This is a genomic window from Thauera butanivorans NBRC 103042, assembly GCF_001591165.1.
GTDB lineage: Bacteria > Pseudomonadota > Gammaproteobacteria > Burkholderiales > Rhodocyclaceae > Thauera > Thauera butanivorans.
On the sequence record NZ_BCUG01000039.1, the window covers coordinates 1 to 56,629 of the forward strand.

Annotated in this window: 55 protein-coding genes (1 of these 55 cut by a window edge); 15 read left to right on the forward strand and 40 right to left on the reverse strand. The window is 62.9% G+C overall.

Features of this window, described 5'->3' with window-relative positions:
* Both TBU01S_RS23965 and TBU01S_RS15570 read left to right on the forward strand, forming a co-directional pair.
* Window positions 1-503: hypothetical protein (locus TBU01S_RS23965; RefSeq protein ID WP_157659163.1), on the forward strand; the 503-nt coding region annotated here is incomplete at its 5' end.
* A gap of 202 nt (window positions 504-705) precedes the next feature.
* Window positions 706-1,188, forward strand: a complete 483-nt coding sequence (locus tag TBU01S_RS15570; protein WP_068637764.1) for a hypothetical protein — start codon at window positions 706-708, stop codon at window positions 1,186-1,188.
* A 29-nt stretch (window positions 1,189-1,217) separates the two neighbouring features.
* Here TBU01S_RS15570 and TBU01S_RS15575 read toward each other — a convergent pair whose 3' ends face one another.
* The 21 genes from TBU01S_RS15575 to TBU01S_RS15675 are packed head-to-tail and all read right to left on the reverse strand — an operon-like array spanning window position 1,218 to window position 20,751.
* Entirely contained in the window at window positions 1,218-4,124 is a 2,907-nt protein-coding gene (locus tag TBU01S_RS15575) for a conjugal transfer protein TraG N-terminal domain-containing protein (RefSeq protein ID WP_068637766.1), read from the reverse strand.
* 7 nt (window positions 4,125-4,131) lie between these two features.
* Window positions 4,132-5,568 carry a conjugal transfer protein TraH gene (locus tag TBU01S_RS15580; RefSeq protein WP_068637768.1) on the reverse strand — a complete coding sequence of 479 codons (1,437 nt, stop codon included), beginning with the start codon at window positions 5,566-5,568 and terminating at the stop codon, window positions 4,132-4,134.
* Window positions 5,565-6,419, reverse strand: coding sequence for a conjugal transfer protein TraF (locus TBU01S_RS15585; RefSeq protein ID WP_068637770.1), 855 nt, complete (start codon window positions 6,417-6,419; stop codon window positions 5,565-5,567). The genes TBU01S_RS15580 and TBU01S_RS15585 overlap by 4 nt, the downstream gene beginning before the upstream one ends.
* The gene (locus TBU01S_RS15590; RefSeq protein WP_068637772.1) at window positions 6,416-6,823 is read right to left on the reverse strand and encodes a hypothetical protein; all 408 of its coding nucleotides are present in this window, start codon (window positions 6,821-6,823) and stop codon (window positions 6,416-6,418) included. The genes TBU01S_RS15585 and TBU01S_RS15590 overlap by 4 nt, the downstream gene beginning before the upstream one ends.
* Window positions 6,820-8,826 carry a conjugal transfer protein TraN gene (gene traN, locus TBU01S_RS15595; protein ID WP_068637774.1) on the reverse strand — a complete coding sequence of 669 codons (2,007 nt, stop codon included), beginning with the start codon at window positions 8,824-8,826 and terminating at the stop codon, window positions 6,820-6,822. The genes TBU01S_RS15590 and traN overlap by 4 nt, the downstream gene beginning before the upstream one ends.
* Entirely contained in the window at window positions 8,823-9,500 is a 678-nt protein-coding gene (gene trbC / locus TBU01S_RS15600) for a type-F conjugative transfer system pilin assembly protein TrbC (RefSeq protein WP_083953648.1), read from the reverse strand. The genes traN and trbC overlap by 4 nt, the downstream gene beginning before the upstream one ends.
* Window positions 9,501-9,506: 6 nt before the next feature.
* Entirely contained in the window at window positions 9,507-10,517 is a 1,011-nt protein-coding gene (locus TBU01S_RS15605) for a TraU family protein (RefSeq protein ID WP_068637777.1), read from the reverse strand.
* Window positions 10,517-11,140, reverse strand: coding sequence for a type-F conjugative transfer system protein TraW (gene traW, locus TBU01S_RS15610; RefSeq protein WP_068637779.1), 624 nt, complete (start codon window positions 11,138-11,140; stop codon window positions 10,517-10,519). The genes TBU01S_RS15605 and traW overlap by 1 nt, the downstream gene beginning before the upstream one ends.
* Before the next feature lie 31 nt (window positions 11,141-11,171).
* Window positions 11,172-11,690 (reverse strand): S26 family signal peptidase, encoded by a 519-nt coding sequence (locus tag TBU01S_RS15615; protein WP_068637781.1) that lies wholly within the window; start codon window positions 11,688-11,690, stop codon window positions 11,172-11,174.
* Window positions 11,687-12,079: a hypothetical protein gene (locus TBU01S_RS15620; RefSeq protein WP_068637783.1), complete on the reverse strand. Its 393-nt coding sequence runs from the start codon at window positions 12,077-12,079 to the stop codon at window positions 11,687-11,689. The genes TBU01S_RS15615 and TBU01S_RS15620 overlap by 4 nt, the downstream gene beginning before the upstream one ends.
* Window positions 12,076-14,697 (reverse strand): type IV secretion system protein TraC, encoded by a 2,622-nt coding sequence (gene traC, locus TBU01S_RS15625; RefSeq protein WP_068637786.1) that lies wholly within the window; start codon window positions 14,695-14,697, stop codon window positions 12,076-12,078. Before traC ends, TBU01S_RS15620 begins: the two co-directional genes overlap by 4 nt.
* Window positions 14,663-15,244: a TraV family lipoprotein gene (locus TBU01S_RS15630; RefSeq protein ID WP_068637788.1), complete on the reverse strand. Its 582-nt coding sequence runs from the start codon at window positions 15,242-15,244 to the stop codon at window positions 14,663-14,665. Before TBU01S_RS15630 ends, traC begins: the two co-directional genes overlap by 35 nt.
* A complete protein-coding gene (locus TBU01S_RS15635) occupies window positions 15,241-16,002 on the reverse strand; it encodes a DsbC family protein (RefSeq protein ID WP_068637789.1) in 762 nt (253 codons plus the stop codon). The genes TBU01S_RS15630 and TBU01S_RS15635 overlap by 4 nt, the downstream gene beginning before the upstream one ends.
* Window positions 15,992-17,347, reverse strand: coding sequence for a TraB/TrbI/VirB10 family type IV secretion system protein (locus tag TBU01S_RS15640; RefSeq protein WP_083953651.1), 1,356 nt, complete (start codon window positions 17,345-17,347; stop codon window positions 15,992-15,994). Before TBU01S_RS15640 ends, TBU01S_RS15635 begins: the two co-directional genes overlap by 11 nt.
* Entirely contained in the window at window positions 17,347-18,108 is a 762-nt protein-coding gene (locus TBU01S_RS15645; protein WP_068637793.1) for a type-F conjugative transfer system secretin TraK, read from the reverse strand. Before TBU01S_RS15645 ends, TBU01S_RS15640 begins: the two co-directional genes overlap by 1 nt.
* On the reverse strand, window positions 18,074-18,661 hold the full coding sequence (gene traE / locus TBU01S_RS15650; protein WP_068637795.1) for a type IV conjugative transfer system protein TraE: 588 nt from the start codon (window positions 18,659-18,661) through the stop codon (window positions 18,074-18,076). Before traE ends, TBU01S_RS15645 begins: the two co-directional genes overlap by 35 nt.
* A gap of 16 nt (window positions 18,662-18,677) precedes the next feature.
* The gene (gene traL / locus TBU01S_RS15655) at window positions 18,678-18,983 is read right to left on the reverse strand and encodes a type IV conjugative transfer system protein TraL (protein ID WP_068637797.1); all 306 of its coding nucleotides are present in this window, start codon (window positions 18,981-18,983) and stop codon (window positions 18,678-18,680) included.
* A gap of 16 nt (window positions 18,984-18,999) precedes the next feature.
* Entirely contained in the window at window positions 19,000-19,341 is a 342-nt protein-coding gene (locus tag TBU01S_RS15660; RefSeq protein WP_068637799.1) for a hypothetical protein, read from the reverse strand.
* Entirely contained in the window at window positions 19,338-19,634 is a 297-nt protein-coding gene (locus TBU01S_RS15665) for a hypothetical protein (RefSeq protein WP_068637801.1), read from the reverse strand. The genes TBU01S_RS15660 and TBU01S_RS15665 overlap by 4 nt, the downstream gene beginning before the upstream one ends.
* Window positions 19,631-20,272: an OmpA family protein gene (locus TBU01S_RS15670; protein ID WP_068637803.1), complete on the reverse strand. Its 642-nt coding sequence runs from the start codon at window positions 20,270-20,272 to the stop codon at window positions 19,631-19,633. Before TBU01S_RS15670 ends, TBU01S_RS15665 begins: the two co-directional genes overlap by 4 nt.
* Window positions 20,269-20,751 carry a lytic transglycosylase domain-containing protein gene (locus TBU01S_RS15675; protein WP_217999638.1) on the reverse strand — a complete coding sequence of 161 codons (483 nt, stop codon included), beginning with the start codon at window positions 20,749-20,751 and terminating at the stop codon, window positions 20,269-20,271. Before TBU01S_RS15675 ends, TBU01S_RS15670 begins: the two co-directional genes overlap by 4 nt.
* A gap of 456 nt (window positions 20,752-21,207) precedes the next feature.
* On the opposite strand from TBU01S_RS15675, the gene TBU01S_RS15680 reads away from it, so the two are divergent.
* From TBU01S_RS15680 to TBU01S_RS23970, 5 genes are all read left to right on the forward strand, one after another.
* Entirely contained in the window at window positions 21,208-21,669 is a 462-nt protein-coding gene (locus tag TBU01S_RS15680) for a hypothetical protein (protein WP_068637805.1), read from the forward strand.
* Window positions 21,666-23,768, forward strand: coding sequence for a MobH family relaxase (mobH, locus tag TBU01S_RS15685; protein ID WP_068637807.1), 2,103 nt, complete (start codon window positions 21,666-21,668; stop codon window positions 23,766-23,768). Before TBU01S_RS15680 ends, mobH begins: the two co-directional genes overlap by 4 nt.
* Window positions 23,752-25,854, forward strand: a complete 2,103-nt coding sequence (traD, locus tag TBU01S_RS15690) for a type IV conjugative transfer system coupling protein TraD (RefSeq protein WP_068637809.1) — start codon at window positions 23,752-23,754, stop codon at window positions 25,852-25,854. Before mobH ends, traD begins: the two co-directional genes overlap by 17 nt.
* A complete protein-coding gene (locus tag TBU01S_RS15695) occupies window positions 25,844-26,551 on the forward strand; it encodes an IncC plasmid conjugative DNA transfer DtrJ family protein (protein ID WP_068637811.1) in 708 nt (235 codons plus the stop codon). The genes traD and TBU01S_RS15695 overlap by 11 nt, the downstream gene beginning before the upstream one ends.
* Window positions 26,552-26,801: 250 nt before the next feature.
* Entirely contained in the window at window positions 26,802-26,966 is a 165-nt protein-coding gene (locus tag TBU01S_RS23970) for a hypothetical protein (protein WP_157659164.1), read from the forward strand.
* A 62-nt stretch (window positions 26,967-27,028) separates the two neighbouring features.
* Here the strand turns inward: TBU01S_RS23970 and TBU01S_RS15700 are convergent, their stop codons facing one another.
* Entirely contained in the window at window positions 27,029-28,018 is a 990-nt protein-coding gene (locus TBU01S_RS15700) for a diaminopimelate dehydrogenase (RefSeq protein ID WP_068637813.1), read from the reverse strand.
* An 84-nt stretch (window positions 28,019-28,102) separates the two neighbouring features.
* Window positions 28,103-28,630, reverse strand: a complete 528-nt coding sequence (gene def / locus TBU01S_RS15705) for a peptide deformylase (RefSeq protein WP_068637815.1) — start codon at window positions 28,628-28,630, stop codon at window positions 28,103-28,105.
* 204 nt (window positions 28,631-28,834) lie between these two features.
* Between def and TBU01S_RS15710 the strand changes: the two genes are divergently transcribed.
* The 3 genes from TBU01S_RS15710 to TBU01S_RS15720 all read left to right on the forward strand — a co-directional run bounded on the left by TBU01S_RS15710 (window position 28,835) and on the right by TBU01S_RS15720 (window position 30,866).
* Window positions 28,835-29,599, forward strand: coding sequence for a PEP-CTERM sorting domain-containing protein (locus TBU01S_RS15710; RefSeq protein ID WP_068637817.1), 765 nt, complete (start codon window positions 28,835-28,837; stop codon window positions 29,597-29,599).
* A 70-nt stretch (window positions 29,600-29,669) separates the two neighbouring features.
* Entirely contained in the window at window positions 29,670-30,107 is a 438-nt protein-coding gene (locus tag TBU01S_RS15715; RefSeq protein ID WP_068637866.1) for a low molecular weight protein-tyrosine-phosphatase, read from the forward strand.
* Window positions 30,108-30,143: 36 nt separating this feature from the next.
* The gene (locus TBU01S_RS15720; protein WP_068637819.1) at window positions 30,144-30,866 is read left to right on the forward strand and encodes an SIMPL domain-containing protein; all 723 of its coding nucleotides are present in this window, start codon (window positions 30,144-30,146) and stop codon (window positions 30,864-30,866) included.
* A gap of 6 nt (window positions 30,867-30,872) precedes the next feature.
* Here the strand turns inward: TBU01S_RS15720 and TBU01S_RS15725 are convergent, their stop codons facing one another.
* From TBU01S_RS15725 to TBU01S_RS15785, 13 genes are all read right to left on the reverse strand, one after another.
* Window positions 30,873-32,129, reverse strand: coding sequence for a glycosyltransferase family 4 protein (locus tag TBU01S_RS15725; protein WP_068637821.1), 1,257 nt, complete (start codon window positions 32,127-32,129; stop codon window positions 30,873-30,875).
* Window positions 32,130-32,173: 44 nt separating this feature from the next.
* Complete coding sequence (locus TBU01S_RS15730; RefSeq protein ID WP_217999639.1) at window positions 32,174-33,676, reverse strand: heparinase II/III family protein; 1,503 nt, start codon at window positions 33,674-33,676, stop codon at window positions 32,174-32,176.
* A 256-nt stretch (window positions 33,677-33,932) separates the two neighbouring features.
* On the reverse strand, window positions 33,933-34,907 hold the full coding sequence (locus TBU01S_RS15735; RefSeq protein WP_157659165.1) for a hypothetical protein: 975 nt from the start codon (window positions 34,905-34,907) through the stop codon (window positions 33,933-33,935).
* Window positions 34,908-34,969: 62 nt separating this feature from the next.
* On the reverse strand, window positions 34,970-36,352 hold the full coding sequence (locus TBU01S_RS15740) for a hypothetical protein (protein WP_068637827.1): 1,383 nt from the start codon (window positions 36,350-36,352) through the stop codon (window positions 34,970-34,972).
* 53 nt (window positions 36,353-36,405) lie between these two features.
* Window positions 36,406-37,560 (reverse strand): glycosyltransferase, encoded by a 1,155-nt coding sequence (locus TBU01S_RS15745; protein ID WP_068637829.1) that lies wholly within the window; start codon window positions 37,558-37,560, stop codon window positions 36,406-36,408.
* 13 nt (window positions 37,561-37,573) lie between these two features.
* Complete coding sequence (locus TBU01S_RS15750) at window positions 37,574-38,692, reverse strand: ATP-grasp domain-containing protein (protein WP_068637831.1); 1,119 nt, start codon at window positions 38,690-38,692, stop codon at window positions 37,574-37,576.
* Window positions 38,689-39,960 (reverse strand): oligosaccharide flippase family protein, encoded by a 1,272-nt coding sequence (locus TBU01S_RS15755; RefSeq protein WP_068637833.1) that lies wholly within the window; start codon window positions 39,958-39,960, stop codon window positions 38,689-38,691. The genes TBU01S_RS15750 and TBU01S_RS15755 overlap by 4 nt, the downstream gene beginning before the upstream one ends.
* A 184-nt stretch (window positions 39,961-40,144) precedes the next feature.
* Window positions 40,145-41,428 carry a Vi polysaccharide biosynthesis UDP-N-acetylglucosamine C-6 dehydrogenase TviB gene (tviB, locus tag TBU01S_RS15760; protein WP_068637835.1) on the reverse strand — a complete coding sequence of 428 codons (1,284 nt, stop codon included), beginning with the start codon at window positions 41,426-41,428 and terminating at the stop codon, window positions 40,145-40,147.
* A 43-nt stretch (window positions 41,429-41,471) separates the two neighbouring features.
* Entirely contained in the window at window positions 41,472-43,040 is a 1,569-nt protein-coding gene (locus TBU01S_RS15765) for an MraY family glycosyltransferase (RefSeq protein WP_083953654.1), read from the reverse strand.
* Window positions 43,041-43,174: 134 nt separating this feature from the next.
* On the reverse strand, window positions 43,175-45,370 hold the full coding sequence (locus TBU01S_RS15770; protein ID WP_068637837.1) for a polysaccharide biosynthesis tyrosine autokinase: 2,196 nt from the start codon (window positions 45,368-45,370) through the stop codon (window positions 43,175-43,177).
* A gap of 118 nt (window positions 45,371-45,488) precedes the next feature.
* Window positions 45,489-46,559 carry a polysaccharide biosynthesis/export family protein gene (locus tag TBU01S_RS15775; protein WP_245650939.1) on the reverse strand — a complete coding sequence of 357 codons (1,071 nt, stop codon included), beginning with the start codon at window positions 46,557-46,559 and terminating at the stop codon, window positions 45,489-45,491.
* 444 nt (window positions 46,560-47,003) lie between these two features.
* Window positions 47,004-48,374: a DNA repair protein RadA gene (gene radA / locus TBU01S_RS15780; RefSeq protein ID WP_068637839.1), complete on the reverse strand. Its 1,371-nt coding sequence runs from the start codon at window positions 48,372-48,374 to the stop codon at window positions 47,004-47,006.
* A complete protein-coding gene (locus tag TBU01S_RS15785; protein ID WP_083953656.1) occupies window positions 48,374-49,294 on the reverse strand; it encodes a LysR family transcriptional regulator in 921 nt (306 codons plus the stop codon). Before TBU01S_RS15785 ends, radA begins: the two co-directional genes overlap by 1 nt.
* 166 nt (window positions 49,295-49,460) lie before the next feature.
* On the opposite strand from TBU01S_RS15785, the gene lplT reads away from it, so the two are divergent.
* A complete protein-coding gene (gene lplT, locus TBU01S_RS15790) occupies window positions 49,461-50,711 on the forward strand; it encodes a lysophospholipid transporter LplT (RefSeq protein WP_068637841.1) in 1,251 nt (416 codons plus the stop codon).
* A 36-nt stretch (window positions 50,712-50,747) separates the two neighbouring features.
* On the opposite strand, the gene TBU01S_RS15795 is transcribed toward lplT, so the two are convergent.
* The 4 genes from TBU01S_RS15795 to TBU01S_RS15810 form a co-directional block, all read right to left on the reverse strand.
* Window positions 50,748-51,338 (reverse strand): uracil-DNA glycosylase, encoded by a 591-nt coding sequence (locus TBU01S_RS15795; RefSeq protein ID WP_500799067.1) that lies wholly within the window; start codon window positions 51,336-51,338, stop codon window positions 50,748-50,750.
* Window positions 51,339-51,666: 328 nt separating this feature from the next.
* Entirely contained in the window at window positions 51,667-52,089 is a 423-nt protein-coding gene (rimI, locus tag TBU01S_RS15800) for a ribosomal protein S18-alanine N-acetyltransferase (RefSeq protein WP_083953659.1), read from the reverse strand.
* 29 nt (window positions 52,090-52,118) lie between these two features.
* A complete protein-coding gene (tsaB, locus tag TBU01S_RS15805) occupies window positions 52,119-52,808 on the reverse strand; it encodes a tRNA (adenosine(37)-N6)-threonylcarbamoyltransferase complex dimerization subunit type 1 TsaB (RefSeq protein WP_068637846.1) in 690 nt (229 codons plus the stop codon).
* A gap of 34 nt (window positions 52,809-52,842) precedes the next feature.
* Complete coding sequence (locus TBU01S_RS15810; RefSeq protein WP_068637848.1) at window positions 52,843-53,136, reverse strand: hypothetical protein; 294 nt, start codon at window positions 53,134-53,136, stop codon at window positions 52,843-52,845.
* A 276-nt stretch (window positions 53,137-53,412) separates the two neighbouring features.
* Between TBU01S_RS15810 and ompR the strand changes: the two genes are divergently transcribed.
* The 4 genes in view from ompR to TBU01S_RS15830 are tightly spaced (at most 24 nt apart) and all read left to right on the forward strand, a layout consistent with a single transcriptional unit that may run on beyond the window.
* On the forward strand, window positions 53,413-54,171 hold the full coding sequence (gene ompR, locus TBU01S_RS15815) for an osmolarity response regulator transcription factor OmpR (protein WP_068637850.1): 759 nt from the start codon (window positions 53,413-53,415) through the stop codon (window positions 54,169-54,171).
* Between the two features lie 7 nt (window positions 54,172-54,178).
* Window positions 54,179-55,612: an ATP-binding protein gene (locus TBU01S_RS15820; protein ID WP_083953657.1), complete on the forward strand. Its 1,434-nt coding sequence runs from the start codon at window positions 54,179-54,181 to the stop codon at window positions 55,610-55,612.
* On the forward strand, window positions 55,602-56,063 hold the full coding sequence (locus TBU01S_RS15825) for a group II truncated hemoglobin (protein ID WP_068637852.1): 462 nt from the start codon (window positions 55,602-55,604) through the stop codon (window positions 56,061-56,063). The genes TBU01S_RS15820 and TBU01S_RS15825 overlap by 11 nt, the downstream gene beginning before the upstream one ends.
* Window positions 56,064-56,087: 24 nt before the next feature.
* Window positions 56,088-56,629, forward strand: the 5' portion of a protein-coding gene (locus TBU01S_RS15830) for a septation protein A (RefSeq protein ID WP_068637854.1). Its footprint extends 67 nt past the window's final position; only the first 542 of its 609 coding nucleotides appear in the window; its start codon is at window positions 56,088-56,090; its stop codon lies beyond the right edge, outside the window.

The window sequence follows — 56,629 nt, forward strand, 5'->3', positions numbered from 1 at the left end:
CCATAGCTGAAGAATGGGGTAGAAAAGAATTCAATGGCTATTCGATTGACCAAAATGGAAATTTATCGATACAGCCCGATTTCGGAAGATGGGCGCGCGAGGCCCACTCCTCATCGGACGCTACTGTTAACGCACGGATAACCATACATATGCCGACTGCCGAGAGGCCATATGCGTTTGAGACAGTTTGGCAAACATGTCGTTTTACCCCAGCCAAGCCATTTGTCGATTACGCAAAGAAGATTGGATTGACAAACCTTGCGACCGCGATGTATGAATTTTTGTCTGAAAAGAAGTTTACCCCTGAAATAATAGTCATCTGCGATATAAAAGAAGACTATGAGCTATTCTGGAAAAAACTCTTCACCGAATTTACGTTGAAGTTTGAAATGACTCCAAATAGATGGCTGCTTGCTTATTCAATGAACCAGACAGGGGCGCTCTTTTTCTATTCGACACTGCCAGAACGGTTGCAATCTGACCCGAGACGAAGCTATGAGTAACAATGGGAAAATTTTATCAAAAGTGATTCCCATCATTCATAACCTCAGTTGACGAAGTTCCCTGCTTGCGCGAGCAGGCGCAAGCCCTCTGTTGGGCGTATCCGCCGCATGACGACGACTTGAACCCGATCCGAGACGGGGCTACGATTGGGGCGTGCCTGCCTCCTCCCGGCAGCACGCCGCACACAAGAGGAACATCAACATGATCACAACCTTGGAAGCGAAGACCCGCGACCGGAGCACGCTGCTGCTGTGCGCCGGCGGTGGCGCGTTTGCGGTCGTGGCGACGGTGGCGCTCGTGGGCGTCGTGTTTACCGGCAGTTCCCTGCTGGGCAGCGTGGGAGCCTTCACGGCAGTGGCCGCAATGGGCTGCCTGTTCGGTGCGTTTCTGCCGCCTGGGCTGATGGAAGGTCTGGTGGAAAAGTATCGGTCGCGCGACAACTACCATGGTGATAACGACGATCCCATTCATTTGCATGATTGGGATGATTATTTCCACAATCGTCAAATTAATCCGGTATATGCAGATATGCCCGGCAACGTGCATCACGATCCATTCGAGTCTTGGAATGACTGGAACACCCCACCGGGCCAATTCAGCCAATTCGACGACGACGATTTGCGTACAAATCCGGCGTACAGGGAGAACCCAATCAACATCTGGCATGATTCGTTCAAGAACTGACGCGCCGTTCGCGTAATTCCTACTCACGGTTACTGCTTCCGGATCCTGCCGCCATCCGTGCCGGCATTCTTCGATGCCTCTTCCTTGGCGCGCTCGGCAGCTTGTACTGCCGGATTCTCGCTGAGGGGATTGAACGTCGCCCCCGTCAGGCTGTGCGCGAACGAGCGCTCATCGATCCGATCTCTTAGTTCGAACTCCTCCTCCGTCCATTGCTTCTTGCCGGCCGCGACCTTGGCGTTGTAATCGTCGATGGCCTGCTGCCGGCTGGTCTCGTAGCCTGCCCGGAGCTTGGCGTCATCGGTCGGCGCCGGGCCGCCGATGCCTTCATCCGCCGCCGCACGCACCGTGCTCTGCGAACCCAATCCGAAGGCGGCTGCGCTGCCGTGACTGCCGCCCACGTCCGCCGACGCGGCTTTGGCACGCAATGCGCCCGCGTCGGCATTCGCATCGGATTCGAAGCCGACCGGGTGCCGGGTGATGTTGCCCGGCCCGAAGCCGTCGTAAAGCGACAGCGCAGGGCGCCCATCCTGGGTCATGCCGATGCCCACCTCGTGGAAGAATCCGCCCTTCACCAATCCTTCCCATTGCGCCTGTCCGGATGCCCCCAACAGATCGGGGCGGTATTCCTTCATCCACTTGTGCGCTTCCGGCGTCCAGTCGATCTTGCCGCTGAACGCCGCGCTCTGCACGAGTTCAGCCGTCTGCCTGTACTCGTCGGCCTCGCGGAAGGAGGCGCTGGCACCCTGGCGGTAGGCCTGGGCGCTGCGCACCTCGGCCGAGATGCGCTCCGCCATCCCCTGATCGGTCTTGCTGAGATGCCGGAAGTCCTCGGAGTTGACGTAGTTCTCGGTGAGCTTGTCGAGGCTGCCGATGCCTTTCGAGCGAGCGGCGGTTTGGGCATCATTGATCGCGGCAGATATCTGTTCATCCGTCCGGGATTCCCCACGGGCCGCCAATTCGGCCCTGACCCCCGTCAGCGCTCCCCCCGGCGTCGACGCCGCCAAAGCTACAGACAACGCCCTGCTCGCCGTCGAACTGTCGGCAATACCGAGGCTCCGCGCAAATGCGTCGCGCACCTCCATCGCCTTGCTGATCGAATGATCCAGTCCCACGCCGTTGCTGTGCGTATAGCCGGCGTTGCCGGTTGTGCCAGTGCCTCGCGAGTCGGCATATTCGAGCATGTTCGAGAACGCGCCGGCAGTCGAACGCTCCGCCGCCCTGCTCTGCTCCAGTCCAGCGGCGTGCGACCTGCCCGAGGCCTCCGAGGCCCGGGAGGCGATTTCCGTCGAACTGCCCAGGCTGACCGCGCTTCTGCCGATGTTCTGCGTGTAGCGGAACTCGCCGTCGCGCACGTCCTGCGTCGCGGTGCCGCGCACGTCGCTGAAGGACTCCATGAATGCGCTCGAGCGGTTCGGCCCCAGGGCCTGGTGCTGGAACTGCACGTTGCCGGCGCTGACGTTGCCGATCGCCGTCTGGTTGGCGATCGGCCCGGTGGCCGAAGTGACAGCCTGCGACATGGTCATGGCCATGCCGGTGATCTTGTTGAGCCCGAAGACGACGGCGCCGGCGATCATCGGCACGGCCAGCACCATGTTGCCCATGGTGCTCATCGAGGAGATGGTCGCGTCGACGATCGGATTGGCGGTGGCGAGCGTCATGCCGGTGGCGCCGCTGGCCGGAAGGTAGGCCGCGGCTGCGGCCTTCTTGATCCAGGCCAGCGTGCCGAGATAGTTCACGATGGCGTAGATCGGTGGCCACAGCGCGATCCAGGCCAGCGCCAGGGCGTAGGACTTGAGCATCTGCACGGCCTGTACCCCGCCGAAGACCAGCGCCAGCAGCAGCACGAACGGGAACAGGCCGTACAGCATGGCCTCGATGCCATTGCGGATCAGCGGCAACGCCTCGCTCATCATCGACGCGCTGGCGATCGACTGCGAGTTGAGCTGCGTCGCAGCCTGCGCGCGCGCCAGGTGCATCAGCATCGCCGTCGGGTCGTTCTGCGCCTGGCTCGCCAGCTTCGACGCATCGCCCACCGCGTTGATCATCGCGTTCTGCAGCACGAGCGAAGCGGCACTGTCGGCGGCCGAGCCGATCATGGCGCGAGCGTAGGCCACCGGCAGTTGATCCGTCACCCGGATCAGGGCTGCCGCATCGGGGAGACCTGCACCCCCTGTCAGTTGGAGCGCGGGATTCATTTCCAGCCCGAGGCGGCGCAACATCGAATTGACAGCCGACCCGATCCGCAGGTTGAGTGCCGCGTAGGCACTGGGGCAGTTAAGCGGCTCGACGATGTTGGTCGCCAGGTTGGTGACACCCGTGAAGCGTGCTGGGTTCGTGTCCGCGGCCAGCGACCAGATGTCGGTCGAGCTGCTGAAGACGCTGGCCGGGATAAAACCCTGGCTGATGTCGTAAAAGGTGCAGTTCCGGAAGTAGTTGGCCACGTCCGCCCGCGTGCGCGGATCGTCGAACACCATCTTGCGCGAACGCTCGACCATTCGCGCGCCGAACATCAGGCCGTTGTTGGTGAAGGTCATCTCCGCCGGCAGACCGGCCGGCCCGGGCAGGACGGTGAGCGCCGTCTCGAACAGATCGGTGAGCGTGCTGCCGATCGAGGACACGACGCCGGCCTGCGCGGCCAATCCGAGTGGCACATTGTCGATCAGGCCGGGCGGGCCGTAGCCGGTCTTGTCGACGACGTGCACCGTAGCCTTGGGCACGAAGAGCACCAGGTAGATCAGCACCACGGAAACCAGCCACTTCGGCCCGGCCATGCGTTCTGGCGCCAGCGCGAAGGCCAGGAAGGCTGCAAAGAAGCCCACGACGACCACCAGCGCGATCGCGCTCATGAAGGTGCCCGAATTCATGGCTGCGGCCAGGGCGTTGAAGAGCCCGGCCAGGGCGTCTACGTTGCCGTATGAGAAGATCTCGTAATTCATGGCTGCCTCAGAACGTTCCGCCGGTGGCGTAGCCCAGCAGGTCGGCCACTTGCTGCGGCATGCTGGCGCGCAGCGCGCGATCGAGCCGGTCGATGTCATCGCTGATCTGAACCATCGACTGCTGGCGCTGCTCGGCAACGGAGCGATCGGCCTCGGCCGTGCTCAGCATCGCCACCGCATTGGCTCGATGCGCGTTCAACTGGGCAATCTGATGCTCGGTGAGCGGTGCGGTGAACTGCGCCGTGTCCATGCCCATGCGCGCGGCACGGGCCAGCATCGAGTAGGCGAACTCGACCGCGACGTACTGTGCGTACTGCTCGATCTTCGAGCTGGCGATGGCCGGATTGTTGATCGCATTCGAGCTGGACAGCAGCCGATAGACCGGCGCCGGCACCCTGTTCACGAAATTGATCTCCGCCGTACCGATTGTTCCGGAGCGGCTGGCGATCTTTTCCGAGAGGGAGTGCATGATGGTGCGCACCCGCTCGGTGAGCGAATCCATCACTTCCTCCGTCGAAGACACCGTGTCGCAGTCGGAGCCGCCGCAGCGCAGCAGCTTGACCCGCACCCGCCCGGCCGGCACCGCGCCCCCGGTCTCGACGTTGCCGTAGAGCACGTCGGACAGGCTGCGGATCGTCGGCGGCACCGGACGCGGTTCGGGTGAGCCGTCGACCGCGCGGCTGTAGATCGTCGTGCCGGTGATCGACATGATGAGTTCCTTCTCACCCTGATCCAGATGCTGCAGCTTCTTGAGCGCGGCCCACACCAGGTTGCCGGTGAAGGGCAGCGTGTCCTTCAGGGTGGGGTCGGCGCCGGCCGAGGCCAGCGTGGCGTTCACGTCGCCGGCGCTGCGGCAGCGGTCACGCGCGGCTTCGGCATCGAGGCCGAGCGCCCCCAGGGCGCCAGCGGCACGCTCGCAGGCCTTCGTGCTGTCGAAGCCGGCCTTGCCCATCACGGTGCCGGCGAGCGAGGTCGCGGCTTCGCACGAACTGATGTTCGAGCGGTTGATGACCGATTCGATCTCCTTGAAGTATTCGATCGTGCTGCCGAAGAGCGGCTCGACGCTCTTGATCATCATCTGGAAGATCACCGACGGCAGCGCCGAGGTGATGTTTTTCAGCATGTTCTTCATCTCGTCGCTCGAGATGTGGCTGAAGCTGCCGCCGAAGAGATCGATGCCGCCGCAGCCGGCCCGCAGGCTCGGTAGTGCGACGCTGGCCAGGTTGTAGGTCTTGGTCGGCGTGCGGATGAAGACGCTCCCGCCTGTGTAGGTGCTGAGCGTCTGGCCGTGGAAGGCCTGCGGTGCGGTGACGTTGCCGACGGCGCCCAGGTCGTCGAACATGCGCTGCGCGGCGCTGTTGAGTGCCTGGGCATGGGCGCCATTGACCGCGATGGCCAGGCTGACAGCCGCGGCGAGGCGGGAGATCGTGTTGCGGTTGTTCATGGACGACGGTCCTGAAGTGAGATGTGCCGTACCGGCGTGGCTGCGCGAACCGCCGCAGGCTTCTGTTCATCGGCGATGGCGACGATGCGCTGGGCGAGATCGGCCTCGTTGAGCACACCGTAGCCGACGGGCATGATCGTGCCGGCGCCGGGCTCGGCCAGGAACAGCGCTGGGACCGTGTCGACGCCGACGGCCGCGGCCATGCCGTTGTCGCGCGCCGGCGCCGGAAAGTCCGGCAGCCCGGCGCCATCGAGGCTCACCGGGAAGACCTGGATGCCCGAGGCCGTCGCGAAGGCGCGCAGCGTCGGCCCGAAGGCGTGGCAATACGGGCAGTCGCCCCGGAAGAAGAAGTAGAAGACGTGGGTGCTGGCCAGGCGCTCGAAGGTATCGGCACGCTTTTGCCGCGCCTGGCCCTCGTAGGCCGCCAGGCCGATCGGGTTGACCGGACGCTCGAGCGTGAAGTCGAACTCCGGGCTGGACCAGATCGTGCGCTGCCACACGTCGGCGACGTCGCTGGAACGGCGCACGAAGCTCGTCTGCAGTGAAGCCATGGCCCGCACGTTCTCGTCCGACGGGTCGAAGAAGGCGCGGGCACGTGACGCCTGCACGCGCTTCTGGAAGGCCTCGAGGCGCGCGATCATGGCTTCGTCCGAGTTCGGATCGGCTTCGGCCGAGGCGGAAGGCTGGGGTGTCTCGGGGGGATCCAGCGTTTCCTCCGCCGGCGGCGGTTCGTACCAGAACCATCCGCGCTCGCGGTCCTGGAAGTAAGTGCCATTCGCCTGCGCCGCGCCGGCGGCGCCGAAGAGCGCCACGCAGAGCACGGTGGCCAGCGACCAGGTACGCGATGTCACAGGCGCCCTCCTCCCTCTGCCGGGACACGTCCGTTCTCGCAGAAGTCGATCTCATAGACCAGGCGCTGATCGGTGGGCGGGTTGTGGGTCGGCTCACCCGGCGCAGGCGTGTGGGTCTTCGGTTCGGCAACCTGCTCCTGCGTCGTCGTCACTTCCACGCGGGCGCAGCCTGCGGGCTGGATCGGCCGGACGCGGCGCACCTTGATGACGATCGGTGCGTGCGCACCAAAGGTCTGCGCCATGAATTCCTTTGCCCGGCCGCCCAGGATGCCCTCGGCGTCGCCGAGGCGGACCGCCTCGATGAGCAGCGGCTGCAGGTTTTCCACGGTGCGCATCTGTGCGTGCGCCGCGAACGGCGTGGCCAGGACAAGCGGTAGCGCCAGGGCCAGGACGTGGGGTCTCATTCGCAAGCTCCTCCTGCAAGGGCGCACGCTCCGATCCGGCCCGGTGCAATGGCGGGCATTTCGAGCGCAGCGGCGCGGATTTCATCCATGAATTCGGACAGGTCCATGCGGCTCAGATCGAGCGCCTGGAGCTGGGCGACGGTGAAGCCGCCGCAGCCGCCACCATGGATACCGAGTTGGGCGCGCCCCTGCCGATTGATGATCTTGGCCAGGCGGCTGTTGAAGCAGCAGTAAGAGTAGGTCCGCTCGATGCAGGTACGCACGACCTTCAGGCGCTTGGAGCAGCGGCTGCCGTTGTCGACGCACAGGTCCGAGTCGCGCTTCATCGCGAGGACCTGTTCGTTCTCCGAGCAGGACAGGAGGCCGGACATCTGGATCGCCATCATCGCGATCGTCCACGGACCGGGAATCAGCGAAGTGGCGAACTGCGAGACGGTCAGATTGCCGGTCAGCAGGCCGGCGAGCGTGCTGGAGGTACCGGAACCGAAGAGCGACGAGAATCCGCTGATGACCCAGTTCGGCGCGTCGGAGACGAAGAGCGCGTCGAACATGTAAGTCGAGGCCAGGGCGTTGCCGACCGTCCCCGCCACCCCCATGATCGCCGACAGGTTGTTGAACATCTGCGGATCGATGCCACTGCGGCTGCAGCAGTTGATCAGGCCGAAGAGCTTCTTCTTGCAGCTGTTGTTCACGCCGTTGAAAACCGTCAGCGAGCCTTGATCAATGTAGCGTCCGGCCTGGCGCCCGGCTTCCATGTAGGTCACCACGGTGAGGAGATCCGGATCTGGCGGGGACGAGGCATCCCAAACGTTTCCGTCGCGATCCGAGAAGGTCTGCGCCCCGCAGTTCAGCCGCGTCTCGGTGCGCCGCGTGTCCCGGTGGGTGCAGTCGAACTCCAGGCGCTCGGCCGTGCAGAATCCATCCTTTTCATCCTGATCGATACACGTCGCTGCAGCCGCAGGGCTGCAGCTGCCGAAGCGAGGCTGGTCGCAGTCGGACACGCCGGTCGAGCTGACGCAGTCGAAGGTATTGGTGTAGGCCCAGCACTCGCGGGTGATCGGGTACCCGTTGATGAGCCGCGTGGCCGGATACGGATCGGTGCATACGGAAGTGCTGCGAACGCATTTGTCGACGCGGCCGGTCGCCATGAACGGCAGCTCGTCCGGCGTTTCCTCGCCGTCCGGCAACAAGGTGCCGGGCGGGGCGCGGCTCTCATAGTCGGCGCAGGCGTTGACCCAGGCCTCGAGGACGTGGGGCGTGGCAGCGAAGTACAGATGCTCCGGAACCATCGCCGCCGGGCTGGTTTCGCCCGTTTCATTGTCGAAGCACTGCGTCTGGTCGGGGCTGATCGTCTGGTTCTCGCCGCAAGTCGCAACATGGCGCGCGATGCGGTAGCAGTAGTTGGTGCCCCGCTCGAACCGGTCGCCCCAGTGGTCCAGGTAGGGGCCCATGCTGCCGGCCGGACACTGCCAGGTCACACGCACGTCACGGGTCTTGGTGCAGCTGTTCTCGAGGTCTCGCCGGTAGTACCGGTGGCAAAACTGGATGTCCCGGGTGACGATGCCGGTCTCGGTCGTTTCCCCCACACAATCGGAATACACGGCCTCGAGGCCGTCCAGCGTCACCTCCCGCGAAGCGGCGATCGCCTCGACCACAGCGGGATCGGACCGCATGCCGGGTGTGCTGTCAGCGCGAGCAGTGGCGTCGGCATGTGCATTCGCCAGGGCTTCGCAGCCCGGGGTGCCGGGCGCCGCACCGCACTGTGCGAGCCGTGCATTGCCGGCGGCGGACAGGTTTCCTTCCTCCAGGGCAGCTTCGGGGGGCGTCTCCGTGTACCCTGGCGTCATCGACTCGACCAGGTCGCGGGCCGCCGGCGTCGTCCCCGCGATCGCATCCCGGGCGGCTTGCCCAGCTTCGCGGGCCTCGGCCGCAGGATCGGCCTGTGCGACGACCGGCAGGCCTGCGGTGAGCGCGAATGCGAGAAGGATCGACCGCAGCATCATCGGTTGCCCCTGAAGTGCCGAGCTGCCTGCGCGAACGCCGGCGCGCCGTGCTCGATGCGCTCGAGCGCATAGTCGATCGGCACGTCACCCGAGATCCTCACGAAACTGTCCTCGCTGAAGCACTGCCCGGATCCACATTCGCGCGGCGACACGCCGGCGGGCAGCAGCACGTAGCTCGGCACCGCCTGGACGCCGAATCGCGTGAAAACCTCCGGATCGATCGTCCAGGCAACGCGACGCTCGCCGATGAGTCTGGCGGCAGCCTCCATCGTTTCGCGGATGCTGTCGTTGCGCAGCCCGCGCATCACGAGTGTCGCGCCGGTACGCTCGGCATCGATGATCAGGCGCTCGAGCGAGGCGCGTGGCATCGACAGGCTCACGAGGGCCAGCAAGGCCGGCGCCTCGCTCACCATCGGGCGCCCGGTTTCCTGATAGCGCTCGGCAAGCGCCTCGAGGTCGACCGCAGCGGGGCCCTGTGCCGGTGCTGGCAGGTGTTCGAGCCGAGGACCGCGCATCGCGCTGGATCCGGAACTCGCCCGCTCGGCCGCCTCGAGGGCGCGCTGGATGCGTTGCTCGAGGCGCGTGCGCTCGTCAACGCTATCGTTTGGCTGAGACCACGCTGCAGCGCTCGCGAGACTCAGGCCGACCAGGAAGGAAATGGCAATGGGACGCATGGTTGCTCAGTACGGGCTCAGGCAGCAGTTGCGCTTGCGGAACAGCAGATACACCGCGTCTTCGCCACGGATCGGAAACTCTCGGCCGGCGCGCCAGCCGGCCGAGCTCGCGCCCATGGGCGGGCAGCAGCCGCCAGGAAACGCGCCGGTGACGGGGCGCGGCGCGATCATCTGCGGCCGGTAGGCGCGCTTGTCGATCAGGGGCTGGAACTGCGGGCCGCACAGCGCCGAGGCGCCGTGGTAGCGCCACGCGATCAGCTGACGGTGCAGCTTGAGCATCAGGCGCTGGGTGAGCAGCAAAGAGGTGTCCACCAGGCCCGTGTGATGCGTCGTCCACCCGTTGTTGGGGTACATCGAGCCCTGGCAACCCGCGCACCACCACAACTCGCGGCGCGGAAATCCTGCGCTGGCCGACACGCAGTCGGCCGCGCAGGCAGCCTGTGCGACGGGATTGGCGAAGAGCAGCGACTCGGGCGTGACGATTGCCGACAGCGCGGCGTTGTCCCAGGTCGGATCGACCTCCGTCATGTAGCCGATGTCCCATGATTCGTGCTCCAGGCAGGGGTGATCGGCCAGAACACCCAGGAGGAAAAACACCGGGTAGATGTACTGATGGACCTGGTAGAAGGCGTCGGGCGCCTTGCCACCGCTGCGGGTGCGGCGGCCGTGCCGCGAGGCCGGAATCGAGTCGGGCAGCTTCAAGCCGCCCAGCGCCGGGAAGCAGTACGGTGTGCGCACCACTTCCGTGAGATACACCGGCTCCCAGAAGCCCATCGAGACGCCGACCTTGGGCGGTGTGCCGTCGCACACGCACACGGGACTGCCCGGGTTCGGCAGATCTCGCTGTCCGCCGATGTTGCCGAGCTCGACCGAGCCGATCGAGATCGGCAGCACGCACCGCCAGCAGATGTCGGTTGCCGGATTGGTGAAATACGAAGGGCAGGAAGATGCCTGCGCCGGCGTGGCCAGCCACGTCGCGACCAGGACAGCCAGCGAGAGGATCCAGCGCCGCTGCATCAGTTGCCCTCCCCCGTCACCGGCAGCTCATCGATGCGCAGCAGCGCGCCGTCCTGCGTGACCAGCGCCGGCACGCTCGACAGGCCGAAGCGCTGGCTCAGGATGCCCGACTGGTCGAAGTAGACCCGCCGCTGCCAGGATTCAGCCAGCGGCGCCCACGCACCACCAACCAGGACCGGCGTGACCGCGCCGGCACGCTGCTCGATCACGGCAGCGGCCAGCGCGACCTGTGCGTCGTCACGGGCGTCGAAGAAAAGCAGCGGTTCGGCCAGGTCGACGACGTCGAGCGGATTCACCCGCGTGCCGGCCGGAAACAGGATGCGCCCCTCGCGATCGGTGATCGCTTCTGAGAGCACGATCGACGGATCGAACGTCCAGTGCCGGGCCTGGCGCGAGACGCCCAGGCCTGCGACAGGTTTCGGCGCCTGAGCATTCTGGATCACGCGGGTCTGTGCCTCACGCTGGATCCGCGCCCACTCGCCGCTGTCGATCTTCTGCTGCACCTGCGCAGCCAGGGCCTCGAGGAGATCCGGCTCTTCGATGGGATACACAGGCCCGTGCGTGCCCAGATCGATGGCCATCGCTTGTGCCATGATCGCCGTGCCGAGGCTGGCAAGCAGCATCCTGATCCTAATCATGTGGCTGCGCTCCAGTTCAGAAGATGGGTCGGGCCACGCCGACCACCCGCGCCAGGGGCACGAGGCCGGAACTGGCATAGCGCGAATCGAAGCTGTCGGGGCTGTCGGCCTGGGCGAAGAAGTGGCCGTCCGGAATCACACCGGCGGTGATGACCTCGAGCGGATGACCGGCGCGCGTGCGCGGCTTGGCGAAGCCGATCTCCGTGCCGTTGACGGACACGATTCGATCGGACACGGCGATGGTGTCGCCGGGCAGGCCCGCGATGCGCTTGAAGAACCTCACTCCGTCGACGTAGCCGAAATCCGGCCAGGGCGTGCCGGCATAGCGGTACACGACCAGGTCACCCCGCTGCGGGGCCGCGCCGTAGTCGAGCCACACCAGCGTGTGCGGCAGGCTAGGCGTGACATTGACGTACAGGTAGTGTTGCGCGACGCCGTAGGCGCACAGCGCCGGCACGGTGACGTACCAGCGGCGAAGCAGCCACCGCGCGAGTGAGAGGCAGTCGTCGGCCCGCCGCTTCAGGAACGCGATCATGGTCCCTCCTTCGCCAGCGAAGTCCTCAGCGCCTCGGTATAGTCGGTCAGCCGATGCCGGGCTGCGACGGCGTGGGCCGGAACCAAGGTGCAGCGGCACTCGGCCGCCAGCGCCTCGAGCGCGACCGGCAGGCGCTTGGCGAAGGCCTCTGCGCGGTCGAGTGCGCGGAGGCGGTCGAGGTCCGTGACCTGATCGCCGGTGACCATACGGGTGAATGCCGCTTCCTGCTCGCGGTATACCGAGGCGACGTCCACCACGCCGAGCCGCGGTGGCGGAGCGATCCAGAAGTGGTAGGCGGCAATCGCGATCCAGGCATTCGCGACCGAGAACGCCACCATCGCGATGGAGCTGAAGCCACCCGTCTCCGGCCTGGTGGACGATGTGCTCATGACAGCACCCCGCGTTCCTGCAGCAGTTCCTCGATGGCCTCGTCGATCGACAGGCCGCGGGCCATTTTCTCGTCGAGCGGGGCGTTGTCCTCGATGCGGTTGCTGAACAACAGCAACGTCGCCGGATCGATGATCGACCGCAGGACGCCTTCGCCCATGGCCGTGAAGGCATAGATCTCGGCGTAGGCACCATCTTCCTTTCGCAGGGTCTGCAGCAAGCGCTTCTTGTGCTCATCGACCGAGAGCCGCCCGGTCTTGGCCAACAGATCGATCGCCTCCTTGCGCTGCCGCAGGATGAAGATGGTGTCCGACAGGTTGAATGCTGCGGTCAACGCCGGTGAGGCATAGTAGTCGTCGAGCATCTGCGTCGCGGTGCCAAGTGCCCCGCCATATTTGCGGGCGCGGCGGGCAGCCTCCTCGACGATGATCAACACCACCGAGTCCTCGTCGGTGCCAAGCTGCTGCTTGAGCTCGTCGATGATCAGCAACTTGATCATGTCACGGTTGAAGTACATCTCGGATGTGATCCGGAACAGCAGGATCATCATCACGACGCGATGCAGTTGCGGCGAGCGCTTGAGCGCCTCGACCTCGATCACGATCAACTGGCGGTCGAAGTCGATATTGGATGGGCCATCGAAGAACTCGGCGTAGGCTCCTCCCCGGGCGTAGGGTGCGAGCATGACCGCCAGATCGGTCAGCCGCGTGTCGTGGGGATCGCCGGGGTTCAGGCGACCGGGCACGAACACCTCGCGCACGTCGGTCATCGTCATCGCGGTGCCCTTCTCGTTCCAGCAGCGCGTAAGCGCGGTGGCAATGGCCGCGTACTGGAATGGGTCGAGCTGGCCGTAGGGCGCCGCAGCTTTCGCGACGACCGCCTGCAGCATGGCCATGTCGTCGTTGAAGTCCACGATGTGGGTGAACGGGTTGACGTTCAACCCGCAACCACTGGCCAGTTCAATGTGCTGACCGTGGGCCTTTTGGCACAGCCGCTCGAACGATTTTCCGAGGTCGAGCATCCACACCTTGGCGCCCGTGCCCAGGTACGACCATGCGATCTCGTTCAGGAAGACCGATTTGCCGGACCCGGAAGAACCGCCGATCGCAAAGTTGTAGTTACCTTCCGTGTTGTCGAAAATATCGAAGCCCGTGACCTGGCCGCGCCGGCCACCGAAGAGCATCACAGGCGAACGGCTGCCCCGCCACTCGGAGAACATCGGGGACAGGTTGGTCGCGTTCGGAATGCTCTTCGTGCTCGAAATGCCGAGCGAGTAGAGCGCGTCCTGCATCGGTTTCGTGAAGCCCATCGGCAGCGCCGTCATCAACGCCGGCCGGTGCAGGAAGGTGATGTTCGACAGCGCGAATCCCGCGTCGCGCCAGATGCCCTCTGCGATCGTGCCGGCCCGATCCGCGTCGCCGCGCCGCGGAAACACGCCGATGGAGTGAAACAGCCGGACGAGCGTGCCGCTCGCGTTGACCTCCTGCAAGGCCTGATCCCAGTCCTGCTTTTTCTCGGCGAGATCGGGCATCAGCTTGGCCATGGACGATTCCGCGTTCTGCGTCGCGCGCAGCTGGTTCGCCGTGGTCGAGGCCTTGACGTCGCTCGGATCCATGAACTGGACGCCCATGGTGATCAGGAATGGGCACGGGTACTGCAGGGTGTTCTGCAGGGCATCGCCGACGAGTGCCCCCATGCGCCAGAGCGCCGCCTTCTCGGGGTAGCTCTTCGCGACGAAGAAGCGTGCGCTGATCTCTTCCTTGTGCGACGGCTTGCGGAACAGCAACTCGCCCTCGGTCGCCCGTTGGCGGGTATCGATGTCGACGATCTGATCGCGAATCTGCCGATACGGGTCGTAATGCAGACGCGGTGCGTCGCTATCGTGCAGCCGGTGCGGGTTGCAGAAATCCGCGCACCAGTTGATCAGATCGTCGGCATCCCACTGGCGCGACGGGAACCCGGCTGCCGACAGGGTGGCGCCGACGCTGGCGCGCAGGTTGTTCAGCCGATGAGCGGCGGCGGTATCTCCGGAACGCGACGGCATGTACAGGCTCACCACCAGGCGAAAGTCACGCAGAAGGTAGTTGCCAGTGGGCGCGATCGAATCCACTGCCCCTTTCAGATAGTGCTGGACGCGGCGACGCGCCAAGGTGCGGTAGAGGTTGGTGTTGCGGGCTCGCCGGCCCCAGTGGGCCGTCTGCTCGGCCTGATCCTCGTCCGCGATGCGCAGATCCGCATACCGCTTCAGGATGGGTTTGATGTGTGGTGTGCCGAACAAGTTGAACTGGATGCTCGCACCCTTGGGCCACGGCGCGGTGTAGATGCCGCGCAGGATGTCCGCCATGGCCAGATCAGCGCCGGACTGCGGCAGGCATTCGATCACGCACCCCACGCCGTCGGCCAATACGAAGGTTTGCTCCTTCGGGTCGTAGGCGCGATAGGGGAGCCAGCTGGAAAAGCGGCCAGGATCCCGGCCGACCTCGGGATCGTCATCCAGATGCGAGTCCTCCGCAGCGCCGAACAGGCTCGTCAGCCGTTCGGCGAACGACTCCCCGAGAAAAGGGTGCTGAGCTTCGCCTGCAGGCTCACCAGTCGTCTCCTTCCAGCTTCGGGAAGTCATGGCGCGGCGCCGCCGGCGCGGCCGGTGCTGCAGCTGAGGTGGGCCTGCCGCCAAGGATGCTGGCGAAGAAGCTCTCGTCCTGGCCGGCGCCGACGGTCCGATCTGCCGGGGGTTTCAGCCGGGGCTGCGCACCCGCCTCGCGGCGCACGCTGGCGTCGAAGTGCTCGATGCGCCATCTGCCTTCGTCGATGCGGGTGTAGACCCGCCTGCCATCCATCAGGTTGTCGTCGGAGTCGCGCCAGGGCGCGATATAGACGCGCAGCACACGGGGTGTGGTCATCAGCGGCGCGCCGTCCAGCGCATCGCCGAAACCTGGCGCCAGGGTGACGATACGCACCGGTGCCTCGCCCTCCTCGCCAGCGCCCTGCCGGCCCCGCGTCACGCTCGGGCCGTCGCCATCGGCGTAGTTCTCGATGATCGAGCGGCAGGCGCCGCCTTCAGGCATCGGACATTTGTGCGAATCGCTGCCACCCACACCGGTCAGGTCGGTTGCGCAACCCGACAGGCCGGCCAGGACTGCGATACCAAGCAAGATGAAACGCTTCATTGTTGCGGAGTCTCCATGTCGGACAGGGCGGTGGCCGGTTGCGACAGCCACGCCGTGAGGGCGCCGGCTTCGATTGCGCCGGCCTGCATGCGGCCGTCGTCGGTGACGAGCGTCGGTGTTCCGGCTATGCCGAGCCGGCGGGCGATGTCCTCGTTGCGGGCCGGTGCGGATTCATCGCAGTGGCCCGCAACGGGTGCCGGCGCGGCCTCCTCGCGCATCCAGGCACGCCACGCCGTCGCCGGATCGGGCGCGCAGCCGATGCGATGGGCAATGCCGTCCGAGCCAGGCTGCCAGGTCAGCATCGCGATCTGGATGCCAATGCCGGGTACTGTGGCAAGCGTCTTCTCGAGCGACTTGCAGAACCCGCACAGCGGGTCCGAGAAAACCGTCACCATCGGCGTACCGGGCTGGATGACGAAGGTATCGGCCTGCGACAGCACCGCCAGATCGGCACGGGTGCTGTTGCGTGCATGCTCGGTCTTGCGGTCGGCCGTCAGATCCACCTGTTCATGCATGTCGTAGATATGGCCGAAGAAGAAATAGCGGCCGCTGGGCTCGATGTAGGCGAGATTGCGGCCCAGCTCGACTTCGTACAGACCGTCGATCACCGAGGGACGCACCTCTCCGAACTGTGTCGCCGGATAGGCCTCGGCAAGCCGGGCACGCAGTTGTGCGGTGGAATCGCTGGCGTGGGCGCTGCCCGCCAGCGCCAGGGCTGCACCGAGGGCGAATGCGCGCAGCGCGGAATCAGTCTTCATCGAAATACCCCAGGGCCAGTTGATTCGAATCGGGCAGCGGCACCGGCAACTGCACCCCCTTTGTGAACACGATGTCGACGTCTCGTCCGCCATGCACCTCGATGACAGGGAACAGTTGTTCGGCAAGGCGGATGTAGTAGTCGGCCATGCGGTCGAAGGCACGGCCGAATCCCTGCCCGAGCCCCGCCTTGAATGCGTCACTGCCACTCGCGCTGCTGACAGTCCCGAGTGCCGAGGTGCTGGTTTCTGTTGCCGACATGGCAAAGCCGCGACCAAAACCACCGACCACGGCCGCCAGCGCCGCGTTGGCGAGTACCTGGCCTTGTTTGGTGCGGACATAGCCGCGCATCCCGAGCTTGCCGGTCTCGTCGTAGATCACGCCGTGCACCGGCGTCTCGAGCACCTGGCCGTCGTGCCGGATGCACGACAGCAGTTCGATGCGGGCATAGGCCCGCTCGGCCGAGAGCTCGCCGTAGGCTGCACCGACGGCGAGGCATCCCTTGAGATTGGCGCGGAAGTGGTTGGGCAGGATGGCCAGATCGGCAATGCGCAGAGTGACCGGCAGCGGGTTGTTCTGCGCCTGGCCGCCGGTGGGTGCGTCGATTCCGCCGATCAGCCTGGCCTTGACCAGGCCGACGGGCAGGAAAGTCTCGCCGCTGCGGCGATCATCACGTCTGAAGGAGGCGGTTGCAGTGGCCGGCTTCGCATCCGCGGCAGCTGCAGCTGCCGCTTCTGGTAGGCGAACACGGAATTGACCCAGGGCACGGGTCGGTGGTGTGGCTTGAGGTGCCGCTTGTGCAGGCGTCCCCCGAGCACCCAGCCAGTTGGGCAGCGGACCACCTTCGGACAGCGCCCCAGCGGCGCGCCCTGGCGTCGCCGGAGGGAAGGTCGACGGTGAAGGCGTGGCAGCCGACTCTACGGCCGGCTCGGGTGTTGTTGCAGCGACCGGTTCGGGTTTCGGTGCTGAGACAGCTGGCGCCGGGGGCGGTGTCCGCTGATCGGAGATCTGTTTCTGGAGCTCCGCGAAGCGACGATTCAGCGCTTCGAGCGATTGATCTTGCTTCGTTACGCGCTGACGCATCTCGGCCACTTCCTTGCCGGCGCCACCGACCCATGCGTCGCGTGGATCGACCTGCTCGCCTGCGGCACGGATGTGCGTCGTTGCGATGTCGGCGTTGCTGGTGACCGTCGGCGTCGGCTCGTTGCTACTGGTGGCGAAGATGAGGTACATCCCGCCATAGATTGCGAGGAGCACGCCGGCGAGAATGGCGTACTGCTTGCCCTTGCCGGATTTGAGCCCTGGAATGCGAGTGCCCTTCGGGCCACCTCTACGTCCGAATGCCATCAGAGCACCTCGTCGTTATAGGCGATGCGCACGACAGCGCTCTGTCCGGGCGCCAGCACGGCCTGCTCCAGCCCGACGGCAACCACGCCACGCCGCACGAATTCGCGCTCGTCGATCACCAGGCGCTCCGATGAACGGTTGGTGAGCAGGTAGGCCTCGAGACGCCAGCGGGGATGGCCACGGTACTCACGGATGAGCGTGAAATCGGTCTGCTCCCACAAGGCGACCGGGACGTTTCGCTCATGCACCTGGATGTACGGCGGCACCTCGTCCGCGGCGATCGCGCGCATGAGCATCACCAGCGCCTTCTCGTGGTTGGGAAGGCGCGTGTTTTCGGCGGCAACAGCCGGAATTCCGGCCGACCCGATGCTGGGGGTGATCCGGATCGTGTCGGCCGGAATTCCGGCGGGTGCCAGCACGAGCGTATAGGTGGCGTTGGCGGTGCTGACGAAGAGCGAGGTCGCCGGCATCGCCGGATCGGTGGGCTGCACGAAGACGTCGCCCCGCTCGTTCGAGCTGACCTTCAGCCGGCCGAGCGGGTTTTCCTCGGAGTGAACTTCGGCACCGACGAGGTCGATGATCTGTGCGCCCTCGACGCGAAGCCGCGTGGGATCCTTGATCGAGATCCTGACCGCGGCCGACTCGCCATCGGCCAGGGTCAGATCGACCGCCGCGCCTGCGTGCAGCGGCCACGCGAAGGCGGCTGCAAACGCGAGGACGATCGGCTTAAAGCTCCGCGAGCGCGGCGTTGAGATCGCCATGGGGAACCTCTTTGAATGCAGTGATGTAGGCGCGTCCGGACGCGATGCGATAGGCCACCAGGTAGTGCCGGGTGATCGAGGAGACGCGCTGGCCGTTGATGTACGTCTCGAGCTTTCCGCTCATCAGCGCGGCCAGCCGCTTCGTGTCGGTACGCATCGTCTCGAGATCGAACTGTGTCGATGCGTTGTCGCGCTTCAGGCGCACGGCGGCCAGCTCGCCCGCCTCTTTCAGCGTGCCGTGAGCCGATGGCGCGACGAACTGCAGCAGCAGCTCGTTCTTGTAGGCGACATTGCTGGGCGTCACGTCCAGCACGAGCGAGGCCACCCACAGCGACATTTGTTCGAGGTATTCCGTTGACACGGTGCCGCCCTCGATCCAGAACGAGCGCTCGACCGTCGGCGGTACGACGATGGTGCGTTCCCGCCCGAACTGCAGGTAGCTGTTGAAAATCGTGAGGATCAGGGCGAGGATCGTCCCGAGCGTGGTCCACTGTTGTCGCTTCAACGACGATTTGACGTCGTCGAGATCGTGCTCGTAGCGGTTGGCGTCCATGGTGTTCCTGGGGCAGTCAGCCGACCATCTCGTACTGCGCGGAGGGCGGGAAACCCTTCGGCGAGAACCCGACGAGTTCCGGCATGATCCAGTAGAGAAGGTGACGGAAATGGCGCGGGTGCCCGCGCGTCTTGATCCTTGTGACGCGGTACGCAATGAACCAGCCGACCAGGACGGATACGCCCATCGAGATGGCCGAACCCTTCATGAGTCCGAACATGAGGCACATCGAAAACGGCAGCGCGACATCCAGTTCCCACAGCCCCAGCTTCCAGGGGTCGTCGCAGCGTCGCAGGACGCGGGATTCGCCGTTCTGGTCCATTGCGTACCTGCCTGCTTCAGATGGTCGCGCCGAGAATCGCGCCACCGATGGCCAGACCGACCGCGCCGAAGATCGCGACGCCGATGTACAGCATGATCGGACCCATGTTGCGCAGCGCCGCCAGGGACACGAAGGCCACGGCAAATGCCAGGAAGCCGACCAGCGCCTTCATGCCCGGCGTCAAGTTGGAGAGCTGGGTCAGCGCGGTGGCGAGCGGGCCACCGATCGCATCGAGCGCGGTGAGATCGACGGCCTGTGCCACGCTGGCGATGGCGAACGTGACGACGAGCATCGACAGCGTGACGAAGGCGTTGCGACGGGTGAGCCAAGCCGGGAAACGGGTTGCAGTGAGAGTCATTGGGATTTCTCCTGAGAGTTTTGGTGGGTGTTTACCGGGTAAACACCTGGCGGGTCGGATTGGTCGGATGTCAGTAGGCCGTGCATGACGGCGAACGCGCGCTGGCGTGCGCGTTCGCGTAGATTCGGTATGGCCGTTGCAGCCTCCAGGACGACGGCGCTGACGGCGTCCTTCAGATCGAAGGTCACCGCCAGCTGCTCGCCCGGCTGGCAACGCTGGATCGATTTCAGAATCTCGAACGCCTCTTCGGAGACGAGCACTGCCTTGTGCCCAGGGGTGTGCTTGCGGCTCATGCCCCGGCTCCCTCGGCACGCACGGTCACGGTGACGCGGCGGTTCTGCGCACGACCGCCTGCGGAAGCGTTGTCGGCGATGTAGCAGCATTGGGGATGGCCGACCGCCTGCACTGTGACGCGATCGGCCGGCAGGCCGGCGCGTAGGCGAGCAGCGACGGTATCGGCCCGAGCCTGAGCCAGTCGTGCATTGACGCTCGCGGGGCCTGTGGCATCGGTGTAGCCGAGAACGTCGATCTCGATGTTCCGGCTGGATTCGAGCAATGCCCGGATCGGTGTGACGATCTGCTCCAGGCTGCCTGGATCTCGCAGGACGGCGCTGCCCATTGCGAAATGGGCCGAGACAACCGTGTACTCGGAAACGACCTCGAACTGCCCGGCAGGCTCAGCGTTTTCAAGCGCTGCCGGATCAGGAAGTGCGCTGGCACGCGCGACGATGGGCGTCTTCGGCGTGACCGCGAGATCGCAGCCAGTCGTGCAGAGCTGCCAGCCTGGTCCAGTCCAAACCGGCACGATCTGGGTGTGCCCGGCCGGCAGAAACCGGCGTTCGCCCTCTTCCGATGGCACCGTCGTCGCGCATGCGGACAGCGCCGATGCGAGGATCAGGGCAAACAGCCCGAACAGCCGGCCCGGCATCATGAGCATGCTCCGCGACGTGCCAACGCCTGCATGGCGCCGTACACTTTCCAGGCATACGTTGCGCGGGCACGCTCGCAGGCTTCGCCCTTCAATTGGGTGCAGGCGGCGTTATAGGCTCCGGTGGCATTCCAGCTATCGCCGTGGCGCTTTTTGAGGTCGGCGAGGATGCCCGCCCCGACTTCGATGTTCGTGCACGCGTCGGTCAACAGCCTGTCGCGCGTGATGCCCTGCGGCTCGAGTTTGGGCAGCCAGCGGGAATTGATCTGCATGAGCCCGAGATCGACGCTGCCCGTGCGGGCCACATGCCGATCATTGATCGCATCGGCGCGCATGCTCGACTCGACGCAGGCATGGGCTGCCAACTCGAGTGCATGCAGGCCGTAGCGTTGTGCGGCCTGCTCGAAGCAGGCTTGGTACGCCGGCGGCACTGCAGCAGTCGCGCTGGATATGCCCAGGGCAAGTGCAAGCGTGATGGTCACGGCGGCTCGGCTGGTTCGCATGCAGGTTCTCGTCACAGGTTGCAGACGAGGCCAGCCTACTTGCCCGACCCCCTGAAAAACCGGACAAAGATTTGTACGGTTTTTCAGGGGGTGCATCTGGTATGATTTTGAACCTGTGGGCCTATCGCTTTTTATTCTCGAATAACGCAGCAAAAACAATGCGTTATAAAAACGGCGTGCAAATGGCCTGAGGGCAATGGATAAAGGCGCTACCCAAAAAGGGCGGCTTCGCGTCACTTAAACCCCGTTCCGCGAAGCCGAAATGGCCCTTGAAGGGCTTTACGGGGAAAGGTCACTCCCTTAAAAATCAATGGCTTACGGAAACGGTCGGCTGCGCCAAAAAAGGGGCGCAAGATTATACACGTCGACCCTTCAAACAATCCGTACAAATCTTTGTCCGGTTTTTCAAAGGGGGTGACCGCTAGGATTCGGCGCATGGACCCGAATCCCGACACCCGGCAGCAGAGACAGGCCCGTCGACTACACGCACTGTTGCTCACGTGCGCGCTCGGGCATTGGCGCGACACCTTAGAAGACTGGATCAGGGAGTACGAAGCGCTCGATCACGTCGTCGACGACGAGCGGGACGGACCGCGCGCTGCGGTGATCGCGTTGCTGCGTTCGATGGCGTCCATGGCTGCGCGCCCGAACGACCTCGAGTTCGCAACCCTGCTTTCCGGGCTCGATTTCCTCAACTACCGCATCCTGCGCACTCCTGCAGGGCACCGCCCGTCGATCGACGAGGCCGAGCCCTGGGATCCGGCCTCAAGCAGCCTGCGGGCATTCTGTGCCGACCGTTCGTATGATCCGGCGGGATACCGCAGCGCCAGCCCGCAAGTGTCGCCCGAGGCGACGGTGCGCCACTTGCTGCGCGCCCTGCAAAAGCGCAAACAATGATCCAGGTCGAGACGGTTGCCGGTGTCGGGCTGCTTGTTGCGGGTATTGGTGCAGGCGCCTGGCTGTGGCTACAACACCGGCAACCGTCGCAACCCGCCCCTCCTCCCGCCCACGCCACTGAGCCAGTAGACAAGTTCAAGGCGCCTGAAGCAACGCTGCCTGTACAAACATTCAAGGAGCTGGTGCAGACGACTGGTGTCGATGGCATTTTGACGCGCACGCGGGCTGCGAGCGCGCTGAATCCCGCTACCTGGGACGGGCATGTACTGCCCGTCTTCGACCATGTTGCTGAACTGGTGCAGTTGTTGCCGGCATCTGAGTCCCATCACCATGCAAACCCGGGCGGGCTCTTCGTCCACCTGTGCGAGACCGTGGAAGCGGCCGTCCAGTTGCGCCGTGGTGTGATCCTGCCGCCCGGCCGGCAGGCAGACGATGTGAGCCAGCTCAAACACCGCTGGACCGTGGGCCTGGTCATTGCCGCCCTCCTCCACGACATCGGCAAGCCTGTCTCGGACGTGCGGATCCGCCTGTATGGGCCTGGCCTGGATGGCGTGCTCTGGAATGCAATGGCCGGTTCGATGCTCGATGCCGGTGCACGCGCGTATGCCGTCGACTTTCCCCCGCCGGGCGAACGCGACTACCAGTCGCATCAGCGGCTCGGCGCGTTGCTGATGCAGCGCCTGGTGCCGGCGAAAACCATGGCGTGGATGGCCGAAGACGGCCAGCTGATGCGCGAACTGATCGACTACCTTTCCGGCGAGGCCTCGGGCAAACCTGGTGCGCTTGCGGACCTGGTCAAGCGCGGCGAAGCCAAGAGCGTATCGACGAACCTGCGTAGCGGGCCACGCACGCGGTTCGCATCCGCTCGTGCAGTCCCGCTCATCGAGCGGCTGATGAGCACATTGCGCCGCATGCTGGCCGAGGGCTCGCATCTTCCGTTGAACCGGCCTGGTGCAGTGGGTTACGTCTACGAGGGGGAAGTATGGTTTGCGGCAGCCCGCCTGGCGAATGCCGTGCGCGACTACCTGATCGCGCACGAATCGGCAGCGGCCGTGCCCGGCCCCGACAAGAACGATCGATTCTTCGATGCCTGGCAAGACTACGGCGCCTGCCTGACCAACCCTGCCACCGGACGGGCAATCTGGGCCGGCCGCGTCGAGTTCGAGCCGCAGATCAGCAATGCCGGCTACGAGCTGCCCGCCATGCTGCGGTTTCCGGTCGAGCTGCTGTTTCGAGCGGAACACCTGCCGCAGCCGATGCCTGGCCGAATCGTCGCGATCACTGGAGCAGTTCCCGGATCGGCAGATCCTGCCTCTGAAACAGTACCAAGCGGTGAAGGCGCTGAGCCAGCTTCATCATCATCGCCTGGTGATGAGCCAGTTGCTGACACGGTCGCTCCCAAGCCAGCCACGGAGTCCGAATCTGCGCCAGTCCAGACACCCGTCAGTACAGCACCGCCTGCCGCACCTCCTCCGCCCAGCCCCCCCAAGTCCACGCAGAGCTTTCTTGACGAGGACGACGCGGCATCCTCCGTACCGCCCCCCATTGCTCGCAGGTCGGCGCCGAAGGACCCCTCATCAGACACACTCAAGCCAGTCTCACCAGCCATCGCCTTGCCGCCTGGCAAGCCGGCAAAAGGAGCACCGTCCTCTGGCGCAGTCGCGTTCATGGCCTGGGTTCAGCACGGCGTCGCGGATGGCTCCCTGCCGTACAACACGACCGGCGCCATGGTCCACTTCGTCAAATATGGCGAAAAAGTTGGCGTACTGCTCGTAAACCCATCGATTTTTCGGCAATACGCCTCCACAGAGCCCGAGCGTGGCAAGCGCGAAAGCGACGCGCCTGGTCAAGCGACGCAGCGTGTCTTCTCGAACTCGGGCTGGCACATCAAAGGCCCATCCGGCAAGAACATCTGGCCGTATCAAGTCATGCGGAGCGGCGAGAAGGGCGGAAATCTGCTCAACGGCTTCCTGATTCTCGAGCCTGAGCGCTTCTTCGACCCGGTTCCACCCCCCAATGACCGCTTGGTGCTGTGGAACGGTCCAGCTGCCGGCAGCCTCTCCTCGTCCAAGAAGGAACGCGATGGCATATCGTCTTGAAGCCCTTCTCCGCCCTCCGTATGAGTGGGTTTCGACCGCCGGCTTTACCGTGGCTGCGCTGGCGCTGGCAATCGACTCCCATGCCGGAAACCATGGCTTGATCCTCATGCCCCGGCAATGGGCGATGCCGATCGCTTTCGTCCTGTTGACGCTGGCCTTGCTACGGCTGGTTCAGGGCCTGCGTGTCGTGCGCTATCAGCGCAACTTGCGCACCCTCGCACGCTATGTGCTGCGTCCAGATGAAATCCAGTGGTCGCGCGAGAACCTGTTCCTGGGCCGCGGCTTCCGGTGGGATCAGCGCCACACCCAGCGGCTTTACGACAGTCGTGAGCCCAGTGCCCGAAAGTATGTCGAGCAGTCGAAGCTGTATCACAAGGCACGGGCGTTCGAGGTCTGGGCCGAACACCGCCCAGGCTGGGCGAAGTACATCGCCTATACGCGCAGCGACAGCAAGTGGAATCCGGTGAAGCCCTTGCCCGACGTCGGCGGCGACCCTTGCCTGCATGGGGTCGAACCCGATGAAGAGGACGTGATGCTGGCCATCTCGAACCGGGTCGGCCACATGATCGTCCTTGGTACCACACGCGTCGGCAAGACGCGCTTCGAAGAGATCCTCGTTACACAGGACATCCGCCGGGGCGACATTGTGGTGGTTTTCGATCCCAAGGGCGATCTGGCACTGCTCAAGCGCATGTACGCCGAAGCCAAGCGCGCCGGCCGGCTCGGCCACTTCTACATTTTTCATCTGGGTTTTCCGGACATCTCCGTGCGCTACAACCCGGTCGGCTCGTTCGAGCGCATCACCGAGGTCGCGACCCGAACCAGCGATCCACTGCCGGACGAGGGTAATTCCGCGGCGTTCAAGGAATTCGTCTGGCGGTTCATCAACGTGCTGGCCAAGGCCATGTTCGCACTCGGGGAGCGGCCCGACATGACAAAGCTCTACGCCTACGCCGTCGACACGGAATCTCTGGCGGTGCGCTACATCGAGCACTGGCTCGATCAAGTCTCCCCGGCCTGGCGCGACGAGTTCGACTTCGATGAATCCGTGGATGGCAAGGACAAGGTCAAGGCCGACCAGGCGCGCAAGACCGGGCGCTCGCTGCGCACGGTCTGCCTGATGCTGTACGTGCGCGAGAAGCAGCTGCGCGAACCCGTCGCCGAGGCATTGATGAGCGTGCTCGGCAACGACCGCACCTACTTCGAAAAGCTGGTGTCGAGCCTCTATCCGCTCATGGAAAAGCTCACCACGGGCAAGACGGCCGGGCTGATCGCACCGGATTACACTGATCTCGACGATCCGCGCCCAATTCTCGATTGGCTGCAGCTCATCAACGAGGGCGGTATCGCCTATGTTGGGCTGGACTCGCTCTCCGACCACGAAGTGGCATCAACGATCGGCGGCTCCATGTTCTCCGATCTGACCAGTGTGGCTGGAACAATCTACAAGCACGGCGCCGACGTCGGGCAGGCCGAGGCGATGCCTCCGCGCAAGCTGGCCCTGCATGGCGACGAGTTCAACGAACTGGTCGGCAACTCCTTCATTCCCATGGTGAACAAAGCGGGCGGAGCCGGCTACCAGGTCACAGCCTACACACAAACCTGGCACGATGTCGAAGCGCGGATCGGCTCCAAGCCGAAGGCGGAGCAGATCGCCGGCAACTTCAATTCGCTGGTGATGTTGCGTGTGCAAAACGTAGAGACGGCCGAAATGCTGACGAACCGGCTCCCCGAGGTGAGCGTGATGACAACCATCACGGACTCGATGGCCAGCGATACAAGTGATCCGACCGAGTTCGCAGACTTCGCAAGCCGAAACGGTGATCGACTGACGCCCAAAGACGTCCCGATGCTCCGTCCTGCGGACATCATGAAGCTGCCCAAGGGGCAGGCGTTTGCCCTGCTGAACGGCGGAGAGCTATGGAAGATCCGCATTCCGCTTGCCGATGACACTGGCGACGACTGCATGCCGGAGAGCGTCGCCGAACTGGTAAGCGAGCTGCGGGAGGTGCAACGGGGGCGTCAGCATGTTCATCACGCGCTGAGCCAGCGCGTCGCCGTGGAGGGGGCTGGCAGTGGCTGGTGAAACGAAACTCGAGGACGGCGTCAAGAAAGCAATCTGGTCACCCTTCAGGACCGTATTGTTCCTCGGCCTGGCACTTCTCGTCGCAGTCGCCGGCCGAATGTTGATCGACCTGGCGTACACGGGGTCGGATCCAGCCCGGATGGAGAGGCTGCGCCAGGTGCTCGTCACTGAAGTGACGATGGCCGACGAGACCTTGCCCCACATCCTTGGATCCCCCAGCGAGCGGGCGATGCGCTGGGCACTGGGTGCCTACGACATCCTCTACGTGAAGACCGGGCTCGACCGGAGCATGATCGCAACACCGAGCGATTTCACCGAATTGGACCGTGCTGTCCGCCGCGGCGTCGATGCTGCGGTGGCGCAGCCTCATTGGCAGTCCATGATGCTCGGGACTCAGCTGCTGGCCGCTCGAGCCGCCCTACTCCCGAGCCTGTTCCCCACACTGTTGTTCGCCTGGTCAATCGGCCTGGTCGATGGTGCAGTCGCTCGCTGGAAGCGCCGCGCTGGTGGAGGTCTTGAATCTTCGACCATCTATCACCGGGCGAAATACTCCAACGTGTCAGCCACCACGATCGCCCTGGTCGTCTGGTTCTGGTCCCCGATGGCCATCGAATTGTGGCAGTTGGGGCTCTTTCTAGCCCTGCTCGGAGGGATCTTGCTGCGCATCCAGTTGATGTATTACAAGAAATACATCTGAACGGTTTGACAGGGGAATATGTTACAGGCCATCATGTCGCCGTGCGCGGGTAGGTCTCCTGCAACGGGAGTCCAGGACACACCCCCTTCACCGAGTACCGAGGCATGGTAGCCGACGGCCGAAGCCAGCTTAACGATAATGCAAATTATCGCGGTTTCAGGCGGCTACTCGTGCAGTTCCTGCCCAATTCAGTACTCCAGCGTGAACGGCGTCATGAATGCCACCTCCTTATCTGACTACCATGCTCTTCATGAAAACCAGTGTTCTGGTCACGCTTATTGCGTTGATCGCCTTCCTCGGTATCGTGTCGTTGTTGCTGTTCACCGGCAAGGCGCCAACGCATATACGCATCCAGCCCGTTCAAGTATCCGGAGCCGCAGGGTCGTCAGCGCCGGATTCCGCTGTACACAACTGAGCGCTGTGGTGGCCGCGGGCCGATCGCCCCCGCGCGCCACCTCGAGAACAGCAAATGGACCGTCAAAGCAGCTCTTTGCGCAACTGGGCCGGCGTCTTGATCGACAGCAGTCCGGGTGCCACATCGAAGGCGGTCTTGGCGCCGAACTGGCCCTGTACGTTCAGGCGATAGGCTGCCCGTGCATAGGCCACCAGAACGCTGGCGGTGAACTCGGGATTGCTTTCGAGTTGGAGCGAATACTCGATCACTTGGGCGTGTGCCTCGGTGGTGTTGCCGCTGCGAATGACGAAGCCGCCATGCGGCATGCGGCTGTGTTCGCGGAGCAAGGTTTCTTCGCTGATGAAATGGACCGTGGTGTCGTAATCGGCAAAATAGTTGGGCATGGTGACGATGGTCCGCTCGACTTCGGCTGCATCGGCGCCTTCGTTCAGAACGACGTAACATTCACGCGTGTGCTTCTGACGGGTCGTCAGTTCGGGACGCAAGCCACTGCGCACTTGCTCGATCGCATCCCGTGACGGCAACGTGTACTGCACCCCCGCTTTCACACCGGGCACGCGGCGAATGGCATCGGAATGCCCCTGGCTGAGTCCCTTGCCCCAGAACGTGTAAGTTGCGCCATCGGGCAACAAGGCTTCGCCATACAGACGATTGATGGAAAACATGCCTGGATCCCAGCCAATGGAAATCAACGCTGTTTTGCCGTTTGCGCGTGCTGGCGCATCGACAGAATCGAAGTACTCCGGGATCCGCGCATGTGTGTCGAAGCTGTCGACGATGTTGAACCTTGCCGCCATCTCCGGCCCCTGGCGAGGCAAGTCGTCCTTGGAGCCGCCACATAGAATCAATACGTCGATCGTGTCACGACAGTCGGACAGTGCGGTGATGGGCTGCACCGAGGTCCGGGCGGACAGAGGCTTCACCGACTCCGGCGAACGGCGGGTAAATACGCCGACCAGCGTCATGTCCGGGTTCCTAGCGATGGCGGCTTCGACGCCGCGCCCCAGATTTCCGTAGCCAGCGATACCGATGCGAATTTGTGTGTTGTCCATCAGGAAATCGACTCCAACTTCAAGAGAATGAATGTTCGCTCAGCGCCCTGTCCATAAGAGCACGCGTCGTGTTCGGCTCTGCTCTCAGCGCCTTTCCATATCTGGGAACAGTACATCAGTGAAGCCGAAACGGGTGAAGTCGTTCACCCGCATCGGGTACAGTACTCCGGCGAGATGATCGCATTCATGCTGCGCCACACGAGCGTGAAAACCCTCGACCATGCGATCGATGGGATTCCCTTGCGGATCGAACCCTTGATAGCGGATGCGTTGGTGGCGTGCCACCACCCCACGCAGCCCGGGGACCGACAGGCAGCCTTCCCACCCCTCCTCCATCACGTCGTCCAGTGGCGTGATGACTGGATTCAGCAGGATCGTGCGCGGTACTGCGGGGGCGTCGGGATAGCGTTCATTCTGCTCGAAGCCGAAGATCACCAACTGCAGGCCGACGCCGATCTGCGGTGCTGCCAGACCAACACCACCATTTGCGCTCATCGTGTCGAACATGTCGGTGATCAATTCGTCGAGTTCCGGCGTTCCGAACGCCGTGATGGGTTTGGCCGGTTCGAGGAGACGCGGATCTCCCATGCGGAGGAGCGTACGAGCAACCATTGTCTTCACCAGATGTTTGTCGGGATATTTTACACTCTGATTGCAATGCTTTTGAAAAGATCATGGAAACATTATTGATTACAACTATTTGATCAAGTAGGTGTGAATATTGCTTTAGAATGGCCTGCGACCTTCACGTTGCGACGACGTTAACCCCCGCACTCTGGCCATACGCCAGCCGTGACGTACAGACAGGAATCACTCATGAAGAAAACCGCCTTCATCGCTGCCACTGCGGCTCTTGCCACCTTCAGTGCCGGAGCATCGGCTGCTTATGTCAGTCAGGTCGATAGCCTCAGCGGTGGTTTCACCGTCTCTGGATTCAACGATGGCACACCGAATACCTACACGATCAATCTCACGGGCCTTTCAGGCAGCGGCGTGGTCAACGTCGGTCCGAGCGGCGGCTATGAAATCAGCGCCGGCCCCGGCACCTTGGGTGGAAGCGCTTCGGTCGAGCTCACCGTTCCGGTCCTCGGAAGCCGTACGTTTACGACAAGCAGTTTCACCTCGCTGTTCACCGGTGACGTCAATTTCAGCGGCCTGGCCGAGGGCAGCTACCCCTTCGCCTTCGGCACCGGAGCCGTCACCACGCCCATCGGCGTCAATTTCGGCGGCAGCTACGATGGTGCCACGACCATGGGTATTCTCGGCTTCCTGAACGCCCTGCTGGGGACTTCGTTCGTCGATCCGTCGGGGGCCGGCACTTTCAGTGCCGAAGGCACCATCACTGACACCGGGGTCGTGCTGGATGTCACTGAAACTGCTACCGACTGGCCCGGCGCGGGCCAACTCCTGCTGGATTTCATCGGTGATGTTCCCGTCATCGGCGGCAGCTTCCGCATCGACAATCTGGCAATCGTCGCAACGCCGGCCCCCACCGAGGTTCCCGAACCTGCTTCTCTCGCCCTGCTGGGCCTGAGTATGGCCGGCCTCGCTGTAATCCGGCGCCGTAAGCAAAGCGTCTGATCCAGGCGTTTCGGCAACATCTCGAAACCGGCGCCCTCGACAGGGGGTGTCGGTTTTTTACGCTAGCGCCATGTTCGAAAAGATACTCATCCTTTGCACGGGCAACATCTGCCGCAGTCCATTGGCCGAAGCCCTTCTCCGCGACCGAGCTCAGGCGAAGGGCAAGAAGGTCCTCGTTCGTTCTGCCGGCATTGGCGCTCTCGTCAATCACGGTGCCGATCAGACCACCCTGCAGGTGGCCGGCCGGCATCAGATCGATCTCGATGGTCATCGGGCACAACAGCTCAACCTCGAGTTGACGCGCTGGGCCGATCTCATCCTCGGCATGGAAAAGCATCATCTCGACTACACGAACGACCTCGATCCAACCACACGCGGCAAGACCTTTCTGCTCGGCCACTGGAGCAAGGCTGAAGTGCCTGATCCCTACCGCAAGCCTCAGGAAGCCCACCAACTGGCTCATGACATCATCTCCGAGGCGGTTGAGCAATGGATCGCCAGGATTTGATGCCGCCCTCTTCTCCAATCAGCCCGGAGCCATCTCATGTCTGAAACACGAATCGGTCTGCTCCCTGCCCTGCTGCTCGCCGGCAGTGTTGCATTTGCAGGCTTTCAGGTAGGAAAAGGGATCGAACGCTTCAGAATGGCCGATCGCAGCATCACCGTCAAAGGCCTTGCCGAGCGTGATGTAAAAAGTGATTTCGCCGTATGGACCTTGAGCTTCCGCCGTGCGGCGGATGAGTTCAGCACCGTTCAACGAGCGTTGACCACGGACCGCGAGCAGATCGTGTCCTTCCTGCACGGCCAGGGGTTCGAGGATGCCGAGATCGAGATACGTCCGCTGCAAGTGCAGGACCTTCTTGCACGCGAGTATGGCCCGGAGCGTGTCGCCCTGCGTTTCAACGGCCAGGGGCAAGTCACGGTGAAGTCTGCTCGGGTCGATGCTGTCGCAGCAGCCTCGAACAAGGTCGACCCCTTGATTGCCGCCGGTATCCAACTCGGCGGAGATGGCCAGGGGGAATGGCCGCGCTATCAATTGCGCGGCTTCAATGACATCAAGCCCCTGTTGCTGGAAGAAGCGACACGCAGCGCACGTGAGCAGGCGAGCAAGTTCGCGGCCGATGCCGGCGCTCGTCTCGGGCCATTGAAGAGCGCAAATCAGGGCGCCATCCGCATCCTGGACGATGATGGCAGCGACATGGACAGCTCGCGCACCATCGGCAAGCGCCTGCGCGTTGTCAGTACGTTCGAATTCGGGCTGGAGTAGCGCCTTTCACCGCGCAAGCGGCTTCTTGCCCCGAGCATCATCCACCACGGCCTCCAGCATCGCCAGCATCTGCTGCGCCAACTCCTTTCTGTCATATTTTCGGGCCCCTTCCAGTCCCTTGCTGCGGTATCGCTCGTACGCCATCCGATCCTCGAACATCCTCACCACACCGTCGCAGAGCGCATCTGCGTTTTCCGGTTCGAAAACGATGCCTGCGCCTTCCTGTTGCACGATATCGGCCGATTCGCCCGCGACACCGTGCAATACCGGAATGCCCATGCCCATGCATTCGAACAATTTCGATGGGATCACTGTCGTGAAGAGCTCCGTCCTGCGCAGGTGGATGATCGACACATCGAGCAGAGACCAATAGCGCACGACTTCCTGCTTGGATACCGAATCGACGAATACAACGTTGTCCAGCCCCATCGACCGCGCTTTCGTCACCAGCTCCGCCTTGCAAGCGCCATCGCCCAGCAGAAGCAGCCGATATCGGTCACCATCGGGCAAGGCCTTCAGCTTGGCAGCGGCTTCCAGCAGCGTATCCAGCGCATGTGCCATTCCATGCGTGCCGATGTAGCCGGCGATAAACTTTCCTTCCAGCCCCAGTCGAGCGAGCAATTCGGCATCCTTCTGCCGTGGTTTGAAACGGCTGATGTCGACGCCGTTGGTCACGACATCAATTTTTTGCCCATCGATCCCGCGCCTGATCAGGTTCTCGCGAAAGGCGTTGGTCACCGTCACCACGGCATCCGCCTTGCGATACAGAAAAAGCTCGAGCTTCTCGACGAGATCCAGCACTTTCGATTCCTTCATCGCCCCCACTGCGCGGATCGACTCCGGCCAGAGATCGCGCAGTTCGAATACCCAAGGCACGCGTTTCATCCGACTCGCCACATACGCCGCGCATGCGGTGAAGAATTGTGGCGACGTGCCCACTACCATATCAACCTTGCGCACGAAGGGACTGGCCAGCACTGCCGACAGCATGAAGCTCTGGTAGTCCAGGATGCGCTTCACGAAACCTTCGTTTGCCGTGATGTAGGACCATACTCGAATCACGCGGATGCCTTCGACCTCCTCCGTCTGCCAAAGGTGGTTTCGATAACCATCGAAGACCTTGCCCTTGGGAAAATTCGGCGCGCAAGTGATCACCGTGACCTCGTGACCCATGCTCCTCCACTCGCGGCAATGTTCGAAAGTACGGCTGGCCGGGGCGTTCACCTCGGGCGGGAAATTGTCAGTCAGAAAGAGAATGTGCATAGGGATGGCAGCAATGATTGAGTACTGGATCTAATGAATGGCGACTACAAGGCTTCGGCATGAGCAGCATGCTTGGTCGCGTAGGAATCGGCATCTTCCGAAGACCACGAAAAGCGTACATGGGCCCTTCGGTCCACGATCTGCACACGTAGCAGCCTGCATGGCCTCGACACGCCGAAGTGGGGATGCCACGTGGACTCCACCAGTTCCCCCATGCCGTGCTCGATCACCCATTCCACTGGCTGACCACCTGGCAGCACGGCCCTCCCCCGGCGTCCATTGCCCTCGATCGAAAGTGCCACATCGGGATGGAAGCGATACTGCGCCACCGCCTCGGCATAGGTGCCTGTCAAACCATCCGCGACGCTCAGCTCACCAGGCCGCAGGGACCAGCTCCGCGTGTGCAGCGGACGCCCTTTCAGCCGGCGATAGCCGTCGTGGCTGCAGCTGACCTGCATGCAGGCAACGTCCTCCCTGCATGCCAGTCCACTCGGATATGCTCGCCCGGCGACTCGAAAGCCGCCCCATACCTCGGACGAATCCATGCCATCCACAATCACCGTGTTGTGTGCTGCGGTACCGCGCTGGCGCAGGCGTTCGGCACTCGCGCCGTAGCACGAAGTTCCGCCATTCACCAGGAGGCGCTGTCCGAACAAGGACAGCTCGAAGCCCAGCGTGTCGGCATGCGCATGCCCTGGCAGGTAATCCGGCCCCACCCGTGCCACATCCAGCAAGGCAAGCGCTGCGTCCGATGCCAGGCGTACATAGCCACTGGCTGCCAATACTTCCATCGGTTTCGGTACCGGCACGCTCACGGCCGGAAAGCAGCGCGCGAAGTACGCTTCCATCTCTGCAATCGAAGGGGCAATTCCGATCGCCGAATCATTGAACAGCGAGATCTCGCCGTCCGGATGACACATCGTCCGCAGCCAATGCATCATCGCCGCAACCTTCGGCACTAGCCAGGCACGGACCAGCGCGCAGTCCTCGGATGCGGCTGATTCGTAACAAGTGGCGATATTGACCAGATCGAGCACATCCTCCAGGGCCAGCACGTGATACATCGTACTGAGTTCGAAGTGGCCGCCATCGGGCAGTATCTGTTCGGATATCTCGCGCACCAGAATTCTCAGCGCCGTTCTTCTCCAGCCGTCTGCTTCCTCGCCTTCGAAGAACAGGCCGGCAAACAGCAAGGCCTTGGCATTGGCAAACAGATGGTTGCCCAGCAGATGGATCTCCAGCCGCTTGCTCAGCCAGCGCGCCTGCACAGCCAGGCTGTGCCGTGCCGCCGGCGGCAGTTCCCCGCCGGCCAGCGCCCATTTGATCCAATTGACAATGCGCAGCGAAAGCGGATATGGCTCCCAGCCGTTACCCTGCCCGGGCGGATTGTGCCGGATCCAGTCCTCGATCAGGGCGACATGCCAGGCGTATCGCTGTTCGGCGCCGATCGCGTTGAGATCATCAAAATAATGCTGGTTGTAGCGCCACAATTTTTCACGCTGAGGTCCGTCCCAGCCGATCTCGTCCAGTCCGCCCGGCTCGTTCAAGAAAACGAATTGCCGCGGTCCATCCATGCTCGCCAGTCGCCGTGCGCTTGCCTGCCACGTGCCCCTATGGGCACGAAGGGCAGGCGCCGGGCGCAGGTCAGGCTTGGGTCGTGAATATCGGAACCATATCCGGCCATAAAACTGCACCGGCCGCAAATGGCGCAAGGTGCGCCAATAGAGTCCCGCCTTGCTCAATAGATCCATCGTCGTTCGACTCGGTTCACCGACAAGGGAGCGCTGTCTGCATGGCAGCCTCTCATGTGTTCTGGTTCAAAATCCGTATCGGCAATTCAGATTGCGCCGAGCCGTTCTTCAAGCCGCGAAGCAGCGCGTTCAATTCGTCCTGATTGCCATATCCATAGAGCTTCACGCCATCCGGGCGGGGTACGACATCGGATGCAAGGACAGGGCAGCCGAAATGAATGGCCTCCCTGATGCTGATGCTGTCTCCATCGGTCGAGGTGAGGCGAAGAAAGGCATGCACCCTCTTGTATACCGGCCAGAACTGATACTGCCCCAGCATTTTCACAAGCACTCCGGCCGACGCCAGCCTATCCATGCGCACAGCCAGATCACGGGGCAAGAGGCTTTCGTCGAACTCCGCGATTGCGAGCAAGCAGCGCGGCTCGCATCCCTCCTCCTGGAGGTATTCAAGTGACGCGATGAGCGCATCGATACCATAAACGTCGCGCCCGGCACCATCCCGTACATATACGGACGCGGAAAGCGCCAGCTTCAAGCCATGCGTGCTTTCCAGAAAATCCACGACCTCTTCCGGGTAGCTTTTCAGTATCTCCGCCTGTTCAGACTCCACCGGCGGCAAAAAAGGGCTCTCCACTTCAACCTTGTGCCCCAACCCCCTGCTCTCATATCCAGCCTTGAGGTGTTGGTGAACAACCCTGATCCCCAACGCATTCTTCACCAGAAAAATGTAAAGCCTTTCCAGTCGGCCCCTGCCCCAGTTTCGCCGGGAAGCATTGTGATCGTAAACGTAGGAGCGCCTGAGGGCGCCAAGCAGATAGCACGCAAGGAGAAAATGGATATTCCCCGTATTCACATAGAATTCACATCGCGAGGAGATGACAAGCCAGAACAGCTTCGCCGGCCACCACAGGCTCCTCAAGTCGACATATCCAGCACCGGCTGAACGCATCGACTCGTATTTTCGCTTAACGAAAATGCTCACTCCGCCGTAAGGTGGAGGAAAGCGACCAACGACAACGACTTTCATGATGGATCCGGGAGTTGAAGAAAAAGCCCTGAGCATTCACTCTCTGCTTCTGGCAGCATGTCCTAAAGAAACTTGGCGCCGGCCCATAACAGATGCAGAACGGCCGCAGCCGCCAGAACCACGCCCGTCACTCTCTTGTACCTGGCCCGCATGAGATGGTCCGACATGTCCGGCTGGAGAGCGAAAACCAGCAAGGGCACCAGAAAGGCGCCGAAATGCCTAGGCTCCAGGCTGGTTGCCGCTATCGCGAACATCATCCCTCCGCCCAGAAAGGCCAGAAAGAGAGTTTCCGGTGTCCTTTTCGAGCGATCCCTTGCAAGCTCCAGCAAGGCAAGCCACAGAAGCGGAGTCACGAAATAAAAGTAGATTGCGTTGACAGATCGAAGGACATGAATGGCGCTTGCCACCTCGAACCCCGACCATACCGGCACCGGAAATACGAGAAGATAGAGAGAGCCGAGGACCAGTCTGATCGGCAATGGTTGCTTGACGATCAGTGCCATCCCGAGTGAGCCCGACCCATGCTGGCCTTCGCTCATGCCAAGATACGCCTCGTTCCCCTTGACGAGCCGATCCAGGATCTGGTCGCCAAAAGCAACGAGCAGTCCTATGACACACGCACCTGCAAGGACGGCCATCAAGTAGAGGCCGCCTTTCCCTCGACCGCCGGCGTTGCCGATCAGGAGCGCAGTGACGGCGCACAAGGCCATCGCAAAAGGAACGAAGGAAAACTCGGTTCTCAGAAAACCCAGAATCGTTGCGCCCGCAATATTGGCCACGGCAAGAGGGACGAGATTCAAGCCAAAACGCGGTGTGCGGAGCGCCTTGACCCATAAGAACACCAGGAAAGTGACGAGCAGCAGCACGACCGCATCACGGAGATGTATGGCTGCGAACATCCAGAACAAGCCGCAGCATGCCGCCAATAGCTTGAAAAGTCTGATTTTTTGAACGTCGTCGCCATAAACGCATCTGACTATTCGCACCCCGATCGCTGCCGTCATCGAAACGGAGGTGATATTTACCGCAACTCCGATGTAGCGCTCTTTCTGAAATCCGAGAAAGGAAAAAAGATCGTAGATCTCCGACCAGAACGCGATTGCCAGAGAGCCCTCATGAACCTCTCTCAGTTCCGCAAGCGTCAGGCCGCTTCCTTTTCCTGTCGCATAGTCGAAGAAACGGCCTGCATCGCCGTGCAGTTGAACCTGATCGAAGAAAAAGTTCGCGTAGATTGCCGCAATGCCTGCCACTGCGAAACAGACAAGAAAAACCAGACCGAAGGCGGAGTACTCCTGGGACCTAGAGCCGTTCAGCGGGACAATGAAAAGCGAGCCCAGGAAAAAAAGCAGCGCCGATGCCACGAACGGCTCGATCGTGCCATATGCAAGAACATTGAGAAAAAAACCCGCTCCAAGGAGAATGGACAGGGCGAAGAAGCTGTTCACCAGGTTTCTCGCGAAATATGTATCATGAAAGAAGCTCGAATGCGGCTCTCTTTTCAAGAGAATGGCTGCAAGGAGCGTCCAGCCCCACCAAGCAAGGCCTCATACTCCTCAACCATTCTATCCACCCCCAGTTGACTCCGAGCGTAATTCATTGAATTTTCAGACATTTCACGCCACTCCTGCTCCGGGAGGAAGACGACATGCTCGATGGCCTTGCAGATCTGTACCGGATCCAGCGGGTCAAAGATGAATCCGCGCGCCGGCTCATCGACAAGAGATGGATGATCGCAGACGCCCGATGCAATCACCGGGCGTCCGGCAATGAAAGCCTCGCAGACCACGTTCGGCAGGCCCTCATACAACGATGGATGTATCAGCGCCCGATGCTCGCGCAGAAGATCCATGATGTCCCGCCGCTCGCCAAGCCAGTTCCATTGCGCCCTCACTCCGGGATACTTGTCGAGGATCGCTCTGAGGGCGGAAACGTAGCGCTGTCCAGCAGGAAGAATGTCCTCCTTGCCTGCCCATGAAATATCGGGCACGTAGCCGTGCTTCCGGCGAAAAAGCTCCAGCGCCTCGACCAATCGAATGCCGTTCTTTTCGGGGCCAATCCGACCGACAACCAGGAAACTCATGGGCGGAATTTCGCCGCTGGCAGCTTGGTCTGCCATTGGGAATCCGTTGTAGATCGCCATGGTTTTTCCGCGGAGCCACGGATACCGCCGTAGCCACTCGGCCTGGCTTTTGCTGTTGGCCACCACCTTGTCTGTGAACCCGTACAGAAGCCGCTTTCCCAAAGCAAGGTATTTGTTCTTGTCGTGGTGATGGCTGGACCGCTCCGATACGACGAGCTTCAAGCGCGGAGAGAAAATCGACGCCACGACGGAGTACACGTTTGGCGTATCGAGAAACGAAATCAGCGCATCGTATTCCCTTGCGTGCAGCAGGCGCACGAGTCCAACGAGCACGTTGACGCCCAGTTTTCCCTTCTTGGGGAGCGCATGCACCGCCACGCCCGCTTCTGCCAACTCGGACAGGAAAAAATCCTGGTGGGGATAGTAGATGAACACATCCACGATATGCCCACGGGCCTTCAGGCCGCATGCCAGGTTGACCAACTGACGCTGTGCCCCTCCCGAGCCGAGCGAGTCGATTACACATAGAATCTTCATCGAGTCCTCGAGCCTGCCAATGTTCGTGTGTTCCACGGAAAATGATTCATCACATCGACTTGGGCGGCAGGCCGACGGACGCGATCAGCCCTTCCAGAATCTTGACGGGCATGCTCGTCTCGCCATCGTGCCAGGCTCCGCTTCGATCGAAATACCCCGGATAGACCGACGTCACGCAGCCAAAGCTGATTTCGACGACCATGGGTTCGCCATTGGCCGTGTACACAAGATCGATCGCAACGCTCTGCATCTTCAAGGTGTCTGCAAGCCTGAACGCGAGTTCGATCGAAGCCTTGGGAAACGCGTCCGGCTCATAGCTCTTCAAACCGGAACCCGATGCGCGAAAATCTCCCGTCCTGCAGAAGCGCCGTACTGCAAAGCAGAAATCGCCGACGACGACCAGCCTGTCGTCGAATCTGTTGTCTGGAATGAATTCCTGGAAGTAGGCGTATCCAATTTCCCGCGGATGGAGGTCGGATTCGTCGCGAATGGAGGGCAGCAAGGAGCGTCCCAGGTGATAAAACACCGCAGCCATCGAACGTGGGCTCCTGTCGCGCCTCGCGCGCCAGATGCTCTGCTTGAAGATCTCCCACCTTTCAAAGTACGGGAAACCCGTGCCAAAGGCTTTCCTGACGAGTTTTCGCGCCTCGGCCCTTGTCCTCGCCAGCCGTACATTCAGGGCACCCGCTCCACCACGCAGCTTGAAAACGACCGGATAGGAGCAGGTTTGCAGCCAGGCGTCCGCCGATGCCTGGTCGTAGAACACGTGGGATTTTGCCGCAGGCAGGCCCGCCACCTCGAAAACGTATTTCTGTGCGACCTTGTCATCGAAGTGCCAGCAGGTCTGGATATCCGGATACGTCCGAATCGAGGTGCTTGCCAGCGCCGAAAACAGCTGACGGGCAAAGAGCTGGTCCTTGTAGGAATCATGGCGCCAATGCCATAGAAAAGCCGCACCATCGCGGATCTTCGAAACGAGGTCACTCCGATAAGGGTTCACGGTCTCGAAATCCACTCCAGCTTTGGAGCAGTATTCGATCCACTCGTCTGAAAACGAGCCTTTCCGTTCGACGATGTATAGCTTGCGTGAGGCCGGTGCCCCGTGCGCGCCTGGATTCCCGGCCACGGCGCAAGTATTTTCCGGGTACTGATCTTCTTGCCTGATCACGACTGATTCGCCTCATTGATGGACCGGGCCTTCCGGATGACGTGAAGCACCAGATACAGGTTGACGATCGCTCCGGCGCAGGAAAAAAGAGCCACGGATATCGTTTCATCCTTGAGAACGAGGATCCCGAAAGCCAATGCCAGGGCCTTCGCAACGATACTCAGCACTTCATAGCCGAGCAGAAATTTCTGTATCCCCAGCGGGGCGATGGCAGAAACCGATGGCCTGTTGATGAAGCCGAACAGAAGCCAGATGGAAATCCAGCCGGCGAACACGCCGGCGTTGTGCCATTGGGTTCCGAAGACGAAGGAGAAGAGCTCGGGGCCATAGAAGAACACCACGCCGAAGGGCAGTGCAGCGATACCGAAGAGGATTAGGGTCGACCTGATGAGCAGGCGGCTGACGTCTTCCCTCTCGGCCACGGCTTCCGCCAGGCGTGGATAGAAGACGTCGGAAACCGATTTTCCGACCAGCGTCAGCGGAGCGCTCAATATGCTCTTCGCCAGCGCATAATAACCCACCACCGCCTGATCGAACGCAAAGCCTAGAACCAGAATCGGCAGGCTTTGCGAGATGGCGTTGATGAATCCCTGGGGGGCGCGATAAAGCGCGAAATCACTGAATTTCCGTGCGACGACCGGAGCATTGGCGAGCGCGTCGAACGTGCCCAGGGCAGCCAGGCCGCGCCTTGCCTTGAGGCCGAGCGTGTAGAGCAAGGTCTGCACGGCCTGGCCGAATGCGTATATCCCGATCAGTGCCGCGGCAAGCGGGAAGAAGAAGCCGAGGGCGGATTTCGAGACATTGTTGAAGAGCGAGTTGATCACTTCCATCCGCGCCAGCGAGGAGAAATCCTTTTCGCGTAAAAGCCAGCTTCTGAACACTTGCGCCAAACCCGAGAACAGTACGGCAAAGGCAAAGAGATACGGCAGCCCGGTGAAGTTCTCCATTCCCATGTAATCGAGCAGTTCGCCCTCGAACATCAGCGCCAGAAAAAGCGTGACTGCGGCAAAGAGGAGCGCGATCAGGCCGGATAGCTGGGTCAGTGAGACAGCCTCGCTGTCGTCGCGGGACAGCACGATCGCCATGGGGTAGGACAAGGCCACAAGTGGAACGAGAATCGTGATCAGCGAAGAGAAGGTGCCGAGCGCGCCATAAGCTTCCGGCGGAAAAAGCCTTGTAATGATCGGCGTGAAGAGGATGGTGATCGCCTGAGCGAGGGCAGTGCCTCCCGCCATGGTGGCGACCGATTTGACGACTTTCGGTTTCACTTTGAGCGTTCTTTTCCAGATGCCATCTCGCTGTTTGGCTCGACCCTGCAAGCGTGTTGCATGGCGGTACGTCGCCGATCAGACCCGCGGTTTTCTCCATGCACGACCTGAAGCATTCGGTGCCAGCATGGCCCCGAGCAGCACGGTCCTCGTGCTGCTCGGGTTTGCTGTCAGTTACTGGAGACTACAGCCTCAAGTCCGCCGCATCGCGCGGCAGTACATACTTCAGGTCGTAGAGCACGTGCTCGCGCTTGCCCAGCGCGCGGATGCCCTGATCGCTGAGCACCTTGAACTGGTCGTGGGCCACGGCCACGACGATGGCGTCGTAGGTGCCCGGCGCCGGGATCTGGATCGGCGTGATGCCGTACTCGTGCTCTGCCTCGGCCGGATCGACCCAGGGGTCGTACACCTCGGCCGCCATGCCGTACTCTCCCAGTTCCTTGACGATGTCCACCACGCGGGTGTTGCGCAGGTCCGGGCAGTTTTCCTTGAAGCTCAGGCCCATGATCAGGATCTTCGCGCCTTCGACCTGGATGCGCCGCTTGAGCATGGCCTTGACCAGCTGCGACACCACGTAGGCGCCCATGCCGTCGTTGAGCCGACGGCCGGCCAGGATGATCTCGGGGTGGTAGCCGATCGCCTGCGCCTTGTGGGTGAGGTAGTACGGATCCACGCCGATGCAGTGCCCGCCGACCAGGCCCGGACGGAACGGCAGGAAGTTCCACTTGCTGCCGGCCGCCTTCAGCACTGCTTCGGTGTCGATGCCCATGCGGTTGAAGATGATGGCGAGTTCGTTGATCAGCGCGATGTTGACGTCGCGCTGGGTGTTCTCGATGACCTTGGCCGCCTCGGCCACCTTGATGCTCTCGGCCTTGTGGGTGCCGGCGAGGATGATCTGGCGATACAGCGCATCGACCAGGTCGGCCACCTCGGGCGTGGAGCCGGACGTGACCTTGCGGATGGTGGAGACGCGGTGCTCCTTGTCGCCCGGATTGATGCGCTCGGGGCTGTAGCCGGCGTAGAAGTCGACGTTGAAGCGCAGCCCGGAGTGCTGCTCCAGCACCGGCACGCAGTCTTCCTCGGTGGCGCCGGGATAGACGGTGGATTCGTAGATGACGATGTCGCCCTGCTTGAGCACCTTGCCGATGGTCTCGCTGGCCTTGATCAGCGGCGTCAGGTCTGGCTGCTTGTGCTCGTCGATCGGCGTCGGCACGGTGACGATGAAGACGTTGCAGGCGGCCAGGTCCTGCGCATCGGCGCTGTAGCGCAGGCCGGTGGCTTCGCGCAGCTCTTCGTCCGAGACTTCGAGCGTGGCGTCGTGGCCGGCCTCGAGCGCGTCGATGCGCGTCCGGTTGATGTCGAAGCCGAGCACGTCGCGCTGCCTGGCGAACTCCACCGCCAGCGGCAGGCCGACGTAGCCCAGGCCGATGACGGCAAGCTTGATCTGATCGAGGGAATGGGCAGTCATGGTGGATGACACTCCGCGTGAATGAGAAGAAGTGTTGAGAAAATCAGTGTTTTGCAATCAGGGTGTCAGGGGCGCCGACGGCCTCCTCACCTTCCGTATTCGTGTGCTTGACGTCCTGGTCCAGGATTCGGCCATGATCGACGTAAGTGAAGGACTCCTCCAGCAACTCGCGTTTGCGCTGCCGGCGGTTGCGGACTCGCATCTCGACTGCGGGCTCATCCGGATTGATCCGGCGATCATTGAAAGGGTCTCGATGGACATAGCTGCGAATATAGACCCCGTTGTATGGATGCAGCGCTTTTCGTATCAAACGCAGATATTCGATTTGGTGGGTCAGGGGCGCAGTTTCATCGTCAAGCATGATCTCCACCACGGCATACCGCATCCCGGGACTGCCGTCGGCCTCCATGCGCTGATACAGGCGGGTCCGGAAAGCCGTGTTGTCGCGGAGCTGAGGAGCGACCAGTTCGTTGATCTGCTCGACACGCTCGAGTGCGCAGTTGCCGAAGAACACGCCGCAATTGGCGGCAGGCGTAAGATGCAGATAACGGTGAATGCCGCGCAATGCAGGCACGAAACGCCATGGGCGCGCGGTGACCATGACGTAAGCGGCAAACAGGCACAGAAAGGCCATGAACATCACGCTTTCGGGCACGCCCCAGAGCAAGCCGGTGACGCCGGCTCCTCCCAGCACGAGGTGCAGCAAACCTATGGACGTCACCACGTCCTCCACGCGAAAGCCCGCACGTTGAAGCAGGTGGTGCAAATGGTGGCGATCGGGTGTGAACGGAGACTGCCCCATCAGCACTCGGCGTACCATGACGCTGAGCGTGTCGATGAGCGGAATGGCGAACAGCCACAAAGCGGCAACGGGGCTGATCAGCGCGCCTTCTCCCTGGGTCAGGCCGATAAGCAGCCATACGATCAGCAGTCCCAGCGTCATGCTGCCGTTGTCGCCCATGAAGGTACGTGCGCGGTGCTGCCGTCCATGGCGCATGTTGAACCACAGAAACCCCCCTACTCCGCCCAGCAGGGCCATCGACAGCAAGTGCATCGGGCCGTCTCCGCCAAAGCCCGTCATCAGCGCGATCAGCAGCAGCGTGATGCCGGCGATGGTGCCGACCAGTCCATCGATGCCATCGACCATGTTGAGCGCATTGATGCCGCCGATGGTGGCGAAGACGGTGAACGGCACGGCCAGAAGGCCAAGCGCGATGTCGCCGGTGAATACCACGTTGCCCAGTCCGGTCAGTAAAATCCCGCCGCCGTATACCATGAGCAAGGCCAGCACGGCTTGAACGACGAGCCGGATCCTGAAGCCGAGCTTCCAGCGATCGTCCACCAGCCCCACCAGGAACATCGTGCCGCCGCATATCAGCAGCGAGATCCACGCGGTATTCCGGGCGGGATAAAGGCTGATCAACATCACGACCGCGAGCAGCAATGCGGCCATTATTCCGAAGCCGCCGATGAAGGGCGTGACGTGCTCATGCTGCTTGTGCTCCCCGGGATGGTCGATCAAGCCCGCGCGCGGAGCCAGCGCGATCATGGCGCGTATGACGATGGCGGAAACCAGGATCGCCAGCGGTAGAACGATGAGCCCATGCATCATGAGAGCCTCCTTTTTTGAAGTCGAACACACCCGGCGAGGCGACGCCGGGGTGCGCGCTCGAGAAGCTGAAGTGTCGTCAGGCGGGCGCCTGTAGATGATTGGGGGGGCGCCCGTGCGTGGTGCCTGCCTGGTCGTCAGGCGGAATATTTGTATTGGTATTGATAACCCTGGTAACCGAAACGGTGCCGCTGTCGCTGCAGGTCCAGGCCATTGAAAACGAATCCCTTGACGCTCACGCCACCCTGCTCCAGGCGCTTGACGGCTTGGTCCAGCTCGCCGATCGGATGGCGGCCTGCCCGTGCGACCAGAAGCGTGGCGCCCGTCAGGCGGCCAACGATCACGGCATCGGACACGGCAAGCACGGGAGGCGCATCGACGATCAGCACATCGCATTGCGTCTCCAGGCCGTGCAGCAGCGCCGCGAAACGCTCATGCATCAACAACTCCGAGGGATTGGGCGGGATCTGGCCGGTCGTGACGATGGACAGGCCCTCGACGATGGTCGGGCGCACGATCGATTCGAGTGACAGGCCGCTGGTAATGAACTCGGAAATCCCGCCATTGCGCGGCAGCGCGAATTCCTTGTGGATGTGCCCTTTGCGCAAGTCGGCATCGACGATGATGACGCGCTTGCCACTCTGGGCCAGCACGGCGCCGAGATTCTTGGAAATGAAACTCTTGCCGACGTCTGGCGCCGGACCGGTGATCAGCACTGAACCACGATCTGCCCCCAGCAGCGCGAAATGCAGCGTGGTGCGCAGGCTGCGCAGGCTTTCCACCGCGCCGTCGTCCGGATGCGCCACGGCCAGCAGTTCTCCAGCATTCCTGCCGCGCTTGATGCGGCGATCGATCTCTTCCTCGGCCTTGCTCTCCGGCACGGTGGCATACACGGGTAGCGAGAGTTCCCGCTCGATGGTCTCGGGGTCTTCGACGACCACCCGCAGGGCGCGAATCGCCCAGACCGAGCCCAGGCCGATCAGGGCACCGAGCACTCCCGACAGCAGCACGATGAGCGCCTTGCGTGGGGCGATGGCCTGATGCGCGGTAACCGCGCTGTCGATGATGCGCACGTCACCTACCGTGCCCGCCCGGGCGACGCGCAGTTGCTGCGCGCTATTGAGCAGGTTGGTGTAGAGCGCGGTGGAGACCTCGACGTCGCGATGCAGCCGCAGCGCGGTCTGCTGCGTATCCGGCAGGCGGGAAACGTCCTTGTCCAGGGTGCTGCGCAATGCCCGCAGACGGGCGATCTGCGAGTCCACCGACTGGACCTGCGGGTGCTCGGCGGTGAAGCGCTGGCGAAGCTCATCGCGTTTCTGCTGCAGCACGACGATGTCGTTGTCCACTTTGACGATGGAACTGAGCATCGCTTGCGTTTCCATCGTCAGGTCGATGGAGCCGCGGTTCTGACGGTAGTTGTTGTAGGCAGCTTCCGCCGTATCCAGCTCGTTCTTGAGTTCCGGCAACTGGGCCTCGAGGAAAGCCAGCGTGGACTCCGCTTCCGCGGAGCGGTATTCCACGTTCTGCCGTACATAGGCATTCAGTACCTCGTTCAGGATGGCCGATGCCCGGGCCCGATCGGTGTCGGAGAAAGTGGCTTCGATCACGTTCGACTGGCGGGCGCGCTCCCGTACCTCCAGGACACCACGCAGCGAGGCGATCGCCTCGGCCTGGCTGCGCCGGGATACGTCGAAACGGGTGCCGGGACGTGCGACGAGCTCGGCCACGAACAAGCTGACGCGCTCGCCATTGACCGGGATGCCCACGGCGCCTTGTGCAAGCAGGATGCCGTCTTCATCGAGAAGCCGGAACTGCTCGCCCTCATCCACGACGAGGGTCAGCGGCATGCCGACGAGATCCGGCGCCACCTCGAGGCTTTGCACCGTGATGCGTTCGCCTCCCCAGGCATGACCGGACAGGCCGAGGAGCGGCTCAGCCGGAGCATCGGCATTGGCGTGGCGACGAGCCAGGGCGCGGCCGACGATCGGAAAATACCTTGGCTCGGCGACAATGGTGAGGTTGAGGCGTTCGACGACACGGCCGAGGATCATGCGCGAGCGCAGGATCTCGAGTTCTGCGGCCACCGAGGTGGAGTCGCCCAGCACGGCCTCGACGTCGCGCAGGGCGGCAATTCCGCCCTTGGCCGTACCCTTGTCCTCCACCTGCAGCATGGCGTCGGCACGATAGATGGGAGTGGACACCAGTGCGACGAACACGCCCACGGAGACTGCAAAAGCGGTGATGCTCAGGATGAGCCACTTCCATTCGAACAAGGTGGCGATGATTTCACCCACATTGATGAAATCGTCCCCCTTGCCGTGCTGGCTGGGCATGTGCTTGTGTCGAGTCTCGTCGAAGGGAACAGCGTGCGGAGTTTGTCGAGCCAAGGGCGGAGCTTCCTGAAGAGGGTTCGATCAAGCGCAATCGTATGCGTACTGGATGGCGCCCACGTTACTGGCGGCCATTGAAGAGCGGATAGCGTGTTTCGCCGAGGAGGTTGAGCATCTGCGATGTGGGCAGGATGTTGCTCACGACACGATTCCAGCGCGCGACGGCGGCCACATCCACGTAGACGATGTCACGGGGGCGCAGCGGGAAGCCTTCGGCCAGCAAGAGTGCGTCGGGCGAACCTGCGTTGAGGTGGAAGAGCTCCGACGTGCCATTGTCACTTCGCATCACGTAGATCCAGCTCGGATCGGATGTGATCTGGTTGACGAAGCCTGCTTCGCTGAGCGCTTCGGCCAGCGTGGTGCGCCGCTTGTTCATGACGAACGAGCCGGGCTCCCTGACCTCGCCCAGCACGAAGATCTTGTTGAGCTGGCGATCGGGCACGTTGACGATGTCGCCGGGCTGCAGCTCGACGTTCTGCGACACGTCGCCGTCTTCGTACAAGGCCTGCAGATCGACGCGCCACGTCTGGCCGCCGCGCGTGAGCAGCACGTTGCCGTGGTCTGCCTCGGTCGTGATGCCGCCGGCGCGATTGATCGCCTCGACCAGGGTCATCCTGATGTCGTTGATCGGCTGCAGGCCCGGCTCCCTGACTTCACCGACGACATAGACGCGCTTGCTGCGGAAGGACACGACGCGAACGTCGAGCTGAACGTTCTCGATGACCTTGGACAGGCGCTGGGACAGGATCTCGCGCACCTGTCGAGGTGTCTTGCCCGCTACGTCGAGCGTGCCGGCATAGGGGAAGAAGATGGTCCCGTCGTCGGCGACCAGGGTGCCGGACTGCTCGGCAGAACGATAGGAGCCCGCAGGAATGGTGATCTCGGGATGGTCCCAGACGATGACGTTGATGATGTCGCCAGGGCCAAGCTGGTAGTCCTGATGGGCGAGGCCGAAGTCGGGCACCGTCGCTGGCCGCACCGCAGTGCGGCCGCCGGATTGCGTTGCCCGGAATCCGGGCTCGCCATTGCGGACTTGAGCGATGATCAGATCGGCCGTGATCGGGGTGATGGTGACGTTGTCCGGAACGGGCTCGGATTGGCGGGCTTCGTCATCGACGATCGGCAGAGGCACCGAAGAAGTCGTCCGCATATCCCAGGCGGAAGTACCGGGGATCACCGTGCATGCCGACAGCGCTCCCGCCAGGCCTGCAATCAACCCCGTCCGTACGAACCATTCTCCGCTGCTGATCATGGTGGGCGACAACCCGAAAAATGATGACGAAAGCCATTTGCCTTTCATTAAGCAGCCCTATCCAAAACCGCCATGATTGCCGGCCGACATCCTTGATGTTCATCAAAACAGCGAAAAACACCAAAAATACCCAGCTCGCAATAAAAAACAGGAATGTCAAAAAAATATGGAAATAGGCAGCTAATTCTATTTATCAGCGCCTTGCGGTGCACAATAATACATGGATGCTAAGCATTCATGCTTTTATTATTGCTTCAGCATGTAAACGGCGGTTTTCGAACCGGACTGCGAAAAAGGATTGCCGCAGGGACGCGACAGGCGTGCTCAAGCCTGCTCGCGCATCCGCTCGAGCGCCTCTTCAACACGATCGACGGCGATCACGTTCAGGCCTTCGATCGCCTGGCGCGGCGCATTGGCCCTGGGGATGATGGCGGTATCGAAGCCGAGCTTCGCCGCTTCCCTGAGCCGCTCCTGACCGCGGGGCGCCGGACGGATTTCGCCCGCGAGCCCCACTTCGCCGAAAACCGCCAGCCCTTGCCGCAGCGGGCGGTCGCGCAATGACGAGACGATGGCGAACAGGATGGCGAGATCGGCTGCTGGCTCGGTGATCTTGACGCCGCCGACGGCATTGACGAACACGTCCTGGTCGTAGCACACGACGCCCGCATGGCGATGCATGACGGCCAGCAGCATCGCCAGCCGGGTCGGCTCCAGGCCCACCGACAGGCGCCGGGGATTGGGGCTTTGCGCCGAATCGACCAGGGCCTGGATCTCGACCAGCAGCGGGCGCGTGCCCTCCTGGGTGATCAGCACGCAGCTTCCCGCCACCTGCTGGGCATGCTGCGACAGGAAGATCGCGGAAGGATTGGAGACGCCTCTCAGGCCCCGCTCGGTCATGGCGAACACACCGAGCTCATTGACCGCGCCGAAGCGGTTCTTGAAAGCCCGGATCAGCCGGAAGCTGGAATGGGTGTCGCCTTCGAAATACAGCACGGTATCGACGATGTGCTCGAGCACGCGCGGGCCGGCCAGCGTGCCGTCCTTGGTGACGTGGCCGACCAGGATCAGGCTGGTGCCGCTCTGCTTGGCGAAGCGCGTCAACTGCGCCGCGCACTCGCGCACCTGCGCCACCGACCCCGGTGCGGACTGCAGGGTTTCGGAATACACGGTCTGGATCGAATCTATGACGGCCACGCGTGGCCGGGCGTCGCGCAGCGTCTGCAGGATGCGCTCGAGATTGATCTCGGCCAGCATCTGCAGCTCGGATGGCGGCAGCTGCAGGCGGTGGGCGCGCAAGGCCACCTGCTCGCCCGACTCCTCGCCGCTGACATACACGACCTTGTGGGCGCCGGACAGATGCGACAGCGCCTGCAGCAGCAGGGTCGACTTGCCGATGCCCGGGTCGCCGCCGATCAGCACGACGCCGCCCGCGACCAGGCCGCCACCCAGCACGCGGTCGAACTCGTCGAGCCCGGTCGGCTGGCGCGGCTCCTCGCGCGGCTGCAGCGTCGACAAGGGCCTGAGACGGCTGGTTTCGCCCGCCAGCGCGGCGAACCGCCCGCCCGTTGCCGGAGCGGCGGTGATCGCGGTCTCCACCAGGGTATTCCAGGCCTGGCACTGCGGGCATTGCCCTTGCCAGCGGGCCACCTGCCCGCCGCATTCGCTGCAGACGAAAGCAGTCCTTGCTTTTGCCATCAGCCCTCGGCGTCCGTGTCGCCGGCCATCCGGACGAACTCCTCACAGACGTAGTCGGCAAATGCCGTGATCAGGCGCGAGCGGAACTTGTCGCGCGGCAGAATGACTTCGAGCGGGGTGTAGATGCGGGGCTCGAGGCGCACCGCGGCCAGCCGCCCTTCGGCAACGTCGCGCCGGATGGCACGATCCGATGCGATCGCGAAGCCCAGGCCGGCAGCCGCGAGCTGCTTGATCGTCGCCAGGCTGCCGAGTTCGGCGCAAAGGTTGATTTCGCTTCCGGCGATGCCTGCGGCCTCGAAGAATTCATCGGCGATCTGGCGGATGCCGTTGCCCGGATCACGGTCGATGAAGGGGTGGCCGATGAGATCCTTGGCCGTCAGCTTGTCGAATTTCGCCAGCGGATGGTCGGGGCTGCAGATGACCATGAGCTCATCGCGGGCGGCGCTGCGGCGCTCGACGCTACTCTGTTCGGTGACGATCTCGATCAAGCCGATGTCGAGGTCGCGCGCGGCGACGCTGTCCTCGGTCAGTTTGGAATTCCCGACCACCACACGAGGCAGTACCCGAGGGTATTTGCGCTTGAAACCCTCGAGCACGACCGGCAGCCAGTAGGCCGCGATCGTCGTGCTGGTGCCGATCTTGATCTGCCCCGCCAGTTCATCGGTCAACTCGGATACGCGCGAATCGAGCTCAGCCGACAGCCCGAGGATACGCTCGGCGTAGGCCAGCACGAGTTCACCAGCGGGCGTCAGCGTGATCTTGCCGTGGCCGCGGTCGAGCAAGCGCGTGTCGAAGTGCTCTTCGAGCTGCTTGATCTGGAAAGTGACGGCCGGCTGAGTCATGTAGAGATGCTCGGCGGCACGGGTGAAGGAGCCGTGCTTGGCCACGGCATGGAATACCTGAAGTCTGCGGTCTGCCATGGTGTAGATAAGTATGATTTATTAAGTGGATTAGATCACAAACCGCTCCACATTGGACAGATGTCCGGAGCACTCGGTGAGGGTAGATCGCCTCCTGCGGCCCAGGCAAGCGCCCATCCGTGTTATAAACCGCGCTTCCCGACCACAGCTGCCCGGTACATTCACGATGCCGCTTGGCTTCTACATCATCATGGCAGCGCAGTTCTTCTCTGCGCTCGCGGACAATGCCCTGCTCATCGTCGCGATTGCCCTGCTGCGGGACATGGCTGCACCTTCTGAGTACGAGCCCCTCCTGAAGCTGTTCTTCACGGTCTCCTACGTCGCGCTCGCGGCCTTCGTCGGCGCCTTTGCCGACTCCATGCCCAAGTGGCGGGTGATGCTGATCAGCAACACGATCAAGATCGGCGGCTGTCTGATGCTGTTCCTCGGCGCCCATCCCCTGTTCGCCTACGCGGTGATCGGGCTTGGTGCGGCGGCCTACTCCCCTGCCAAATACGGCATCCTGACCGAATACCTGCCTCATCGCCTGCTGGTCGTGGCCAATGGCTGGATCGAAGGCCTGACCGTCGGTGCGATCATCATCGGCACCGTGATGGGCGGCTTCATGATCCTCGACGGCGTCGCCGACGGCTTGATGGCCCTCAGCCTGCCTTTCGTCGATACGCCTTTCGAGGCGGCAGTGCTCGTCATCGGCTCGCTTTACCTGGTTGCAGCCATCTTCAATCTCTACATCCCCGATACCGGCGTCGACCACAAGCCGCTCAAGAGCAACCCGCTTTACCTGCTGCACGACTTCAACCACTGTCTGCGGCTGCTGTGGCGCGACAAGCTCGGGCAGATCTCGCTGGCCGTCACCACCTTGTTCTGGGGCGCGGGCGCGACGCTGCAGTTCATCGTGATCAAGTGGGCCGAGCACAATCTCGGCATGAGCCTGTCCCAGGCATCGATGATGCAGGGCGTCGTCGCGCTGGGCGTCGCGGCAGGCTCCATCGTCGCCGCGCGCTATGTGACGCTGCGCAAATCCGTCCGAGTGATTCCGCTGGGCATCGCCATGGGGGTCGGTGTGATTTCGATGATCTTCGTCACCAGCACCAGTGCGGCGATGCTGCTGATGGTCGCGGTCGGTGCGCTGGCCGGCTTCTTCGTCGTGCCGATGAATGCGCTGCTGCAGCATCGCGGACACATCCTGATGGGCGCAGGCCATTCGATCGCGGTGCAGAACTTCAACGAGAACCTGTCCATTCTGGTCATGACCGGCACCTACGCCCTGCTGATCATGCTGGGGCTGTCGATCAATACCGTGATCGTGCTGTTCGGGCTGTTCGTCGCCGGCACGATGCTGCTGGTCAAGCTTCGCCACGAAGCCAATCAGCGCGAATTCGACAGCGCCGCCCTGCTCGAAGACCGTAGCCATTGAACGGCACGGCGGTACGGCCGCAGGCCTGCCGCCCGCTCAGCTTCCCTGCTGCATCACTTTGCGGGCAAAGCACAGATCGGCCCAGGCCTTGCCCTTGTCCTGCGGATTGCGCAGCAGATAGGCGGGGTGGTAGCTGACCACCACCGGAATGCCCTTGTAGTCGAAAATGCGGCCTCGCGCCCTGGAAATGCTGATTTCGGTATTCAGCAGCGCCTGGGCGGCGGGGCGGCCCAGCGCGAGCAGCAGACGAGGCTTGACCAGTTCGATCTGGCGCTCGAGATAAGGCAGGCAGGAGCCGATTTCCGCCGCTTCGGGCGTACGATTGTGCGGCGGACGGCACTTGACCGCATTGGCGATGTACACATTGGCACCGCGTTGCAGCGCGAGCGCGGCAAGCATGTTGTCCAACAGGCGGCCCGCCTGGCCGACGAAAGGTTCGCCGCGCTGATCTTCCTCACGCCCTGGCCCCTCGCCCACCAGCATCCAGTCGGCCTCGCGGTCGCCCACGCCGGGCACGGCCTGCTTGCGCTGCTCGCACAAGACACATGCCCGGCAACTGCGTATTTCGGCTTCCAGCGCGTCCCATTCAAGCGTGGCGATGCGCTTCGGGCGTTCGGGGTCGGGCATGTTGGCGGCAGGCCGGCTCGCATGCGCGGATTCGGTGTGCGCGGCGAAGCCGGACTGCGCCAACCCCGTTCGGGGGCCGTGCTCCCGGCTCCACGCCGCATCGCCTCCTGCCCGAGCTTGCGGCCGATGCGAAGGCATGGGGGCAGATGACAGTTCGGCTGCTGCATCCGCCGCAGGCGCGGCCGGCGACGGCATCTCCGCCACCGCCGTGCTCCCATCGTCGGTTTCCCTGGCTGCCGACCGCAACCGCCAGACCGGACCCAGACCCATCTCGCGGATGATCGCATCACGCCGGGAGCTTGGCCTGCGCATGGGTGTCGCCATTCGTTCAGAGCCTCCGCCGCATCACGATCGCATCCTCGCGGCCGTCTTCTGCGGAATAGTAGCCTTTGCGCAGGCCGATCTGCTCATAGCCCAGTGCCCGATACAGCGACAGGGCGGGGGTATTGGACGGACGCACTTCCAGAAAGAACTGCGTCGCCCCCTTGCTGCGCGCATCGCCATGCAGCCATTCGAGAAAGAAGCGCCCGAGCCCACGTCGCTGGGCGCTGCGGATGACGCTGATGTTGAGCAGATGGGCTTCGTCGAGAACGGCGAGCACGATGGCGTAGGCAAGCATGCAGCCCTCCTCCTTCAGGACCCAGGCTCCATGTCCCGCCGCCAGCGAATCGAGAAAATTGCCGCGGCTCCAGGGAAACGCATGCAGTGAAGCCTCATGAACCTCGATCCAATCCAGATGCCCGGCCTGCATCGGCACGAATTCGCAACGTCCCGTCATGCTCAAGCTCTGCCGCCGCGCGCCAAGCGTTCGGCCGTGGTCAAGGCCACCTTGTCGCGGATGTAGAGCGGTGCGGCGGTTTCGGGCGATACCAGGTCGCCACGCGCCGCCGATCCTGCTGCCAGCCTTGCCACTTCGTCCGCCCGGGCAGTCAAGCCATCCAGGCAGACCGGGAGCCGGTCACTGAAACGCGTGTACAGGGCATCCGGCCAGACCCGGAAGGCGGAACCCGCTGCTGTCCAGCATCCAGGGGGCAGTTCGACGTCCTCGGGCGCCAGGCAACGAATGGGGGATAGTGCCTGCACCACGTCCTTGCCGGCCTCGAAAGCAGCACAGTAGACCTCTCCCATGCGCGCATCCGTTGCCACAAACACCCTCTCCGCCCCCGCCTGCAAAGCAATGGCATCGAGGCTGCCGATGACGGCAATCCCCAGATCGGCGCCCAGGGCAAGCCCCTGAGCCACGCCGCAGGCCAGCCGCAGCCCGGTGAAAGCGCCCGGCCCGGCACCGAAGGCCACGGCATCGAGCGCGGAGACGGAAAGCCCGGCGTCGGCCAGCAACTCGCGCACTTGATGCAGTACCGATGCCGAATGCCGTGATGCGCCTTCGATTCGGCGGGCGACGATGGCACCATCGACGAGAAGCGCAACGCTGGCCAGTTCGGATGAAGCTTCGAGTGCGAGGATTTTCATGGTGCCGGTATTCTACCGGCTCGGACCATGGGATTCAGTGCGACTTCTTCTTTCTGGAAGGGCCGGGATGTTCCGGATAGGCGCCACGCATGGCATCGCGCAGATCGCGGTGGAGAGCGTTGCGCTCTTCCACGTTCAGGCGACGGGGTTCGGAGGCTTTGCCGCCAACTTCGTGGGAGCTGGTCAGCAGGTGATTGCGCAAGCCCTCGTGGCGCAGCCCCTCGCGTATCGGCACCGGACCGCTCGGCAACCCGGAATCTTCACCGCGCGTGCGCGCATCGGCAACGCCGGCGGCAGTGAGCAAGCAGACCGACAGCACACAGGCCATCACGCATCGGCCATGATGCGGCAAGGCGGAAGACCTGTATAACGGACCAGGAGAGGCGAAAGTCGGTGTCATCGGATGGGAGGCACTGCGCATCGATCATGGACTCGAACATACGGTAAATCCACGTTTTGCGACAGTCCTGCGCATCGGTACCGATGATGCTTTGTAAAACGGTGTTGCCTGTTTGCCACGCTCTTACGAAGCGTTACCGGCCCGCCGGCACCGGCCTTTCTCCAGCACTGGCAAGCTCTCGCTTTGAAGGATAGGATTGGCTCCATGAACCTGAAAACCCGCTATCGCGTACTGTTGGTGGACGACGACGCTCGTCTGCGTGAACTGCTGTCCCGCTATCTTCAGGAGCAAGGTTTCGCGGTCAAGGCCGTGAGCGACGCCCCGATGATGGATCGTGCATTGCATCGCGAGCACTTCGACCTGATGGTGCTCGACCTGATGCTGCCCGGCGAGGACGGACTGGCTATCTGCCGCCGGCTTCGTGCGGCAGAAAACAATCTGCCGATCATCATGCTCACCGCCAAGGGTGACGACGTGGATCGCATCGTCGGTCTGGAGATGGGGGCCGACGACTACATCGCCAAGCCGTTCAATCCGCGCGAACTCGTCGCCCGCATCCAGGCCGTGATGCGGCGGCAGCCGCACACCCTGCCCGGCGCGCCGACCGCCGAAGACGAGATCGTCGCTTTCGGCAACGTCAGCGTCAATCTGGGCACTCGTCTGCTAGAGCGCAACGGCGAGGAGATCCAGCTGACCACCGGCGAATTCTCACTGCTCAAGGTGCTGCTGCAGCATCCGCGCCAGCCCTTGTCGCGGGACAAGCTGATGGAACTGGCCAGAGGGCGCGAATACGGCGTCTTCGACCGGGCGATCGACGTGCAGATCTCCCGCCTGCGCAAGCTCGTCGAGGAAGACCCGGCCAAGCCCCGCTTCATCCAGACGGTATGGGGTTTCGGCTACGTGTTCGTGCCGGAGGATGTCAAGAACGAATCGGGTGAAGGCAAGGCAGCCGCCAGCGAGTAAGCGCGGCATGTCCGCCAAGCTGCACCCCGGTCGCCGGCCGCGCCCGGTGACGCGCCTGCTGCAGGCCTGTCTGCCCGGCACCCTGCTCTGGCAGACTTTCCTGCTCGTCGCCTTGCTGCTGATCCTGGCACTCGGTGCCTGGTCCCAGATCTTCAGCTATTTCCAGGAGCCTGCCCGGTCGCGCGACGTGGCGCAGATGGTGGTCTCGGTCGTAAACCTGACCCGCACCGCACTGATCAATGCCGATGCAGGACGCAGGACCGATCTGCTGATCGAGCTTGCCGCGCTCGAAGGCATCCGCATCTACCCGGCGGAAGCATCCGACGAGGTGGAGCCCCTGGCCGATACGCGGCCGAACCGGCTGCTCATCAACGACGTGCGCCGGCAACTGGGAAACCACACGCGCTTCGCCTCACGCTGGAAGACGCTCGATGGCTTCTGGGTGAGCTTCCGGCTCGACCCGGATGATCAGCACAACGAATACTGGGTCATGCTGCCTGGCGAGCGGATCGAAAGCCCCGACACCCTCGACTGGCTCGTCTGGGGGCTCGGTGCGCTCTTTGCCGCGATGCTCGGCGCTTACCTGATCGCTTCGTGGATGGGCAGGCCGCTGCGCCAGGTGGCACGCGCAGCCCGGCTGGTCGGCAGCGGCCAGACGCCGCCGCCGCTGGATGAGTCCGGTCCGCATGAAATTGCCGTGGTCGCCCATGCCTTCAATCAGATGACGGGCGATCTCGCCCGCACCGATGCGGATCGCGCGCTGATTCTGGCAGGCGTGTCCCATGACCTGCGCACGCCGCTGGCGCGCCTGCGTCTGGGTGTCGAGATGTCGGGAGCGCCGGACAGCGAGGTCACGGCGATGGTGTCGGACATCGAGGAGATGGACCGGATCATCGGCCAGTTTCTCGACTTTGGCCGCGGCGTGCCGCAGGAGCCCGCGCAAGCAGTCGATGTCGTGCAACTGGTGCGCGAAATTGCCGAGCCTTACCGCTTGAGGGGGATCGATCTCCAGCTCGACACACCGGAAAGTCTGACATGCAGTGCCCGCGCCCTGTCCCTGCGCCGGGCGCTCGCCAACCTGATCGACAATGCCCTGCGCTATGCAGGAGAAGACATGCGACTCGACATCGTGGTCGGGCCGCACGATGGTTTTACCTGCATCGAAGTGGCCGATCGGGGCCCGGGGATTCCCGAAGACGAAGTCGAGCGCATGCGTCACCCCTTCACCCGGCTCGAAAAGGCCCGGAGCAACACCAAGGGTGCCGGCCTGGGCCTGGCGATCGTCGAACGGGTGATGCGTTCCCACGGCGGCCGGCTGGATCTGCTGCCCCGCGAAGGCGGCGGTCTCAGAGCGATCCTGTGCCTGCCGGCAGATGGAAACCCGGGCGCGCGCGCTAGAATGCACGGCTCACAGGAGGACAGTCCTTCCCATGCCCACTGATAACGCCCTGCCGCCGAACGCCACGCCATACGAGCGCCTGGGTGGCGAAGCCGCCGTCCGCAAGCTGGTCAAGCGCTTCTATGGACTCATGGACACGCTGCCCGAAGCCTGGGCTGTGCGCCGGATGCATGCCGAGGATCTTTCCGGCTCGGAAGAAAAGCTTTTCCTGTTCCTGTCCGGCTGGCTCGGCGGGCCGAATCTCTACGTCGAGCGCTACGGCCATCCTTTCCTGCGGGCCCGGCATCTGCCGTTCTCGATCGGCATCCGGGAGCGCGATGAATGGATGCTCTGCATGCGCCAGGCGCTCGAGGAGCAGGTCGCCGACGGCGCATTGCGCGCCAGCCTGCTCAGCGCCTTCTCCTCGCTCGCGAACCACATGCGCAACAGGGCCGAAAGCGGAGCCGCAAGTGCCGCCGTGACGCTCGACACGCTTGGCAACGGGCAGGCTTGAACACTATCGCTATAATTCGACCGCATGAAATTCCTCTTCGACCTCCTTCCGGTCATCCTCTTCTTCGCCGCCTACAAGCTTGCCGGCGCCCAGCCCGAAGCTTCCCATGCGTTTGCGGCCCAATGGCTGGGAGACGGCATCGACGTCGCGCAGGCACCGATCCTGATCGCCACCGCGGTCGCGATCGTCGCCACCTTCGCGCAGATCGCCATCGTCTGGGGCAAGCATCGCAAGGTCGACACCATGCTCTGGGTCAGTCTGGCGATCATCGTCGTGTTCGGCGGCGCAACCCTGTTCTTCCACAACCCCACTTTCATCAAATGGAAGCCGACCGCGCTCTACTGGCTGTTCGGCGCCGTGCTGATCGGTTCGGCCACGCTGTTCAGGCGCAACCTGATCCGCAAGATGCTGGAGGCGCAGATACAGTTGCCCGACGAGGTCTGGACACGCCTGAACCTGGCCTGGGCGGGCTTCTTCGTCGGCATGGGCCTGCTCAATCTCTACGTCGCCTACAGCTTCAGCGAGGAAGCCTGGGTCAACTTCAAGCTGTTCGGTGGAATGGGCCT

Excerpts from the sequence above, each read along its gene's own strand:
- TBU01S_RS15570 (WP_068637764.1), top strand. The coding sequence starts at position 706 with ATGATCACAACCTTGGAAGCGAAGACCCGCGACCGGAGCACGCTGCTG.
- TBU01S_RS15575 (WP_068637766.1), bottom strand. The coding sequence starts at position 4,124 with ATGAATTACGAGATCTTCTCATACGGCAACGTAGACGCCCTGGCCGGG.
- TBU01S_RS15580 (WP_068637768.1), bottom strand. The coding sequence starts at position 5,568 with ATGAACAACCGCAACACGATCTCCCGCCTCGCCGCGGCTGTCAGCCTG.
- TBU01S_RS15590 (WP_068637772.1), bottom strand. The coding sequence starts at position 6,823 with ATGAGACCCCACGTCCTGGCCCTGGCGCTACCGCTTGTCCTGGCCACG.
- traN (WP_068637774.1), bottom strand. The coding sequence starts at position 8,826 with ATGATGCTGCGGTCGATCCTTCTCGCATTCGCGCTCACCGCAGGCCTG.
- trbC (WP_083953648.1), bottom strand. The coding sequence starts at position 9,500 with ATGCGTCCCATTGCCATTTCCTTCCTGGTCGGCCTGAGTCTCGCGAGC.
- TBU01S_RS15605 (WP_068637777.1), bottom strand. The coding sequence starts at position 10,517 with ATGCAGCGGCGCTGGATCCTCTCGCTGGCTGTCCTGGTCGCGACGTGG.
- traW (WP_068637779.1), bottom strand. The coding sequence starts at position 11,140 with ATGCTGCTTGCCAGCCTCGGCACGGCGATCATGGCACAAGCGATGGCC.
- TBU01S_RS15615 (WP_068637781.1), bottom strand. The coding sequence starts at position 11,690 with ATGATCGCGTTCCTGAAGCGGCGGGCCGACGACTGCCTCTCACTCGCG.
- TBU01S_RS15620 (WP_068637783.1), bottom strand. The coding sequence starts at position 12,079 with ATGAGCACATCGTCCACCAGGCCGGAGACGGGTGGCTTCAGCTCCATC.
- traC (WP_068637786.1), bottom strand. The coding sequence starts at position 14,697 with ATGACTTCCCGAAGCTGGAAGGAGACGACTGGTGAGCCTGCAGGCGAA.
- TBU01S_RS15630 (WP_068637788.1), bottom strand. The coding sequence starts at position 15,244 with ATGAAGCGTTTCATCTTGCTTGGTATCGCAGTCCTGGCCGGCCTGTCG.
- TBU01S_RS15635 (WP_068637789.1), bottom strand. The coding sequence starts at position 16,002 with ATGAAGACTGATTCCGCGCTGCGCGCATTCGCCCTCGGTGCAGCCCTG.
- TBU01S_RS15640 (WP_083953651.1), bottom strand. The coding sequence starts at position 17,347 with ATGGCATTCGGACGTAGAGGTGGCCCGAAGGGCACTCGCATTCCAGGG.
- TBU01S_RS15645 (WP_068637793.1), bottom strand. The coding sequence starts at position 18,108 with ATGGCGATCTCAACGCCGCGCTCGCGGAGCTTTAAGCCGATCGTCCTC.
- traE (WP_068637795.1), bottom strand. The coding sequence starts at position 18,661 with ATGGACGCCAACCGCTACGAGCACGATCTCGACGACGTCAAATCGTCG.
- traL (WP_068637797.1), bottom strand. The coding sequence starts at position 18,983 with ATGGACCAGAACGGCGAATCCCGCGTCCTGCGACGCTGCGACGACCCC.
- TBU01S_RS15660 (WP_068637799.1), bottom strand. The coding sequence starts at position 19,341 with ATGACTCTCACTGCAACCCGTTTCCCGGCTTGGCTCACCCGTCGCAAC.
- TBU01S_RS15665 (WP_068637801.1), bottom strand. The coding sequence starts at position 19,634 with ATGAGCCGCAAGCACACCCCTGGGCACAAGGCAGTGCTCGTCTCCGAA.
- TBU01S_RS15670 (WP_068637803.1), bottom strand. The coding sequence starts at position 20,272 with ATGATGCCGGGCCGGCTGTTCGGGCTGTTTGCCCTGATCCTCGCATCG.
- TBU01S_RS15680 (WP_068637805.1), top strand. The coding sequence starts at position 21,208 with ATGGACCCGAATCCCGACACCCGGCAGCAGAGACAGGCCCGTCGACTA.
- mobH (WP_068637807.1), top strand. The coding sequence starts at position 21,666 with ATGATCCAGGTCGAGACGGTTGCCGGTGTCGGGCTGCTTGTTGCGGGT.
- traD (WP_068637809.1), top strand. The coding sequence starts at position 23,752 with ATGGCATATCGTCTTGAAGCCCTTCTCCGCCCTCCGTATGAGTGGGTT.
- TBU01S_RS23970 (WP_157659164.1), top strand. The coding sequence starts at position 26,802 with ATGAAAACCAGTGTTCTGGTCACGCTTATTGCGTTGATCGCCTTCCTC.
- TBU01S_RS15700 (WP_068637813.1), bottom strand. The coding sequence starts at position 28,018 with ATGGACAACACACAAATTCGCATCGGTATCGCTGGCTACGGAAATCTG.
- def (WP_068637815.1), bottom strand. The coding sequence starts at position 28,630 with ATGGTTGCTCGTACGCTCCTCCGCATGGGAGATCCGCGTCTCCTCGAA.
- TBU01S_RS15710 (WP_068637817.1), top strand. The coding sequence starts at position 28,835 with ATGAAGAAAACCGCCTTCATCGCTGCCACTGCGGCTCTTGCCACCTTC.
- TBU01S_RS15715 (WP_068637866.1), top strand. The coding sequence starts at position 29,670 with ATGTTCGAAAAGATACTCATCCTTTGCACGGGCAACATCTGCCGCAGT.
- TBU01S_RS15720 (WP_068637819.1), top strand. The coding sequence starts at position 30,144 with ATGTCTGAAACACGAATCGGTCTGCTCCCTGCCCTGCTGCTCGCCGGC.
- TBU01S_RS15725 (WP_068637821.1), bottom strand. The coding sequence starts at position 32,129 with ATGCACATTCTCTTTCTGACTGACAATTTCCCGCCCGAGGTGAACGCC.
- TBU01S_RS15735 (WP_157659165.1), bottom strand. The coding sequence starts at position 34,907 with ATGAAAGTCGTTGTCGTTGGTCGCTTTCCTCCACCTTACGGCGGAGTG.
- tviB (WP_068637835.1), bottom strand. The coding sequence starts at position 41,428 with ATGACTGCCCATTCCCTCGATCAGATCAAGCTTGCCGTCATCGGCCTG.
- TBU01S_RS15765 (WP_083953654.1), bottom strand. The coding sequence starts at position 43,040 with ATGATGCATGGGCTCATCGTTCTACCGCTGGCGATCCTGGTTTCCGCC.
- TBU01S_RS15770 (WP_068637837.1), bottom strand. The coding sequence starts at position 45,370 with ATGCCCAGCCAGCACGGCAAGGGGGACGATTTCATCAATGTGGGTGAA.
- radA (WP_068637839.1), bottom strand. The coding sequence starts at position 48,374 with ATGGCAAAAGCAAGGACTGCTTTCGTCTGCAGCGAATGCGGCGGGCAG.
- TBU01S_RS15785 (WP_083953656.1), bottom strand. The coding sequence starts at position 49,294 with ATGGCAGACCGCAGACTTCAGGTATTCCATGCCGTGGCCAAGCACGGC.
- lplT (WP_068637841.1), top strand. The coding sequence starts at position 49,461 with ATGCCGCTTGGCTTCTACATCATCATGGCAGCGCAGTTCTTCTCTGCG.
- TBU01S_RS15795 (WP_500799067.1), bottom strand. The coding sequence starts at position 51,338 with ATGCCCGACCCCGAACGCCCGAAGCGCATCGCCACGCTTGAATGGGAC.
- rimI (WP_083953659.1), bottom strand. The coding sequence starts at position 52,089 with ATGCAGGCCGGGCATCTGGATTGGATCGAGGTTCATGAGGCTTCACTG.
- tsaB (WP_068637846.1), bottom strand. The coding sequence starts at position 52,808 with ATGAAAATCCTCGCACTCGAAGCTTCATCCGAACTGGCCAGCGTTGCG.
- TBU01S_RS15810 (WP_068637848.1), bottom strand. The coding sequence starts at position 53,136 with ATGGCCTGTGTGCTGTCGGTCTGCTTGCTCACTGCCGCCGGCGTTGCC.
- ompR (WP_068637850.1), top strand. The coding sequence starts at position 53,413 with ATGAACCTGAAAACCCGCTATCGCGTACTGTTGGTGGACGACGACGCT.
- TBU01S_RS15820 (WP_083953657.1), top strand. The coding sequence starts at position 54,179 with ATGTCCGCCAAGCTGCACCCCGGTCGCCGGCCGCGCCCGGTGACGCGC.
- TBU01S_RS15825 (WP_068637852.1), top strand. The coding sequence starts at position 55,602 with ATGCCCACTGATAACGCCCTGCCGCCGAACGCCACGCCATACGAGCGC.